Annotated in this window: 55 protein-coding genes and 1 pseudogene; 39 read left to right on the top strand and 17 right to left on the bottom strand. The window is 44.8% G+C overall.

Going from position 1 to position 57,671, the window contains the following annotated elements:
- Positions 1-249: 249 nt before the first annotated feature.
- Positions 250-2,652, top strand: a complete 2,403-nt coding sequence (locus QUA20_RS01845; RefSeq protein WP_333184838.1) for a hypothetical protein — start codon at positions 250-252, stop codon at positions 2,650-2,652.
- Positions 2,653-2,788: 136 nt separating this feature from the next.
- Positions 2,789-3,400, top strand: coding sequence for a hypothetical protein (locus QUA20_RS01840; protein ID WP_333184836.1), 612 nt, complete (start codon positions 2,789-2,791; stop codon positions 3,398-3,400).
- 331 nt (positions 3,401-3,731) lie between these two features.
- Here QUA20_RS01840 and QUA20_RS01835 read toward each other — a convergent pair whose 3' ends face one another.
- Positions 3,732-4,190: a four helix bundle protein gene (locus QUA20_RS01835; protein WP_333184833.1), complete on the bottom strand. Its 459-nt coding sequence runs from the start codon at positions 4,188-4,190 to the stop codon at positions 3,732-3,734.
- 96 nt (positions 4,191-4,286) lie between these two features.
- On the opposite strand from QUA20_RS01835, the gene QUA20_RS01830 reads away from it, so the two are divergent.
- The 8 genes from QUA20_RS01830 (at position 4,287) to QUA20_RS01795 (ending at position 17,464) form a co-directional block, all read left to right on the top strand.
- Complete coding sequence (locus tag QUA20_RS01830) at positions 4,287-7,490, top strand: hypothetical protein (protein WP_333184830.1); 3,204 nt, start codon at positions 4,287-4,289, stop codon at positions 7,488-7,490.
- A gap of 14 nt (positions 7,491-7,504) precedes the next feature.
- Positions 7,505-8,491 (top strand): hypothetical protein, encoded by a 987-nt coding sequence (locus QUA20_RS01825; RefSeq protein WP_333184829.1) that lies wholly within the window; start codon positions 7,505-7,507, stop codon positions 8,489-8,491.
- 252 nt (positions 8,492-8,743) lie between these two features.
- Positions 8,744-9,829 carry a hypothetical protein gene (locus QUA20_RS01820; RefSeq protein ID WP_333184826.1) on the top strand — a complete coding sequence of 362 codons (1,086 nt, stop codon included), beginning with the start codon at positions 8,744-8,746 and terminating at the stop codon, positions 9,827-9,829.
- Between the two features lie 178 nt (positions 9,830-10,007).
- Positions 10,008-10,367, top strand: a complete 360-nt coding sequence (locus QUA20_RS01815) for a four helix bundle protein (RefSeq protein WP_333184823.1) — start codon at positions 10,008-10,010, stop codon at positions 10,365-10,367.
- Between the two features lie 333 nt (positions 10,368-10,700).
- Entirely contained in the window at positions 10,701-11,405 is a 705-nt protein-coding gene (locus QUA20_RS01810; RefSeq protein WP_015179635.1) for a hypothetical protein, read from the top strand.
- 235 nt (positions 11,406-11,640) lie between these two features.
- The gene (locus tag QUA20_RS01805; protein WP_333184819.1) at positions 11,641-13,656 is read left to right on the top strand and encodes a hypothetical protein; all 2,016 of its coding nucleotides are present in this window, start codon (positions 11,641-11,643) and stop codon (positions 13,654-13,656) included.
- 109 nt (positions 13,657-13,765) lie between these two features.
- On the top strand, positions 13,766-14,491 hold the full coding sequence (locus tag QUA20_RS01800; protein WP_333184816.1) for a hypothetical protein: 726 nt from the start codon (positions 13,766-13,768) through the stop codon (positions 14,489-14,491).
- Between the two features lie 591 nt (positions 14,492-15,082).
- Positions 15,083-17,464, top strand: coding sequence for an ATP-binding protein (locus QUA20_RS01795; RefSeq protein WP_246276691.1), 2,382 nt, complete (start codon positions 15,083-15,085; stop codon positions 17,462-17,464).
- Between the two features lie 241 nt (positions 17,465-17,705).
- On the opposite strand, the gene QUA20_RS01790 is transcribed toward QUA20_RS01795, so the two are convergent.
- Complete coding sequence (locus QUA20_RS01790; RefSeq protein WP_106331512.1) at positions 17,706-18,329, bottom strand: hypothetical protein; 624 nt, start codon at positions 18,327-18,329, stop codon at positions 17,706-17,708.
- 11 nt (positions 18,330-18,340) lie between these two features.
- Positions 18,341-18,787, bottom strand: coding sequence for a hypothetical protein (locus QUA20_RS01785; RefSeq protein WP_333184809.1), 447 nt, complete (start codon positions 18,785-18,787; stop codon positions 18,341-18,343).
- A gap of 611 nt (positions 18,788-19,398) precedes the next feature.
- Here QUA20_RS01785 and QUA20_RS01780 point away from each other — a divergent pair.
- The gene (locus QUA20_RS01780) at positions 19,399-20,229 is read left to right on the top strand and encodes a ParA family protein (RefSeq protein WP_172186670.1); all 831 of its coding nucleotides are present in this window, start codon (positions 19,399-19,401) and stop codon (positions 20,227-20,229) included.
- Positions 20,230-20,340: 111 nt separating this feature from the next.
- Positions 20,341-21,486 (top strand): ParB/RepB/Spo0J family partition protein, encoded by a 1,146-nt coding sequence (locus tag QUA20_RS01775; RefSeq protein WP_172186669.1) that lies wholly within the window; start codon positions 20,341-20,343, stop codon positions 21,484-21,486.
- Positions 21,487-21,728: 242 nt separating this feature from the next.
- Here QUA20_RS01775 and QUA20_RS01770 read toward each other — a convergent pair whose 3' ends face one another.
- Together QUA20_RS01770 and QUA20_RS01765 are read right to left on the bottom strand one after the other, a co-directional pair.
- Positions 21,729-21,878: a hypothetical protein gene (locus QUA20_RS01770; protein ID WP_172186668.1), complete on the bottom strand. Its 150-nt coding sequence runs from the start codon at positions 21,876-21,878 to the stop codon at positions 21,729-21,731.
- 118 nt (positions 21,879-21,996) lie between these two features.
- Positions 21,997-22,389 carry a hypothetical protein gene (locus QUA20_RS01765; protein ID WP_333184803.1) on the bottom strand — a complete coding sequence of 131 codons (393 nt, stop codon included), beginning with the start codon at positions 22,387-22,389 and terminating at the stop codon, positions 21,997-21,999.
- A 515-nt stretch (positions 22,390-22,904) separates the two neighbouring features.
- Here QUA20_RS01765 and QUA20_RS01760 point away from each other — a divergent pair.
- The 4 genes from QUA20_RS01760 (at position 22,905) to dnaB (ending at position 29,071) form a co-directional block, all read left to right on the top strand.
- Positions 22,905-23,510, top strand: coding sequence for a Uma2 family endonuclease (locus QUA20_RS01760; RefSeq protein WP_172186667.1), 606 nt, complete (start codon positions 22,905-22,907; stop codon positions 23,508-23,510).
- 63 nt (positions 23,511-23,573) lie between these two features.
- Positions 23,574-24,917 (top strand): helix-turn-helix domain-containing protein, encoded by a 1,344-nt coding sequence (locus tag QUA20_RS01755; RefSeq protein ID WP_172186666.1) that lies wholly within the window; start codon positions 23,574-23,576, stop codon positions 24,915-24,917.
- 975 nt (positions 24,918-25,892) lie between these two features.
- The gene (locus tag QUA20_RS01750) at positions 25,893-27,599 is read left to right on the top strand and encodes a hypothetical protein (protein WP_333184798.1); all 1,707 of its coding nucleotides are present in this window, start codon (positions 25,893-25,895) and stop codon (positions 27,597-27,599) included.
- Positions 27,600-27,715: 116 nt separating this feature from the next.
- Positions 27,716-29,071, top strand: coding sequence for a replicative DNA helicase (gene dnaB / locus QUA20_RS01745; RefSeq protein ID WP_333184795.1), 1,356 nt, complete (start codon positions 27,716-27,718; stop codon positions 29,069-29,071).
- Between the two features lie 39 nt (positions 29,072-29,110).
- Here the strand turns inward: dnaB and QUA20_RS01740 are convergent, their stop codons facing one another.
- Together QUA20_RS01740 and QUA20_RS01735 are read right to left on the bottom strand one after the other, a co-directional pair.
- Complete coding sequence (locus tag QUA20_RS01740; RefSeq protein ID WP_333184792.1) at positions 29,111-29,686, bottom strand: site-specific integrase; 576 nt, start codon at positions 29,684-29,686, stop codon at positions 29,111-29,113.
- A gap of 43 nt (positions 29,687-29,729) precedes the next feature.
- Positions 29,730-29,912, bottom strand: a complete 183-nt coding sequence (locus QUA20_RS01735; protein WP_333184788.1) for a hypothetical protein — start codon at positions 29,910-29,912, stop codon at positions 29,730-29,732.
- A 424-nt stretch (positions 29,913-30,336) separates the two neighbouring features.
- Here QUA20_RS01735 and QUA20_RS01730 point away from each other — a divergent pair, with 424 nt between their 5' ends.
- From QUA20_RS01730 to QUA20_RS01650, 17 genes and pseudogenes are all read left to right on the top strand, one after another.
- Positions 30,337-30,687 (top strand): hypothetical protein, encoded by a 351-nt coding sequence (locus tag QUA20_RS01730; RefSeq protein ID WP_333184785.1) that lies wholly within the window; start codon positions 30,337-30,339, stop codon positions 30,685-30,687.
- On the top strand, positions 30,656-30,958 hold the full coding sequence (locus tag QUA20_RS01725; RefSeq protein WP_333184782.1) for a helix-turn-helix domain-containing protein: 303 nt from the start codon (positions 30,656-30,658) through the stop codon (positions 30,956-30,958). The genes QUA20_RS01730 and QUA20_RS01725 overlap by 32 nt, the downstream gene beginning before the upstream one ends.
- A gap of 1,310 nt (positions 30,959-32,268) precedes the next feature.
- On the top strand, positions 32,269-32,739 hold the full coding sequence (locus QUA20_RS01720; RefSeq protein WP_333184778.1) for a hypothetical protein: 471 nt from the start codon (positions 32,269-32,271) through the stop codon (positions 32,737-32,739).
- 10 nt (positions 32,740-32,749) lie between these two features.
- Positions 32,750-32,932: a hypothetical protein gene (locus QUA20_RS01715; RefSeq protein ID WP_333184775.1), complete on the top strand. Its 183-nt coding sequence runs from the start codon at positions 32,750-32,752 to the stop codon at positions 32,930-32,932.
- A gap of 98 nt (positions 32,933-33,030) precedes the next feature.
- The gene (locus QUA20_RS01710) at positions 33,031-33,255 is read left to right on the top strand and encodes a hypothetical protein (protein WP_333184772.1); all 225 of its coding nucleotides are present in this window, start codon (positions 33,031-33,033) and stop codon (positions 33,253-33,255) included.
- Positions 33,255-34,052 carry a hypothetical protein gene (locus QUA20_RS01705; protein ID WP_333184770.1) on the top strand — a complete coding sequence of 266 codons (798 nt, stop codon included), beginning with the start codon at positions 33,255-33,257 and terminating at the stop codon, positions 34,050-34,052. Before QUA20_RS01710 ends, QUA20_RS01705 begins: the two co-directional genes overlap by 1 nt.
- A gap of 133 nt (positions 34,053-34,185) precedes the next feature.
- Entirely contained in the window at positions 34,186-34,542 is a 357-nt protein-coding gene (locus QUA20_RS01700; RefSeq protein WP_194060237.1) for a DUF3768 domain-containing protein, read from the top strand.
- A 66-nt stretch (positions 34,543-34,608) separates the two neighbouring features.
- Positions 34,609-35,316: a hypothetical protein gene (locus QUA20_RS01695; RefSeq protein ID WP_333184765.1), complete on the top strand. Its 708-nt coding sequence runs from the start codon at positions 34,609-34,611 to the stop codon at positions 35,314-35,316.
- A gap of 44 nt (positions 35,317-35,360) precedes the next feature.
- A complete protein-coding gene (locus QUA20_RS01690) occupies positions 35,361-35,999 on the top strand; it encodes a Mov34/MPN/PAD-1 family protein (protein ID WP_333184762.1) in 639 nt (212 codons plus the stop codon).
- Complete coding sequence (locus QUA20_RS01685) at positions 35,965-36,864, top strand: ThiF family adenylyltransferase (protein WP_333184759.1); 900 nt, start codon at positions 35,965-35,967, stop codon at positions 36,862-36,864. The genes QUA20_RS01690 and QUA20_RS01685 overlap by 35 nt, the downstream gene beginning before the upstream one ends.
- A 373-nt stretch (positions 36,865-37,237) precedes the next feature.
- Positions 37,238-37,786, top strand: coding sequence for a transposase family protein (locus tag QUA20_RS01680; RefSeq protein ID WP_333184757.1), 549 nt, complete (start codon positions 37,238-37,240; stop codon positions 37,784-37,786).
- Between the two features lie 19 nt (positions 37,787-37,805).
- Positions 37,806-38,357 (top strand): transposase, encoded by a 552-nt coding sequence (locus tag QUA20_RS01675; protein ID WP_333185240.1) that lies wholly within the window; start codon positions 37,806-37,808, stop codon positions 38,355-38,357.
- A gap of 1,136 nt (positions 38,358-39,493) precedes the next feature.
- Positions 39,494-39,619: pseudogene (locus tag QUA20_RS01670) on the top strand (IS1 family transposase); the annotation flags it as partial.
- Positions 39,620-39,942: 323 nt separating this feature from the next.
- Positions 39,943-41,217 carry an RNA-guided endonuclease IscB gene (gene iscB, locus QUA20_RS01665; RefSeq protein WP_333184754.1) on the top strand — a complete coding sequence of 425 codons (1,275 nt, stop codon included), beginning with the start codon at positions 39,943-39,945 and terminating at the stop codon, positions 41,215-41,217.
- Positions 41,195-41,911: a GIY-YIG nuclease family protein gene (locus QUA20_RS01660; RefSeq protein ID WP_333184751.1), complete on the top strand. Its 717-nt coding sequence runs from the start codon at positions 41,195-41,197 to the stop codon at positions 41,909-41,911. The genes iscB and QUA20_RS01660 overlap by 23 nt, the downstream gene beginning before the upstream one ends.
- 229 nt (positions 41,912-42,140) lie before the next feature.
- Positions 42,141-43,460 (top strand): sensor histidine kinase, encoded by a 1,320-nt coding sequence (locus QUA20_RS01655; RefSeq protein ID WP_172191185.1) that lies wholly within the window; start codon positions 42,141-42,143, stop codon positions 43,458-43,460.
- Between the two features lie 95 nt (positions 43,461-43,555).
- Positions 43,556-46,726, top strand: coding sequence for an ATP-binding protein (locus tag QUA20_RS01650; protein WP_445304637.1), 3,171 nt, complete (start codon positions 43,556-43,558; stop codon positions 46,724-46,726).
- Between the two features lie 22 nt (positions 46,727-46,748).
- On the opposite strand, the gene QUA20_RS01645 is transcribed toward QUA20_RS01650, so the two are convergent.
- The 4 genes from QUA20_RS01645 to QUA20_RS01630 form a co-directional block, all read right to left on the bottom strand.
- On the bottom strand, positions 46,749-47,660 hold the full coding sequence (locus tag QUA20_RS01645) for an SDR family NAD(P)-dependent oxidoreductase (RefSeq protein ID WP_172191183.1): 912 nt from the start codon (positions 47,658-47,660) through the stop codon (positions 46,749-46,751).
- A 35-nt stretch (positions 47,661-47,695) separates the two neighbouring features.
- Entirely contained in the window at positions 47,696-48,655 is a 960-nt protein-coding gene (locus QUA20_RS01640) for a pyridoxamine 5'-phosphate oxidase family protein (protein ID WP_333184742.1), read from the bottom strand.
- Between the two features lie 33 nt (positions 48,656-48,688).
- Positions 48,689-49,288, bottom strand: a complete 600-nt coding sequence (locus tag QUA20_RS01635) for a glutathione S-transferase (RefSeq protein ID WP_333184739.1) — start codon at positions 49,286-49,288, stop codon at positions 48,689-48,691.
- 66 nt (positions 49,289-49,354) lie between these two features.
- Positions 49,355-50,107, bottom strand: coding sequence for an SDR family oxidoreductase (locus tag QUA20_RS01630; RefSeq protein ID WP_172191177.1), 753 nt, complete (start codon positions 50,105-50,107; stop codon positions 49,355-49,357).
- A 304-nt stretch (positions 50,108-50,411) separates the two neighbouring features.
- Between QUA20_RS01630 and QUA20_RS01625 the strand changes: the two genes are divergently transcribed.
- The 5 genes from QUA20_RS01625 to QUA20_RS01605 all read left to right on the top strand — a co-directional run bounded on the left by QUA20_RS01625 (position 50,412) and on the right by QUA20_RS01605 (position 53,326).
- On the top strand, positions 50,412-50,858 hold the full coding sequence (locus QUA20_RS01625) for a hypothetical protein (RefSeq protein ID WP_333184734.1): 447 nt from the start codon (positions 50,412-50,414) through the stop codon (positions 50,856-50,858).
- A gap of 82 nt (positions 50,859-50,940) precedes the next feature.
- Positions 50,941-51,303, top strand: a complete 363-nt coding sequence (locus QUA20_RS01620) for a hypothetical protein (RefSeq protein WP_333184731.1) — start codon at positions 50,941-50,943, stop codon at positions 51,301-51,303.
- A 221-nt stretch (positions 51,304-51,524) separates the two neighbouring features.
- Complete coding sequence (locus QUA20_RS01615; RefSeq protein ID WP_333184728.1) at positions 51,525-52,067, top strand: hypothetical protein; 543 nt, start codon at positions 51,525-51,527, stop codon at positions 52,065-52,067.
- A gap of 446 nt (positions 52,068-52,513) precedes the next feature.
- Positions 52,514-52,879: a DUF4087 domain-containing protein gene (locus QUA20_RS01610; protein ID WP_333184725.1), complete on the top strand. Its 366-nt coding sequence runs from the start codon at positions 52,514-52,516 to the stop codon at positions 52,877-52,879.
- Between the two features lie 51 nt (positions 52,880-52,930).
- On the top strand, positions 52,931-53,326 hold the full coding sequence (locus QUA20_RS01605; RefSeq protein WP_333184721.1) for a nuclease A inhibitor family protein: 396 nt from the start codon (positions 52,931-52,933) through the stop codon (positions 53,324-53,326).
- 386 nt (positions 53,327-53,712) lie between these two features.
- Here the strand turns inward: QUA20_RS01605 and QUA20_RS01600 are convergent, their stop codons facing one another.
- The 5 genes from QUA20_RS01600 to QUA20_RS01580 all read right to left on the bottom strand — a co-directional run bounded on the left by QUA20_RS01600 (position 53,713) and on the right by QUA20_RS01580 (position 56,638).
- A complete protein-coding gene (locus QUA20_RS01600) occupies positions 53,713-54,615 on the bottom strand; it encodes a DNA/RNA non-specific endonuclease (RefSeq protein ID WP_333184718.1) in 903 nt (300 codons plus the stop codon).
- Between the two features lie 160 nt (positions 54,616-54,775).
- Positions 54,776-55,027, bottom strand: coding sequence for a CopG family transcriptional regulator (locus QUA20_RS01595; protein ID WP_333184716.1), 252 nt, complete (start codon positions 55,025-55,027; stop codon positions 54,776-54,778).
- On the bottom strand, positions 55,024-55,614 hold the full coding sequence (locus tag QUA20_RS01590) for a ParA family protein (RefSeq protein ID WP_333184713.1): 591 nt from the start codon (positions 55,612-55,614) through the stop codon (positions 55,024-55,026). Before QUA20_RS01590 ends, QUA20_RS01595 begins: the two co-directional genes overlap by 4 nt.
- 211 nt (positions 55,615-55,825) lie before the next feature.
- Positions 55,826-56,311: a hypothetical protein gene (locus QUA20_RS01585; RefSeq protein WP_333184710.1), complete on the bottom strand. Its 486-nt coding sequence runs from the start codon at positions 56,309-56,311 to the stop codon at positions 55,826-55,828.
- 120 nt (positions 56,312-56,431) lie between these two features.
- Positions 56,432-56,638, bottom strand: a complete 207-nt coding sequence (locus QUA20_RS01580) for a ParA family protein (RefSeq protein WP_333184707.1) — start codon at positions 56,636-56,638, stop codon at positions 56,432-56,434.
- A 71-nt stretch (positions 56,639-56,709) separates the two neighbouring features.
- Between QUA20_RS01580 and QUA20_RS01575 the strand changes: the two genes are divergently transcribed.
- Positions 56,710-56,937 (top strand): hypothetical protein, encoded by a 228-nt coding sequence (locus QUA20_RS01575; protein WP_333184704.1) that lies wholly within the window; start codon positions 56,710-56,712, stop codon positions 56,935-56,937.
- A gap of 284 nt (positions 56,938-57,221) precedes the next feature.
- Here QUA20_RS01575 and QUA20_RS01570 read toward each other — a convergent pair.
- On the bottom strand, positions 57,222-57,671 hold a 450-nt coding region (locus QUA20_RS01570; protein WP_333184701.1), incomplete at its 5' end, for a serine hydrolase.

Raw genomic sequence — 57,671 nt, 5'->3', positions numbered from 1 at the left:
GGCAAGAAAAGACACATTCGACTTTGACCCCCCTTGAGGACATTCGTACAACACAGATTGAAGCCTGCGGTGTTATGGGTATTTTGACGGATATGATATGACACTTCTTTTGCTTCCGCTTAATCAATGCCTTCCCCCTCCGATTGGAGGGGGTCACTTTAACTCCCCAAAACCGCACTTTAGAGTGAAGTCACTAGCCATACTGCTCGAATTTCATGGGAAATATCCACTCACGCCGCCACAAAGATTATGGCTACAAAAACAGCATACCGAAGCCGAAGCCAGGGAAACTACATCACCCCTAACACAGCGGAGGGCAAGAAAATCCTCAACTACCTAAGAAATCGCTGCGAGAAAGCTTTAGATTACTGCCAGGAAAATGGACTCACCAGCGTAGAAGATTTTGCCGATGCAATTGAAGAACTAACGGAAGCAGACGGCAAACCTGGCATTAGCGTGGAGGTCAAGCATAACGGACTCGTCCTCAGTTTGAGCGATCGACCCGAGTACGGCTCTACCACAGGAAAGTACATGATGGAGCACTTGGGAGAGCCGGACGACAACAGATTTACTAAAACAGGAATTGAAGCATTACTCGATTCGCCTCGAACTAAAACAAGGTCTAAAAAAGACAATTTACTAGATGAATTGGATGATGAGCAACCCTCCCCCAAGTCTAAATCTAAAGCGACCACCAAGTCTAAAAAAGACGATTTACTAGATGAATTGGAGGATGAAGAACCCTCCCCGTCTAAATCTAAAACTGCAACTAAGTTTAAAAAAGACGATTTGCTAGATGAGTTAGAGGATGAGGAACCCTTGCGCCGAGCGAAATCTAAAACCAATACCAAATCGAAAAAAGATGAAATAAAAACTTGGGAGGATGACGAACCCTCAGCCAATTCTAAAAACAAAACTCGACCTCGAAAAGATGACCTACAGGAATTGGAGTCGGAGGAACTACTGCTTAAATCTAAAGCCTTAACCCGCTCTCCGAGAGATGAGCTAAGTGAGTTAGATGAGTTTGAAGTCAAAAAACCTCAACCTAAAGCTAAGCCTCAAACTAAAAGCCACCTTCAAAATTCTGAGCGAGAAGATTTGGAAGACGAAGAATTATCAGCTAAATCCCAAGCCAAAAGAAAACTTCAGACAGATGAAGCGGTAGAAGTTGCTGAATCCTTAGCACGCACACCTTCAAAAACCCGAACGAGCCAACAGCAACCTCAAGGCAAAAAATCAAACGACCAGAACATCGATAGTATCCTCGATGCTGCTGTACAAGTTAGTGGTAGAACAGCCATTTCTGGAAGTGAGGTAGAAGGTACAACTGTCAGCGGCCTGAGCACTCAAGTTGCGGTTCTCGCTACTCTGATGGGGAAAAAAGCAGCTTCTCAAATTATAGAAGCTGCTCTTGGGGCTGGAAAAGAGCGCCAAGTTGCCGGTATTGTCAAAAGGCTCCAAGCTCAAAGCCAGCGAGCTGACTCCCTCTCCCAGCGAGTTACCAACTTGGCTGAAGCGGATTCAATGGCAGATGCAACGGTTGAATCCGAAGCTTTACCAATAGCTGAACCGGAGCCAGAACCGGAACAAAACATCTTACCTGAACCGGATGCCGAATTTGTCTCAACACCCGGTATGCTCTTAGCTAAAGCTGTTAGCAAAGTCCACGGAAAAGTTGATAAAATTTCCGGTCGTGTAAGAGACAACAATTCTGAAAAAACGGCTTCTATTAAGATTGACACAGAGGCGAGTTTTGAAGAACAGCTCGTACAAATAAATGAAGCACTCAACCGACTTGAAAAGCGACTCGATACCCTAGAAGAGCGAATAGAAGCTTTAGAGAACAAACTTTCTCTTCAAAGCGAGACAGGCGTTCAAGCTGGCGAGGCAAAATTAGAACCACCCGACAACTCAACTCCATCCCTCAGCGACCAATTCGTACAAAATGCAACAGAAATAGGTGAAATAATTTCATTAGAATCAACAATCCCAGCTAGCAGCAGCGCTAGCGCTACTGCTAAAAAAATCACTGTGACAGCCCAAAATCTTACTCAGGACTCCCAACTTGCAGCAACACTGGCGAAAATTTACAACCTAGCTGAAGAAGAAGCAAATGCGGAAGGCATTGCATTAGAAGACGGGGTTGATTTGGGAGAAGCAAAACTTTATGTAACAAATTTTGACTCCTCTACCGCTGTCAGCTTAAAAACTAAGGAAGGCGAGGAACTGTTTTCAGCAGTACAGGATAAAACTGGAGAATGGGAAGTTACAAACGACTTCCTGAAACCTGAAGAAAAAGAAGAACTCGACCGCTTAAAGATTTTTCAACAAGCTCTCAACCAAGAGCGTCTAGCTGAAATGGTAAAGAGAAGCGGTCAGGATGAAGTCAGCTTTACCGATTCCCAGGGTTCGCGCCTAGACTTTGAAGTCGAATTCAGCGATAAATCCAAGTCGAAGGGTACTGTCAAAGGCTTTAACTCTCACAGCGAAATAGTTTTTGAGGCTAGCCTCCAAAAAGGTAATCTTGAGGTACTTCTGTGCGACATTCCACCAGAAGTAGTAGAAAATCTCCTCTCCCAACAGCAACTTGCTCCAAACCAGAACTCCAACAAGCAGGAAGCTACAAAAACTGAGACCGAAATGGAAATGTGAAATAACTTTTTTCACTTGCACCCTCCATTTGGAGGGGGTCACTCTCACTGTATAAAATCACCTTTTTTGGCGATTTTGCAGGGATTAGATGCAACTTAAATTAGCATTAAAGCACTAAATTAATCGAGATAGTGACATGGCTACTTACTTAGACCAAACAAGAAATCAACAAAACCGCAACTCATTATCACGCTGGTTAAAACAACAGAAAATAAAACTGGGCGACCTTCCATTCCTCGGCATTTGCCTAGCCTCGCTCATCTACTTCAGCATTCACGACCCGCTCTTAATTGCGACTTTAGGCTGCTCCAGCATTGTGTTTTTGAGTTTATGGCACCTCACTAGAGCTATTCCCATTGTAGAGCGATACATAGGCTGCAAAATTCGCTTTTGGCACATTGCCACTGCCATTATCACCTCTACTGCACTTTGCTCCGTACTCGATTCCCCAGCCAACGCCCTCTTCCTCTCCGGCTTAGAAGAATTTATGCAAGAACTCGCAGAAGGAGCCTCTTCAGCAGGAGGCGAAGCTATTGATGCCGAAGTCATCGAACTGATTTTCAACTTAATACGCGGAGCCTTTCTTTTGTTAGTAGCAGCCGCTTCTCTTTTCGCCTACAACCAAGCACAACAAGGTAATGACTGGAGACCAATTGTTACCCAAGTTGCCTTAGCCTTTGCCATTGTAATTGCCGTTGATGTAGTAACTTTTCTGTTCATTGGCAATGGCGGAGGTGGAGGAGCTTAGGGAAGAGTGGGAGAGGGGGAGAGTGGGAGAGGGGGAGAGGGGGAGAGTGGGAGAAGGGGAGATTAGAGGTGTGCAGTAAACAGCAAGCTATTTGAATTTTCAGGTAGATTGCACTTCTTACATAATCCGTCATTTTAATTCAATTGGCTGAGTATATGTTAGATGTTGAAGCCCTCTAGTTTTTATCGGGTTGTTGCGAGTTTTCAAACTTCTCCCCTTGTTCCACTCTCTTCTTCTCCCACTCTCCCCTTCTTCCACTCTCCCCTCTCCCCCCCTCCCCCACTCCCCCACTCTCCCACTCTCCCACTCCCCCACTCTCCCTCTCTTTGGTTCACCGACTCTTTGTATGGTTTTTTGCCACTGGAAGGAGCCACATAGAAGGGTTATTAATCATATTGACCAGTGTACCCAGTATTTGATTGTAATGTTGATACAGCTCTCTACCAACCTGAACATCCAAGTAATTGCATTTAACAGCGAATTCAATCCAAGTTTGAGTTTCAGCAGCTTCAGCTTCAGAATCACTTAATTTGGATACAAAAGCTCCTTCATAACGCCGTTTACGCCATGCCTCAGACAAATTGGCACAAACAGAACGCGAAGACCGACGAATTTGATCTGTCAATGAATATCGTTCCTCAATAGGAAACTTTTTAGAGAGTTCAAAAATCTGCATAGCCACATCTAATGCAAGTTGATACACTTCTAAATCTCGGTGGGATTGAATTGGTTTTCTGTTCATTTCAAACTCTAATTTCTTAACTCCACTTTCTATTATCCCCTCTCCCAATCACCCACTCTCCCTCTCTCCGAATCACCCCCTCTCCCCCTCTCCCCCTCTCCCCCTCTCCCACTCTCCCCCTCCTCTCTCCCTCCCCCTATTACCATGCTTAAAGACCCAGATAAAGACTTTATTTCCGTCAACAAAATTCTCGGCAAACAAGCCAGCATCGGCATCATTCCAGCGGAACAGCTAATTCCCTGGATGCTAATCACCGTAATTTCCTACCTCCTCACCAACGGCTTATTCAGCTTAGGAATGCCTTGGTTTTTCACCACTACTTTCTGGCTAATTATAAGCTGGTGGCTCCTGACAGGTAACAAACCTCACCTTTTTGTAGACAGGTTTAGACCTCCGCCGGGGAACGAGTGGTACAACGGCAATCTTTTATACCTTTCTCCCGTTCCCCAACACCGACCAAACCCGATTCGCCACCGAATCAGCGATTCACAAGTCCGAGTCAAACTTAAACCCAAAGTTGCTCCCACTCAACAAGGAGATAACAGCCGACTTATGCCCTTCCAAAACTACCAAAACCTCCTGTGTTTAGTCACTATCAAAAAGGATGGTCGAGAAGTTTCTGGTTACTTACTGAATGAAGGCAGTCAATACCAAATTGTATTCGGATTCGAGACGGCTGGCTTTCACAACATTCTCTACCGCCATGAAGTAAACAATGCAGCCACCGCCTTAGAAGAAGGGCTAAAAGACATTCCCCCAGGCGAAAAAATGACCTTTCACACCGGCTGCTACAGCAGCGATTCCCTTCGCCAACAACAGTTAACTGAATTGGCTGACAACTGTCACCTCAAACCCATTTCTGTACTCGTTCGTAACGAACAGAAACGCATTCAAGAACTCAATTTAGCAGGCACCAGACAACTGTGGAACCAAACTATTTTCTGCACTTGGACATTCAACGCTCAATCTGGCTCCAAATCCAACGACCCTCTGAGTAAATTCATCAATGGAATTATCAACACAGCCAACACCATTGCTGCACAATTTACAGGCAACCAGCGCATCTACTCTGAACGCTTTTACAAACAACTGCTGCTCGATGGTTTCGAGCAAGGCTACATCCGGTGGGAACTCTTGCTAAACACCAAAATTGGACTGGAAATTCAACCCATGAATGCCCAAGCATTGTGGGGATGGCTGTGGCAAAAATTCAACAGCGCACCCGTACCCCCTATCCCCCAACTTCTCACCTTAAAAGAAACCGCCTCCGACTACAAACTAACCGAAACCCTCAACAGTCACAAACACGCCTGCACCATTTTAATTGAAGGTATGAGCGGCCGTTCGAGCTGCCCGGAACACAGAAAAGCTAGCTCACGCATTTTGCTTCCCGGGAGAAACGCAGAATGCGGCGTGCTAACAATGGAAGAGGGCCCCGGCGGCTGGCTCAATACTAGAGAGCAACTGCAATGGCTCTGGAAAATTATGAGCAACAGCTACGTCCGCGATACTGAAGCCGTTGTCGAAATTAGCGCCGCTCCCAACTTTATTATTCAAGACAACTTAGCAAGGCAAGCTAAACAATCTAAAAGTGCCAAAAAACGCGCTTTAGAAAAAGGTCAAGGTCGCGATGTAGGAGCAGAAGTCAAACAGGAAGAATCCTTTGAAGCCCAGAAAAAAATGTACAAAGGTGCAAGAGCAATTCACGCTGCTGTCACCTTCTTAGTCTACCGACCAACCCCGGAGCAACTAACACACGCTTGCCAAATGCTCTCCCACAGCTTCGGCTCTGCCAAGGTATTAAGAGAGCGCAACATTGCTTGGCAACTGTGGCTAGAAACTTTGCCCATTACTGTAAGCTGGCTGTTGCACAGCAGTTCGCTAATTAACGAACGCCGCCTCACCTTAGACACCGAAACTGTCCCCGGTATTTTGCCCTTAACTGCTGTAAGGGACATCGACTCAAAAGGAGTTGAATTCATCACCAAAGGCGGCAAACCCGTGTACGTTGACCTCATGCACAACCAAACCAGCCGCGCTGTCATAACAGGCGAGTCTGGTTCCGGTAAAAGTGTTTTGGGATGGCGATTTGCAGCCGATGCAATAGCCGCTAATATCCCAGTAGTCGGTATGGACATCTCAGCAGGAAGCGGCAGTACCTTTGAGACAGCAGTGAAACTGTTAGGCGACGACGGTGCGTACTACGACATCACCTCTGGCAGCTCAAATCTACTCGAAATACCCGATTTGAGGTGTTTCGACAGAGAAGAGCGATCGCGCCGACTAGACCAATGGAAAGAGTTTATCAGAAAAGCGCTGACTATTATCAGCATGGGCAAAGTCCGCGACCCAAAATTAGCGCAGCGAGTCGATGCCATTTTGCTGCTAACTCTGAAAAAATTTCTGGAAGACCCAGACATTATCGAGCGCTACAATACGGCATTTGAAAAAGGCTGGAAATCGACCGCGTGGCAAGAAATGCCAACCCTCACAAACCTCCTGAAATTCTGCACAAAAGAGCAACTAAACCTACAAAACTTTACCGATTTCGACCGCATTGCCATCAACCAAATTATCACTCAATGCAACGCATTACTAGCCTCACCTTTAGGGAAAGCAATTGGCAGACCGAGTACATTTTCACCCGAACCCGCTGTTAAGTTTTTTGCCCTTAGCGGTCTGGGCAACGAACAAGACCAGTATTTAATGGCTATTAACGCCCACGCTGCTTGCATCCGCAACGCACTTTCTCACCCTAAAAGCTTATTTATCGGAGACGAACTTTCGATTTTGTTTAAAAAAGACGGATTTGCTGAAGTAGTAGGCGAACTCTGTGCAGTGGGTAGAAAAAATGGCATTTCAGTGCTCTTGCTATCCCAAGATATCGACAGTATTTGCGACTGTAGTGCCGGCACTATGATTATGCAAAACATGGTGTATCGAATTACCGGAAGATTGACATCAAACGGAGCTACTTCTTGGGTCAAACGTTTGGCATATCCGGCTGAAATTATTAGCCAAAATGCCACAGAAGCTTTCCTTCCCAGAGCTGCCGACCTTTATTCCAATTGGCTAATTGAAAAAGGAGGTCGTTTCTGGCAAAGCCGATACTATCCAGGCGAAATGATATTAGCAAGTGTGGCTAACAATCAAGCTGAATTGATGGCTCGTGCGCGAGTTATGGCTCAATATCCCAATACGTTAAAAGGGCAACTGCTAGCACTCAAACAATTTGCCTCTGAATATGTACAAGCCGTTAAAGAAGGGCGTTCATTAACCAATATTGGCAAGAATGCAGTCACTGATATCAATGGACACAAATCCCCTCAAGACCTTATTGCTAGCTAGACGGAGAAAAACCGATGAAATCACCGAAATTGCTTGTTAAACTTGCCCTCGGCATTCCTGCAATTTGGCTGAGCTTAATACTAAATTCTGTTGAAGCAAAAGCTCAAACCTCTGACAGCAATCCGACTGCCACACAGCTTCCAAGCTTAAACAATCCTAACAGCAGCACTTTCAACCGCTCCAGCTTCACAGTTCCCAATCAACAAATAGACACGCAAATTCAACAATCAGCTAATAACTTATTGAACAACCAAAAAGAAATAGGAGGTATAGAAAACACAATTAGCGGCATAACAGGCGAAATTTCAGATACCATCTCCACCATCTCCGACAGCATCTCAGGCATCTGGGACAATTTGTTAAACAAAGTCGAAAAATTTAGCAGTGAAATAGAATCAACCCTCTCTTCATTCCTGGGAGAACTGAAAGTTCCCGACCTAAAAGAAGCAGTTAAAAGAATAATGGACGGCAACACCTCCGAAAGCGAAGGGACAAAACTATCCGCTGTTTTAGAGAAGAGACCGCAAGATTCTTACAGCCTCAAAGAGAACACCGCAGAACTCGCAGAAAGAGAAAGTGCTGTCAGTGAAGCCAATAAAGCCACTCTCAGTAAAGAAGCTCAACAAAAGCAAGCTCAGATGAAAGAAATTGTCCAGCAAAACGTAGAGCAAACTAATCGCGAGAGCCAAAATTCAATGGAATTGGGTGCTGATTCAGAAGGTCAAGATGTCACACAGAACATTATGAGAAACATATCTCAACAAAGTGCGATCGCAGCTAAGCAAGCAGCCTTATCAGCAGAAAATCAAAGTGCCTTAGTCATGCAGGGCCAGCAAGCTCAAATCGATCGCAGTTTTGCCAACATTCTCAATGCTCAACAAGCTGAAGAACTCAACGAAATTAACACAGCCCAGAGACGGCAGGATGCTGCGGCTGCTACAGCTTCTTCTACTCAAGCCGGACTGTTTCAAATGCCGGGAGGCATAACTTTGGGTGAATAAGGGGAGTGGGGAGTGGGAGAGGGGGGGAGGGGGGGAATGGGGTGAGAGGGTGAGGGGATAAGGGTTTCCTGTTTCCGCTTGTCCCGCTTGTTCTCTCCCACTCTCCCACTCTCCCACTCTCCCTCTTTCTCCCCCTCTCCCACTCTCCCCCTCTCCCTCTTTCTCCCCCTCTCCCACTCTCCCCCTCCCCCTCTCCCACTCTCCCCCTCTCCCCCTCTCCTTCCCCTTCCCCTTCCCCCTCCCCTTCCAAAGATGCTGACACAACTAATCGGCCAAACTAGCACAGCAGGACAAGCCCTGGACACTCTATCTGACGCCATAGAAGTCTCTCAAAAAACCGTCGAATCGTGGAATTTAGTTTGGTCTAACACCTTCAACACTCAAGAATCCTCTCTCTGGATTGCCTTAGTCAAACTCGGACTAATTCTGGCGGGAATATCTGTTACTTACCTCGCTGTCACCAGTGGCAAAGAAATCATCGAAAAACAGTCTTGGTCAGAGCTAGTAGCCATGTTTATCTGGCCACTCGTAATTGTAGTATTTCTCAGCAACAACGGTAAAGTCTTAGCTGAAAGCGTCAAATTCATCAAAGCTGTAGGCAGCACTCAAGTTCAAGAAATTATGAAAATTCAAGTCGGAGAAATGACCTTCAGAACGGCCCTGAGCGACGTTAACCTTACCAGTGCTGGAAAAGAAGAGATTGAGAAACTCTACAGCGAATGTCAGGGCAAAGTTGGCTCAGCTTTAGTGGAATGTTGGAACAGCAAAAAACAGCCAGCTCAACAAATCCTTCAGGCAGCCGAACAGCAAAATGGAGGACCTCTCAAAAGCTTGCAGCGATTTGTCGAAAACTTAGGCAATGTTGCCAATCTTCAGGATATAGGAAATGGCGATTTTGCAGGACAAGTTTTTAGGTCTACTGTCTTGCCCATCATTCGCTTAATTCTTAGATCAGTACAGTGGGCATTTGTCAATATTTTAGAAGCAGCATTGTTGCTAACAGCTCTATTCGGACCTCTGGCAATGGGCTTGTCGCTGCTGCCGCTGCAAGGAAAACCAATCTGGGCTTGGTTAATAGGATTTATGTCGTTATTTGGAGTGCAATTGGGCTACAACATCGTCGTTGGATTAGTCGCTGTAGTGATTGTCAAGTCCGATGCAGAGTTAGTTACAGATATCGCCTTTTTATTCTTTTTAGCTGTGTTTTCTCCCGTTCTAGCCGTGTTAATAGCCAAGGGTGGTGGAACTGCTTTGTACAGTGCGATCGCCAATAGCACCAAACAGCTTACAGATATTGCCAGTAACGCGATCGGCGTTATTGCCGGAAAACTGATCTAGGGGAAGGGGAAGGGGAAGGGAAAGGAAATTGTGATAGATTTTTCTGGGCTTAGATTATCATAAAATTTGTAAAAACTTCTAGCCTTTGATTCCTCAACTCTCTACCCTTTAATTTTTTGTAAAAACTTCTAGCCTTTGATTCCTCAACTCTCTACCCTTTAATTTAAGGAGATTAATTATGTCATCCCATCGCGAACAATTTATTTGGCAAAGAACAGCAAAGTTAGCTGTGAAGTGTTACGAGATTACCAAAAAATTTCCCAAGGAGGAACTGTATGGTCTTACTAATCAGCTTCGTCGAGCTGCGGTTTCTGTACCTGCCAACATTGCTGAAGGCTATGGACGCAATACAACAACTGATTATGTCCGATTTTTACACATAGCTGAAGGCTCATTGCGAGAAGTTGATACCCATGTATGGATAGCCACTGAGCTTGGCTATATCAATCAACAAGATAGTGATGTCCTCTGCCAAGAAATTGACCAGTGCCTTCGCCTTCTTTTGTCTGCTGCTAGAAAATTAGCATCTCGTACTTAAGAAGGGGAAGGGGAAGGGGAAGGGGAAGGAAGGATAAATTTTCTACTTTTGAGTTGAACCTTCTTCTGTCACTTATCAAATTGTAAATAATCAGCTCCCCAATGTAGAAAATGACAGGATTTTCCCCAAGTTTTTCAACCCTTCCCCTTCCCCTTCCCCCTTCCCCTCTCCTCCCCCTTCCTCAACTCCGAAACTAGCACTAATTAGTAGCAAGTAAAGCTAATAATAACCTGGTTTTTCCTTTCCCCTCCCTTGTTTTCCTTCCCCTTCCCCTTCCCCCTCCCCTTCTCTTAACCTTCCCCTTCCCCTTCCCCTTCCCCTTCCAAGAAAACTATGAAATTCCCACAATCACAACCCTTACTCCCTGAATCTAAAAACACCTTAGCCTTGTGCTTTGTTCTACTAACAAGCTTTGTTTTCCTCCTGACAATTACTGTTTTAGTGAATACAGTCAGTTTGAGAGCCTTATCTCAAAGAAAAGTTACCTTTGTCCAGTTAAAAGACGGAACCGCAGCACGAATTGCAGAACAAGATGAACTGTACAGAGAGCCGAAAATCATCCAAAATTTTGTATCCAGTTGGGTAAATTTAACCTGGGCTTGGTCAGGCAAAATTCCCGGCACAAATGACCCAGACCCCGGCATTAAAGTTAAAGGTTCCCAAGTTCCTACAACTGCTTGGATGGGCTCCTTGATGATGGAATCAGAGTTTGGTAAAGCTTCCCTGGTCGAACTTGCCAAACTCGTTCCCAACACCATCTATTCAGGAAAAACCCGCTCTGGAGTCTATATCTCTCACATCTCAGAACCGAGAGAAATAAAAAGAGGAGTTTGGGAAATAGATGTAATTGCTACTCGCGTAGTGCTAGAGCAAGGCATTGGAGAAAGCCGAGAACAGTTTAATCGAACCTTCACCGTCAAAGCCGTAGAAATTCCCAAATCCCCTCTCAAAGAAAACGCTAATGAATTAGAGAAGACTATTCACTCTTTGAGAGCAGCCGGATTAGAAATTTCCCGAATTGTCGAATTCAAACCATAGAGGGGGAGGGGGAGGGGGAAGGGGAAGGGGAAGGAAAAACAGGGAAGGGGAAAGGAGTACCGCCCCTACAGAAACCGATTTGTTTGTACTTCACTTACCTGAAAAGTGCTGTATATGAACTTCAAGCGGTTGTATTTTAACAACAAAGAGGTCCTAATTTTATGCTCTGTCCCACTCACATACAAGCCAATCATTTGTTAATTAACCATCGTAATCAGCAACAACAGAGGTAGCCATGAGTAATAGACAAGACTCTTCAAACAATTCTCATCAAACAAAGTTGACAACCGCAGAAATTGAGCCAAATAATTCACTCCCTCTTGATAGCGAAAGTATCCTTAATAACGATAGTAGCAAGATGTCAGAAGACAACTTTTCCCCTTCCCCTTCCCCTTCCCCTTCCCCCTCGAAAGATGATGATATTGATGAAAACTTCATTGCTAATTTCGACCCCAATGCACCCCTAACACTTGAAACTCAATATCAACTCGCTCAAGATGAGGAAAGACCACTGCCCCCGCCTGTTTCCGAAAGAGGCGTTCCTAGAGCAGTGACAATGCTGCTGTTGACTGGTGGAATACTATTGCTAGGACTGCTGATTTGGCAATTTATCAAGCCTAAATCACCTCGCCAACCTATCGCACAATCAACACCAAAAGAAAGCTCTTCTGGCACCATTAAAGATGAAAAACCGGAGTTGCTGGCTAAATTAGCTTACCAAGACCAACAAAAACTGTTAGCCGAAAAACCGCAAAAAACCGCAAAACCCAAAACAGAACCGTCGCCCAAACCGTCAAGAACCCCACGAAATCCGCGAACTCCGCGTCTAGTCGCTACCCGGAGCGCTGCACCCCCACCTACTCCTCTACGCGAACCCTTACCCGCACCCCGAACAGTAGTGCGGACGGTAACAGTACCCGCACCCATACCTCAAAGAGTACCCTCAAGAACACCCGCACCAGCCCCCATACCCAAACCGTTAATACCCCCACCTTTAATTCCAACTCCAACAGAAGAAAAAATCGACCCGTTTGAGCGGTGGAACCAACTCGCCCAACTCGGACAAATTAGGGGAAATTTTGACCCTAACCGAATAGCGAATGCCGTGAGTGCAACACCAAGCACTCCAGCGACAACAAGTGCTACCGCCGCCGCTCTGACAAAGCCAGCTCCAACAACTGAATTCCTAACAGTCAATATCGGCAACCAAAAGTCGCAACCCTCATACGTTTCTTTCGAGCAAATCCCAGAAAAACTATATAGCCACCCAAATAACGTCACCGGGGAAAGGCTACACCCGGAGTTTCCTTATGGAGGGGACAGCCTCGAAACCACCGACAACTCCCAAAACTCGACTAACCAATTAACTCCGGCTGCCCTTTCTCCCCAAACAAGTTCCGATTTTACCGATAACCCAATCGAGACGGAGGCTCGACTGAGCGCTCGTCCAACGTCCTTGCCCGCCGATACAGAATTTCAAACCCTTTCCCCAGAAACTGCTCCAGAGGCTTCTGCCTTAACAAACTCCCCAACCCTAGAACAAGTAAATTCCCCAGGGGCAAAAGGCATTCTCAACCGCACGCCCCAAACAGCTCAGGTTCCCCTTGGAACCACAGTCAACGGCGTAGTTTCGGTTCCCCTGTTGTGGGATGAAGGCTCTGGCAAACAGCTTTACGACAAATTTGCTGTCACCCTCACAGCCGACTTCACGGCAACTGACGGCTCTATTGCTTTTCGGAAGGGCACGGTTGTCATTGCCAAAGCCAGCACCGTCAGCAAGACCAATCGCATGGTACAAGCTACTGCTGTGGCGCTCGTCTACTCTGATAGAAACGGTCAGATTAAACAGCAGCCCATTCCAGAAGGCGCAATTTTGATTGCAGGAGAGGGCGGAGGGCCGCTGATTGCTTCAGGCTACTTCGACCCTGGTTCCGATATTGCCGGACAGGATATCCTCACCGCAGTGCTGTCGGGAGTTGGACGAGTCGGTCAAGTGTTCGCAGAGCCTAAAGTCAGGAGTTCTAGCAGTATGAGCGGTAGGTTTGGCAGCAGTATAACCACCGTTGAAAGTCGAGACCCGCAAATTTGGTCAGCCGTCCTCGACGGCTTCTTCAGCCCCCTAGCAAAACGGATGGAAAGCCGCTCAAATAGAGCAACTGAAGAACTTTTAAACCGCCCTAATGTAGCTGTGGTTAATAAAGGAACCCCGGTTTCTATTACTGTTAACAGCTTTCTCAACATTTACCGATAACCAAACCGTCGGTAAACGGTTAAGTCGCCCCAACGCGACTGCGGCGATTAGTAAAGGAAATCCCCGTTTCTACTGTCAACAATTTTCTCAACATCAACGAATAACTGCCATGACGAATCGCATCCAATCCCCAAGAATGCTTTCCCTCGGAGGGCTTTTGTTCACAGCAGTGTTCGCTACTGCAAGCTACCCCGACTGTGCTTTTGCTCAATCAAGAGTAACAGGCTATCAAACTGTGGGTCGAGACATTGCTGTCAATAGTGCGATCAATATTTTAGTCTATCCCGGTCGCGCAAGTACGATCGACTTCAGCTCAACCGATGAAGCTGTCGCCTACGTTTTAATTGCCGACCCCTCAAAAATAGTTTTCAGCACCGACGCACAGTTGGCAAGCGGCCAAGCCAAAACTGTTTTCTTGCGTCCCATTCAAGCGCTCAATTTTCCGGGAGCTACCACAGCTACCATCACTAACCTTTCAATCAAAACTGTAGATTCAAAAGGGAAACAGCGACTTTACAACTTCAACATCGTTCCTACCAACAAAGAACCAGAACACTTAGGAATTCGCATCGCTCCCGTCACCCCAAGAATGTCACCGACTGTGAACGTTGATAGAGGTCGCGCACCCTCTGCATCAGATGTTGAAAAAGGATTGCTGATTGCCATTCAAAAAGGCTACACAGCAGCCAACGACCCAGTAGTCTACAGCGTGCGACAATTTTTAGCTCTAGTAAGAAACCACAATCTATCGGCGGCCGATGCTGCTGCACGAGCCGGAGTAGACTTGTCTGTGATTATCGAACTAGCCAAAATAGTTTTTGAAGAATCAAACTAGCGCTCACACAAACCTACTCATATCTAACTCATGTTAGGCAGAGTTAGGCAAGTGCATTCGTTCCGGGGTCAAGCACAGAGCGGGATAAACGGCGAGCCATCAATTTAAAATCTCAAATCTCAAATTGTTCCAATTACCCATTACCCATTACCAGTCAAGAGCGGTTTTAAGCACGCAACTTGGGTTAGTTGAGATGCCAATCATCTCCTTAATACTGCCCGCGCTGAGTCAGGTGGGAACCAGTTGTTTTCCTAACCGCTCGCTCTGAGAATTTATGGCTTTTGACTGATTCAGATTCGTTTGAGGCTGCGCTACTAATAGGGATTAGTCAAGGAGCATAACGAGAGTGAGAGGGGATGGTAACCCAGAAGAGGAGAACTCTTCTACGGATGGTGTTGCTCCCCTCTGAAGAAGAACGTTTTTTTCCTCATTCCCACTCCCTTTTTTTAATCAATGTTCCGCCCAAAAAGCTCAGTTCAAAAAAAGTCTGCCCTCCCGCTGCGCGTTGTGCTTACAGTCCCCAACGCTCTTCTAATTTCAACCTTACTATGTCTGACGGGATGGCTTTCTTTTCAAACAGGGCGACAGACAATGAATGACGTAGTTGCACACCTATTGGGAGAAGCAACGAGTCGCATCTGGGACCGCCTTGACAACTACTTAACAGAAGGGGTTGGGAAAGGAGAAGGGACTTACAATCAAATTCCAACTGGTTCAGTAAACCAACTTTCCCCAAGTCAAACAGCCGGAGTCACAATCAAACCAAATGGCAAAAGAAATGGGTCAGACTCTCCAAAGACAATATTCCGTCAACAAAAAACAAATTCTGCTTTTCCCACCCCAACCTCAGCATTCAACTTGTACGATTTCCTCATTAGCCCTAACTGTCAAGCCTTTATCTTAGACCGTTCGGGACGTTTAGTGGCTCGGAACGAGGTACCTGAACCAAAACCGTCTATTTCTGTTGACGGACAGCAGCGAGAAAGCACCCAAGCTCTGCAACAAAAAGTAATCCAGCTTTCAACAGAGTATTTGCTTAAACATTATGGCAGCCTCGCTGCTATTAACAGCAGCCAAAATCTTAACTTTACTGCCAACAACTCACTATACTTGCTACAAGTCAGACCTTTTAAAAACCCGAAAGGCTTAAATTGGCTGATTGTGGCAGTTGTACCCGAAACCGACTTCACCCAAAAAGTTCAGGCCAACACCCGCAACACTATTTTGCTCGTCCTAGTGGCTTTGGTTCTTTCTATCTGCCTTTTGCTGTCCATTTCCCTAAGAATAGAACAGCGGCTGCTGCGGTTAATTTCGGCAACAGAGGCGATAGCTGGTGGCGACTTCGACTCAACAGTTTTAGGTAGCGGTATTGCCGAACTCGAAGCCCTAGCCTGTGCTTTCGAGCGCATGAATTGCCAGTTAAAAGCATCTCGCCAGCGGTTAGAAGAATATTCTGGCGATTTAAAGCGGCAAGTTGCACAGAAAACAAAGGAACTAAAACAAGCTAAAATTGCCGCCGAAAGTGCCAATCGCGCTAAAAGTACCTTTCTGGCGAATATGAGCCACGAATTGAGAACGCCTCTGAATGCGATTATCGGCTTTGCCCATCTCCTTGTGAACTCTAAAAAAACTGCACCGGAACAGCAGTCGAGTTTAGATATTATCAATCGCAGCGGCGAGCATTTGTTGAAACTAATCAACGATATTTTGTCGCTGTCTAAGATTGAAGCCGGTCAAATTACCCTCGAATCAAATGCTTTTGACCTGTACAGTTTGCTCGATGACATCGAAGGGATGTTCCAACTCAAAGCTCAATCTAAAGGATTGCAGCTTGTTTTTGAACTCCGGAAAGATGTACCGCAATACGTCCGAACTGATGAAAGCAAGCTGCGCCAAGTTTTGATTAATCTGTTGGGCAATGCTGTTAAATTTACTGAGGCGGGTAGGGTGAAGCTGACTGTAAAATGCCTTCAGTCTATGACTAAAAAACCGTTACCCAAATTCTTTCTCCAGTTCTCAGTGAAGGATACAGGCCCTGGTATTGCCCCTGATGAGGTTAGCCGTTTGTTCAAGCCGTTCGTGCAAACTGAAACTGGTAGGAAATCGCAAACGGGAACGGGCTTGGGATTGCCAATCAGTAGCTCTTTCGTCAAGCTGATGGGTGGCGAGATTAAGGTCAAAAGCTCTGTGGGAAAAGGAACGGTTTTTAGTTTTTACATTAAAGTCAGTCATGCAACTGAGAGCGAAATTTATGACAGACAGCCGCAAAAACGTGTGAAGGGGTTGGCATCGAACCAACAAATATATCGCATTTTGGTAGCGGATGATGAGTCGGCAAATCGGTTGCTGCTAACTCAGATATTGAAGGCGGCTGGCTTTCTTGTGTGGTTCGCGGATAACGGAACCCTGGCTGTTAAATTGTGGCGAAAGTACAAGCCGCATTTAATTTGGATGGATTTGAGGATGCCTGTTCTAGACGGCTTTCAAGCTGCTCAAAAAATTAGAGCTTTGCCTAACGGTTCTAACACTAAAATTATTGCTTTGAGCGCTAATGCTTTTGTTAAAACCCAGGAACTGGCCATGTCGAACGGCTTCGATGACTTTGTTGCCAAACCGTTCCGAGAAACAGTAATTTTTGAGAAGATGGCGCTTCATTTGGGTGTTCGCTATATCTATGAAGAGGAGTCGCCGAGGAAGTCCGAACAGGATGAGCCTGTTATGCAACTAACTCGTGAGTCGCTGTCTGTGTTGCCGAGGGAGTCGATTGAGAAGCTTTATAAAGCAGCCGCTTGTGGAGACGAGCAAGCGGTAAGGCTGTTGATTGAGCGAATTTCCCTGTCGCAGAAGCCTCTTGCTGTGGCTCTGACTAAATTAGTTGATAATATGAGCTTAGATATTATCAGCGATTTGAGTCAGAAGTGCATTTCGACGGATTGTACGATCCCCAAATCACAAGACTGTTCTCAAAGTTAACTCCCTGTTGAGAACCCGTGCCTCAGATATCGATATATGAAGTTCGTTAGTCCACGATCGCGCGTATTATCAGAGTAGCGCGCCACCCAGTCTTTTCGTTCGAGTCCATTCAAAAGCCCGGTGATAGTTGTACAGATGACGACAGCTCGAACGTTTGAATAGCGATCCACTGACCAGCACGTTAGAGTCAATAACAAATCCGATCTTACTCATTGAGAATAGACTGTAAAATTTCAGGAGTTCATAGACACGGAAGGGTTGGGCGAGTCAACTGAACAATCTGCATTAAAATACCTAGAATGAGTTGAATATTTTCAATAAAATGCTCTGTTGTTTCAATATAAACCGTACTTTTTTCGAGTTTCATAAACTTCCAAATACTGCCGGTTGTAACGGCACCATAAACACAAGAAATACTGTTGTTTTTTTGAAGATTAAACATCTGGGCTGCCAACATTTCAGCAATGCACTGGGCAATTCCAGATTTGATATTGTCATTCTTGGCTTCGACAAGTGTAAACACAGGGGCGTTTAAAGATAATTGTTCTGGTGAATGGCTAATCATAAAGTCACAGACACCGTTGAGTCCTTTGACTCGATCGATATTGAATTCCGTACCGGAAAAGAGGCTGATTTGACGATCGCAGCGCCTGCGGAGTTCAATCAATACCGGAGCGACAATCATCTCTGAGCGCGCTTTTTCCGTGTCGATTCCCAAGGCTAAGGGAATATTTTCTGCTAAGGTTTCCTTTAAAAGCTGACTGGGTTCTATCGGTTCTACAGCCGTAATAACTTCAGAGACTTCTCGAATTGTCAACCCGAGTTTATTTTTAATATCATCTAGGGAAAATTCGCTATAAGACATAGTTCCACCTTTCACTCCGCCGTTCTAACTTTGGCAAATTTATCTCTAACGTCTTGAATCTGTTTACCGTCCCATTTATCCCCGATGCTAGTTACTGCAATATCCCGTCGCCCAAAATCCACTCCGATGACTCGCTCTGAAGGGATAGGATCTGGCCCTTCATTTTTGAGTTGAATGTGGATGTAGTATTGCCCGTCACGGTGTTGGCACAGTTGAGCGCTATTCGGTACTCTGCTCTTGAGCTTGCCTCTATGGTAGTTACCTGGCTTCAACTGAATATATTCGCGTCCATCCAGTAATGTCAGGCTGACTTTCCAATCCTTCTCTCTGGAAGCAAAGATTCGAGCATCGTAGTCGGCGCTGGTAGCAGCAAACGCCTTGACAGACTTGCCCTTGAGTTTTGCGGTTAGCACCAACACGAACACAAACTCTAACTGCTTGATTGGCGCCGGGTCCAAACTGTTTTCGTAACTGTTGATAAACCAAGTTCTGAATCGTGGTTTTGCTGGTTATTCCAGATTTTACCGTTTGATTTGCCGGCGTTACAAGCATCCGCAAACGCCTTCAGTAGAGCATCTATTTTAGAAGCTTGCTCAGGTGTCGGTTGGAGCTTGCAAACTCTCGTCAGAACTTGTTCCATGATAAGCGAAAATATCACAAGGTGATCTGTTTGATTTTAAAACACAAAGGACTCAAATTCCGGGAAATTCAAGGCGACGGTCGTCGCAGCCGCGTTCCTCCCGATGTCTGAAGCCATTGGCTTCCCGCTCGTTTTTTGGTGAGAACGTTTTTTAGGAGTGCAAGCATCCTGCTCGCTTGCATTTCTATCTGGCAACGTAGCTCAAATATTGATATATAAAGTTCGGTTTCAATCGAGCGATCGAACGAACATCCTTTTAAACTGTCTTGTCTGGTACTAAACTTGACGAGATTCTGCTCGACCGACTAAATATTAACTTGCGGCTTCAACGGGGGGCCCAACGGTGGTTTACCGCGATGCTCTCATATATCGATATCTGATGCCGACTCTCGATATATGATACTTAAATCATCTACTTAATTCAAAACCATGCAAATTCGACTAGCAGTCATCAGCAATGCTGGCGGCACTGGCAAAACCACACTTTCAGTTCACCTCGCCTACGAACTGGGGTTAAGGGGTTTGAAAGTAGCCATTATGGATCTCGACCCCCAAGGCTCCCTGACCCTTTTTTGCGGTCTAAATCCGCCAGAGCCAGAACACACACTATCCGCCATAATGCGAGAAAGCTTCAATGGCTCTTGGCCTCTTACTCCTAGCTGGAGTCCCCACACCAATAATGTAACCGTTTGTCAAGGCGGAATGACGCTGACACAAACAGCAGACGAGTTAGTTCTGCACAAGCGTGGCGCTTATCTTCTAGGCGATTGCCTGAGCGACTATCCAATGGATCACGACCTAATTATCTTCGACTGCCCCGCTACCCTCGGCCCCTTGCCCTTGATGGCACTAACTGCTTGCACTCATATAATAGTGCCCGTACAGCTCGAACCAAAATCAATTCAAGGAGCAGCTCACCTGCTGGAGTGGTACTACCACCATTGCAAACAATTACGCCTCAAGCCGCAACCCGAAATCTTAGGGTTTGTACCCAACCAATACGATACGAAACGAGCCGTCCACCGACAACTTTTAGAGTCCTTGCCAGCCCAGCTAGAGCAGATGAATATCCGCGTTTTTCCACCAATTCGGGACAGTGCAGAATTTGTCAATGCCAGCGGTCAAGGGTTGCCCTTACACATTTACCGCCCCCTTCACCCAGCTTTAGGCGACTTCAAAGAAATTGTTAAGCACCTGGCTACCTTAATGGGAAATGAAGTTGCTCCGGCTGTTGCCAAAAAAGGCAAAAAAAAGAAATAGTATTTGATTCATACTCACAACTTGCTTGCTTAGCGAAAACAAGTCCTTCGTTTCTGACTAAGAGCCATGAACTCACTTTCTCCAATCCCCAATCAAAAATCAAAAATCGCTATGGCCGCCCGTAAAGCTCCAGACCTGGGAAATTATTTTTCATCCGCCAAGCAGTCAATGCACCTCTCTGAAGCTGAAACCGAGATTCAGGAACTCAAAGCAGAAATTGAAGAACTGCGAAAATCTGGTTCAACGGAATTGGAATCTCAACTGACTGCACTGCGAGAACAACTAGAATCCGCCAGCGGTATCCTCTCCATTTCACTAGACCAAATTCAGCCTAATCCTGAACAACCCAGACAGACATTTTTGCCGGAAAGTATCGAGTCCATGTCCCGCTCCCTCGCTAGTGACGGACAACTGCAACCCATTATCTTGATTCAACGGGGAGAACTCGTGATATTCGACGGAGAGCGACGCTGGCGCAGCGCTAAAACTATGGGCTGGCAAACTTTGCAAGCTGTCATCATTCCAGAGCCTGCATCTTTGCACCGCAAAGCGCTGTTGACCTCCCTGCACCGTGAAGACCTCAATCCTCTCGACAAAGCGGAGGCTATTGTGCGGGAGTTGTCCAGCAATACGGGTTTGGAAGCTGTAACTATCCCTCGCACTCTCTCTACAGCTGTGCGGCGGTTGAACGCGCAAAAGCGCATGAACTCAGTTTCCGAGTTGGTGACGGCGATGCCTGACAAGCAGCAGCAGGGTTTAACAGCTTTAGGTTTAGATGAAAAAGAGCTGGCGGTATTGGGGAGATTGTTGGATTTGCAGCTCAATCCGGCTTCCATCGATGCCAACATTTTCCCGATGCTGTCTTTAGCTGCTGACCTTAAGACTGCTATTAGGAAATTAGGACTTAAAGGGGTTCATGCAACGGCTCTTTCTAAACTCTCTGCTAAAAATTTGGGATTGTCTGAGGAAGAGGCGCAGTCCATTAGAGTTAACGCGACTACCCAAGTTATCGCCGAGAAATTGTCGGCAGTTCAAACTCGTAGATTGGTACAGTCCATTATCAGTTCTACTATCGCTAATTCCCCAGGGGCAGTCCGCCAATTCAAGCAGGTCAAGCTAGCAACTGGGAACTTGAAAAAGCTGTCGCCAGAAATGTTGGAGCAAGCTGAAGTTGACCAACTGGTGGAATTGCAGGACGTTTTGCGCCAAAAGCTAGCGTTCATTGAGGCGGTATTGAAACAAAATGCTCACGGATGATCGGAAACTATCACGTTCGGTTCAGAAGCGTAGTCGGGTGGGCGACCACCCGGCTTAGGTTAACGGAGTATCAAAGAGAAAGTGTAGCGCTGCTTGTAAAAATCTACGCAGATAAGGGCAATAGTCAGTAAATAGGGGTAGATGAAACGATTCGGTTTATGTTTTGCTTAGAGAATCCATTTGATATATTTTAGCGATCGACTGCTAAGAGATATCAACTGCTAAGAGATATCAAAGCGGTTCTATACTGAGCTTTTTTCTTGTTGGTGCAAAGATTCGGCTTCTTCACGAAGTTGAGCAAGCGCTTCTTCGGATAAGTTTTCAAGCATTGAATTTAGCTGCTTTTTATTACCATTTTCGGGGCGGCTGGTGGCGAGAGATTGTGTCGGCATCAAGCGAGGATTCGCGCTGTAAACGGAACTTCCCCGCTTTGGGGGCGTTCGGGAGGCTGTATTTCTTTTGGGATATAGGTTTGGGCGATTTGAGCGTTAGACGCCTGCTGTCATGTATTTAAGATTTTCTTAATCTTTGCCTACTACCTCTTGTGAGATAGTGGAATGGAGAAAAAACCCCGCTACATAAGGGTTTCCAAAACTTGTAGTCATGTAAAAGATTTTCCCAAACCGGGAAAGTCTGACCTCGTATTAGTTTGAACCGGAACGATAGCGATCGGGCGGGGGAAGTTCCGTGTAAAAAATCTTCAAATGGCTCAAAAAATGTATCAAGCGCTTGGGATTCATCTTCTGAATAAAAAAGGATAATTCGCGCCCAAGACTGGGTAGATGGCTGGTTAAATTGTTTTTCAATCCAGTCTTGAAATTCTGCAAATTCTTGTTCCTGTTCAGTAACAGGAATTCCGAGTTGGCGACAGGCTAAAGTGTAACCATTTAAAAAAGCTTGCAAACTAAAGATAGAACGCTTGCCGAGATAAAGGGCGGTTCTAGTTTTGATTTTATCTAAAAGCCGATCAAAATTGTTGCCTGCTGTAATTGGGGGTGTAGCTTGAGGATTTTTCCAGGCATATTCTTTGAGGGATGGCAGGGTGGATTAATTGTCGAAAAAATAAACTAAGCTGATTGGGCTATTTGTTGATGCTACGTGAAGGATTTAACTGGTTGATCTCGGTTAGAAAAACCGAAAAGCAACTCAATGATATTTTCAAGTTGGTTAGCCATCAATCTTAAAGCTTGACGAAGAGTATTCGTACCACTCATCCGAGCTCTCTTATACTAAAAGTGGAATAATAGTGAGGAAGGCGTTAAGAGATATGGAATATTGAGCGAATCGCAATCCGCCTCCATTAGTTTGACAAGCTCGAAGGCCGTCATGCAATCGAACGAGTATAATAAACTTAACAGATCGCTACTCCCTACCCCACAAAACTTCTAATTAAGCTACCTCCCATTAAAAAATAACCTATGACATACACCCCATCCAAACTACTTAGCTTTGAGGAGTTTATCGCCCAATATGGAGATAATACACGATATGAACTCATTGATGGAGAACTCAGAGACATGGAACCTACTGGTCCTCACGAAGCGGTTGCAGGTAGTATTGCTGGTAGAATTTACGTAGAAATTTTTCGTGGTAATTTCAATTGGTTGGTTCCAAAAACTTGTTTAATAAAACCCCTATACGCTGAGGCCACAGCGCTGCGTCCTGATGTAGTTGTTTTAGATAAAGCAGAACTTAGTAGTGAACCCCTTTGGCAAAAAGAACCAGTGATTTGTAAAGATAGTACAATTAAGCTTGTTGCCGAAGTGGTCAGCACTAATTGGCAAGATGATTATGCAAGAAAAGTGGAAGAATACGCTTTTTTGAAGATTGCAGAATATTGGATTGTGGACTTTCGAGGCTTGGGGGGTTTGCAATTTATCGGCAATCCCAAGCAACCTACTTTCACCGTCTGCCAGTTGGTTGATGGAGTTTACCAGCAGCAACAATATCGCTTGGGAGAGCCGATTTTTTCTTACCTATTCCCCAATTTACAATTGCAACTTGACGATCTTATGCCAACTTAAAATTCTCGAATTTATTAAAAATTCAGTGAGTAAAATACTAGGTTCTAACTATTGACTAAAACTATGAGTGACAGGACCAGCTCAGAAAGTCTGGCTGAAGTTAGAGATACCCCAGACAAACCCATTACAGAACCTCGTCTGTACCAGAGTAGACCGATCGCCCCTGTTGCGACACCCCCTCCTATGGTATCCAGCCTCCACGCACAACTGAGAACAGACTTGTGGCAGCAATACCCTTCAGGTGTCGGCTACTACCAACACCGAGCAAAGGGCAACCCCAACAACATCATCGAGCACTACATCGCCAACCCCGGCGACATCACGCTGCTGCCCTTAGACGAGGCCATGCAAATTATTGACAAGTTTGGGCTGACCGCTGCCAAGTTGCACCTGATTTTTGCCGCTCACATTATGAGACAAGAAGAGCCGTGGAAAAGCTTATTCACTCTCGAAGGCAGTGACTTAATCAAGGAGATGGGCTGGGACAAACGCACAGACTTGCCCGCGTCTCAAAAACTGAATGAACTAGCTAAAACAGCGTATGCTCTAGGTTGCCTAGCAATCAAAGCCACATGGGTTGAAGGCAAACACAAAAAAGGTGGAATTAGAGCCAGCGTTGACACCTCGCGAATGTGGAATATTCAAATTCAGTTAACAGGTCAGCAGAATCTGGAGGGCAAAATAGAGCAGCCTGATGAAGTCTACATCACAGTCCAACCGGGGCTCTGGACTCATGCCTTCTTGAACAAAGCAGGTTACTTCGCCAAAGAAGCCTTGTATCAGTTTGGCTATTTAGCTCAGGAGATTCTCAAAATCGATGCCTACCATGATGAACTGGCTTTGCGCTTAGCACTTCATCTGACGATGGAAAGCCGATTTCACACCAGTGGCACTTACAAAGTGGAGACCCTTCTAAAAGCGCTCCTATCCCAAACGGTAATCGATATAGCCCGGTCTAACCGTAAAAAAACTTACACGCTGATGAATAGCTGGAATCACACCCTGGAAGTGCTGTTGAAACTCCAGCGAGCGTTTCAAATCGAGTTTGACCAAGAGACCTACCCAGAATGGCTGAGACCCGGTAGCAAGTATCGAAAAAAACGAGGATACTTTGACACGCTATTGGCAGCCAAAATTACCATCCATCCGCCAGCACCTATCCCCCAACTCCTGGCAAGCAAAGCTGAACTCAAACAGGTTCAACCCCGCCTGAAAGAAGCTCCCAAACCTAAACTGACAAGCAATGAGATAAAAGAAGCAAGAACAGCCCAAGGTTGGAGTCAAGCACAATTGGCTGGCTGGCTAGGGGTGTCGCAGCGTTATGTATCCATGTTGGAACGTGGGGAGCGAATCCCAGCACCAGAACTGGAATCCCAAATCTGGCATCTGTTAAGCATTCCAGATTGACAGGACTTACGCACAGCCTCAATATACGGTGTGAAAGTAGAGGCAACCCACCCCGTGGTTGCCCCTATCTGTAGCCGAGTTAGGGAGGCCACTCTCTAACTTAGGCATCCACCTATCCATAGGATGCTTGGCCTTAGTCCTAATACTGTAACCTTCGTCCTATTGCGACCTTTAAGATAGTTCTGGACGCATCAAAACCTTTCGCCTTAGTTTTTTGCCCGGTTCAAGGGCTGTAACGAAGTATTCTCGTCCATCAAACTAAGGTGATGACCACCCGTGTGTCCAGGACATAACTCTCACCAAAGCGACGCTACAAACCAACCTTTCCCGGCTGGTTTTTTTTTCGGCAAAAGATGCTCCGACTGTTCTGAAACTTGTTCTAAAAAAAATAGGTATTTAAAATAGCTCTCAAATCCTTACCCCATATAAGTTTGACCGTTAGAACAAAACCTCTAGAATGCCGCGACAAAACCTCTAGAATGCCGCGACAAAACCTCTAGAATGCCGCGACAAGTCATTTTTGAAACTCTTACCACGTAAAGTTTTCAGCCTTTAGAACAACTCTGATCAGTCTTATTAGACTGATTCGCCACCAAATCCCGTGTCGGCTGGTCTGGCAGGATTGAAAAAATAGTCGCGCACCCTTTCTCATCTTTTAGCGGGGCGGTCAGTCTCAACACTGCTGGATTTAGGACAACTGCATCGCTACAAAAAAGCGATCGCAAAAGTACAAGACCTTAAAACCGCTTCGCTAAAGTTTGCCGATAGTTCAAGCGACGGCACTATGAATCGGGTTCCGGCGCAACTACCACACCTGGTTGTTGAAGCAAACCCGAAATCCTGTTGAGTGCAGCGAGCGCTGCATTCGCGCTCAATAGCCCGCGGTCAAATTCACAACAACCGCTCTGGCAAACCTTGCGGCTGTCACAGTCGCCTGAAGGGACATTTACGCTCATTTTTACCCCGGAACAAAAAATGGTTGCAGATACAACTACCTGGCACAAACCGCCATTCGCCCGACACGCCGCAGTTTACGAAGCCCTAGCCGACATACTAGAAGGCGCTACCCCCAGCGCCCTCAAACTCGCCCTTTACCTGTACAGAACCTGCATCGGTGGCAAACCAGAGGAAATCGACATCAATTGCATCCCCTTGGGCGAAAAACGAGCCACAAGAGTCCGAAACGGCAAGCCCTACAGCCCCAACACCAGGCGGGCAGCCCTCAGACAGCTCGAAAAACTCGGCTTGGTCAAAATCCTTAAAAACTACGGGCGTGGCATTTTCCGCATAGCAGTGCAGCACCTGGGCGACGTTCGTCCCTTCACTCATACCCACTCAAAATTCCAAAAACTGAGCAACTCATCAAAAAATCAACGTCAACAGTCAAAAATTGAGCAAATAGAGGGTTCAAACCCTGATGGCGCCGTACTCTTTACAGAGGATAAAAAAGGACAGCAAAGCACTGAAAATGTTGCTGCTGTTTTTTTAAGTTTTTTTGAAGAAAGAGAAAATTTAGCCAAGACAAATGTAAAACCAAAAAATGTAGAACCAAAACCTGCTACTCAAATCCAGACCAAAGACAGTCAGTCAAATAAAAATTCACAACAAAGACTAAAAATTCTAACTGAGGATAAATATTCCGCCCCAACCGCTGAATATCTGAATACTAATTCAGATAAAATTCAAGTGATCGATGATGCGACAATACCTTGCAGTTCAGAACAAACAGGTTTAACCTCTGAACCCCCGCAAAAACTACCCACAAAACTCGACAGCCTCGACCATCAAAGAATCTCTGGCGCCGAACCAACAATAACCAACAAAGCTGTCCGGTTAAATCTCGAAACATCTTCGTTCGTTAATCCTCAAGTCGCTAAAATTGTCGAAACAGTTGTAATTGCCAATTCCAAAGCAACTGAAATTGCCGAAGTGGTTGCAATTGCCAATTATGAAGCGATTGCAATTGCCAACCCTGATGTAACTGAAATTGCCGAAGCGGTTGCGATTGCTAACTCCGAAGCAACTGAAATTGTCAAAGTGGTTGCAATTGCCAATTCCGAAGCGGTTGCAATTTCCAATCCTGATGTAACTGAAATTATCGAAGCGGTTGCAATTGTCAATTCCGAAACGACTAAAATTGCCGAAGTAGTTGCGATTGCTAACTCTGAAGCGATTGCAATTACAAACCCCGATGCGACTCAGATTGTCGAGATAGTTATGCAAGCCACAGGAGGGATGAATCCCGAATTGAGAGTTTGCGTCCTCCAGTACAACTTAAACGAAATCCAAGCCGCCATAAACTTGCTGCAAGTCCGAAGCCAAACAAAGCAAATATCCAACCCTTCAGGGTGGGTCGTTGATTGTTTGCGCGGTCGCTGGTGGGAAAAAACTAACGGTTTTCAAAACTCGAACCCAACAAATGTTGTTTCGTCTCCAGCTTCAACAGGCTCTTCTCCAACTCCAAAAAATTCTCCTTCTGCACAGACAACAAGAATAAATGAGGATTATATTGACCCTCAGTATATGCCATTAAAAACTCACCGAAAGTTATGCGAACAGTTCCAGCAACTAGGCGAAGAAGCTTTTGCAGCGCTAGGTATTCAGCAGCAAATTTACTTGCAGTGGATGCAGCGATTTCCTCAGCACGTAAAACAAATTTTCAACAAATTATCTACTACTTAGCTATTTAGCTTAGCTATGAAAACAGTGATTATTCAATTCCTGTAGACAGCTTCCCATCCTGTAGGCAACTAACAACACAGTTCAATTAACAACCAGATTAAAGGAGAATACCCGACATGGCAGTCAGTTTAGTTGACAAAATTATGCCGAGCAACATTGATGCAGAGGAAGCAGTTTTAGGCGGAATTCTGATCGACCCAATCGCGATTAACCGAGTCGCAAATATTCTGCGTCCCGAAGCGTTAGCAATTACAGTCCACCAACACATTTATCGGGCCGCTTTAGCGCTGCACTCTAAGGAGCAGCCCACAGATTTGATGAACGTCACCACCTTCCTCGACGACCACAACCTGCTGGAAGTAGTAGGGGGTCAAACCAAACTGGTAATGCTGGTAGACCGAACTGTTTCAGCCGTCAACATCGACCAATATGCCTTGCTAGTCGTAGACAAGTTTGTCCGGCGCGAACTCATCAAAGTTGGTAATGACCTCGTGCAGCTTGGCTACGAGACTTCCACCGAATTGGATGCGATACTAAATAAAGCCGAGGAAAAGATTTTTGCCCTCAATAAGTACAAAGAAGAGCGGCAAAAAGCTATTCGGCCTCTCTCGGAATACTGCGGGGAGCTTTGGCGATATCTAGATGAAATTGAGGAAGAGCGCTTGGAGACTGCTAACTACTTTCCTGGAATCAGCACAGGGTTTTACGACCTCGACGACCTATTGGGAGGCGGATTTTACCGAGGTGAATTGATTGTTATAGGAGGTCGTCCCGGCAGCGGCAAAACAGCTTTGGCTTGTGCCCTTGGCTACAACATTGCTTCCCTTCCCACGAACGGTCGAGTTTTGATGTTTTCGATGGAAATGCCAGGTCGGGACTTGGCAGCGCGACTAATGGCACTTGAGAGTGGGGTGTCGGTGAAAGATATCAGGAAAGTTAACCTAGCTGGTAAGTACGAAGTGCTAGCTTCGGCTTTGGGGAAAGTTAGCGATGCTGATTTTTGGATAGACGAAAGTTTGGAACCGTCTCCCTTGGAGATTCGTTCCAGAGTTAGGGAGTTTGTTTGTGAGCGCGGCCCATTGGGTTTGGTAATTGTTGATTACTTGCAATTGATGGTGAATTCGGCGGATGAAAATGTTGTCAATAAAATTAGCGAAATTACGCGGCAGATGAAGATTTTGGCTCGCGAGGTTGACGCGCCGGTTGTGCTGCTTTCTCAGCTCAATCGGGGGGTAGAGACTCGCACGAACAAGCGTCCAAGTTTATCGGATTTGCGTGGTTCTGGTGGAATTGAACAGGATGCGGATGTTGTCCTTGGAGTTTACAGGGACGATTATTACAATCGGGATTCTCCTGATGGGGGAACGGCTGAAATTATTGGATTGAAAGGACGGAATAGCGGAACGGGAACGGTTAAGTTGCTGTTTGATGCTGAATGCTGTCGGTTTCGGAATATCTATAAACTCCGGTAATATTAAAGGACAGACAGGAAAATATTGAACTTTGTCGCCTCACTTCAAAAGCCCAATTGCCTTTACAAGCTGTTCCGGCTGTACCTCTAAATAACGCTGGAGACTCGACAAATTTTTGTGTCCCGAAATCTCCATAATCACCCGCAGCGGCACCCCCGCATTGCTCAAATTAGTCAGCGCCGTCCGCCGCATCGAATGTGTTGAAGCCCCCTTAATTCTTACCCGCTTGCAAGCTTCTTTAAAAATCACATCCGATGCGGCGCGAGTCAAAGGCTTCGTATTGTCTCGCCCCGGAAACAAAAAACCCACATCTGGATTGTAAGCCTTTAAATACTTAGCCAGTATAGGATGGAGCGGCAGCGTTCGCGTTGCTGACGAACCCTTTGTCGTCGCTTTCCGCAACGTGACTGACCCCCCAACAATGTCGTGAGTTGTTAAAGCTAACGCCTCTGAAATGCGGCAGGCGCAGTAAAAAGTTACAGCAAACAAAAGCCTGTCCCTTGCTGTAATAAAACCCCGGTCAAACAGTCGGTCAATTTCTGCGGGCGTCAAAATCTTAGCGCGCCCATTCCCAAGAACCTTCACGGCGCCGCCTCCACGGGTAAATTCCTTCATTATTGGACGAAAGGGAGATTACGTCAAGTAGGCTAACTGGCTTCTATTCTTTGATGGCAAACCAAATCCGGCTCAATCGCTTTCGGGACAATCGGAGGCGCTTGTTGCAACTTACTTCCCGCTTATTGCTATTCAACTGACTCGAATTCTCGGGAAAGTTGATAATCGGCAAGGTAGCGATCGCGTCTATGAGGTCTCTGAAAGTAACAGGTTTTTGGGCGTTCATAACACCGCGCTACCAATAAAACTATTATTCACTAATCTAATTATACTATTGTTTGATTCTACCTGCAACCTTTTTTGCGGCCAGTTAGAGCATGAAGAACAAGTCATCAATATTCTCCAATAATCCTTCTACTTCCCGGTGTGGTTCGATTTGGAGACGTTTGTCCATCATCGCACCTCGCTGACGAAAGCAACTACACCTTTACTATACAAGTCGGCTGCAACGGGACTTGACATCAACGCGATTGGGCGGTATCTCAAAAAACTGATAGCCTAGCCAGAGTTGGGCTTTGAGAAGAGTTCGTCAAATATAGATTCCAATTGATTGATTTAAGGAAATATCGCGCTGCAATTTCTTTATCAAGAAATTGGCCTAAAAACCTATCAAAACAAATCTGTTGCAGTCGATGCACAGTTAAGAACTCATGTCAATCTCAAAAGGAAAGCGAGATTTGATTTCGACCCTGCCACTAAAACAGTTGAAGGATATGCCGCCTGCAATTGAATTTCCTGTAAACTTTGCCAAAATTCATCTCCCGCGCTTTAAGTGCGGCGAGATGGTGCGCTGGACGGGTGTTAGCGAAGAAGCTGACAGAGGAATGGTTATCGGCAAATTTTACAATTACGAACAGTGTCAATGCTGTTGGATGTGGTGCTACATAATTTGCCTTACTCCTGATTCCAAAAGTGCAACGTGGTGTCAGTTTGATACTGCCTGGGAGGAAGATTTGGAGAAGTTTGAGGATGATAAAAAAGCAGCCGACTTTGACAGATAGAGAACGCAATTTGATTGCAGTTTACAGTCAATGCCAATTCGGAATGACACCGAGGCAGTTTTATGCAAAGTGGGGAGTGAGTTATGAGGAAATTGCTTTTATTTGTTCTCGTTCTGATTCTACAGTGCGGGGTTGGTTTAGAAAGGGGAAAAATCGCAGATTTCCTACTGCTGTCGATTTGCGTCATTTGGCTTTAATGGATTTTCTGCTGGAACACTTTGAGGAAATCCCAGAGGCATTGGTGGCTTTCCTGTGTCCGCCTTGCGAATAGAATAGCCTGGATTAATAGTGGCGCGTATAACGGAAAGACTGTTTAGGGCAACGACTGTATACGTTGTCGCAATCATATACTGCTGACTTGGACGTTGCTGAATCAGGGTATGAAACAATAAGTTTAAAATCCAGAAACTGTGTCGAAAATGGTTTCTATGACTTGCATATTTTGCCTTGCATACCGTAAATCAGCAACGCCCTGACTTGTTCTAACAGTTTTGTTGGCTGCTATACATCAAGCTTTTTCAGCATCAAAAAATAATTTGAGCTTGTCTTAGCACAAACCTTGTCAAATATCAATGTCACCGTGACCTGTCTTTGACAAGATTATTCAATTACTGTCTTGGCAAGCAATGAAACAAGAGCACAATCTGTTACTTTTAATGCTGAGGTACTAAAATGACCTACTCTGAAAAATTGCACCCGTGGTGTATCATTAGCCTGCTTCCTAATTGTCAGCGTGTTATTGTGGCACGATTTCGTAAGAGAAACGATGCAGACGATCATCTACGGGTTTTGCAGCGGTTAGTGAAAACCCGCACATTTGTGATTATTTTTGACATCCAACCAAAGCCTACTGTGCCTAAAGAATAACGGCGAATGCAGCGAAGGTTTGAAATCGAATTAATCAAGATACCTGCGTTAGTTGAATAAACCGACTTTCCAGCGATTTCTCCCAGCGACAGAACCTACTGATAGCTGGGAGAATTTTTTATATATTTTACTGATTCTCTACTAACTACAACTTTTTATCATAGTATTGATTGACGCTCTAGAGCGATCGCATTTGTACGGATAATTACAATTGCATAAGTAAATATGCTCTGATTGATAGCTGTGCAATCGTAGATGTGGCTAATAGTAATATAGCTTGCGAGCGCAATAGATATTCCTTCTCTATCAATACTTCGGAATTTTGAAGAGTTTTTTTGGGAGATGGCTCTGGCGCAAGGTTCGTAGGTGGCTAATGTTGCGCTGAGTTTTGGGATTTCTTGCCATAGCTCTACTATCAAGGCTTCTTTTGCCTCGTTCAATAGTTGCTTGATTGTCGGGTAGTTTTTCCATTCCTTTATCTAATGTCTATCTCGTCTTCTTGTCAAGGGGGTTGAGCAATTACAATCAAAGAATCAATAGAGACAAGTGCGACCGCATCTTGTCGGACAGATAATTAATGGGAATTAATTAAGAAATTTCTTGGGAAACACGCTTACCGTTAAAACTTTACAAAAAATAGATCGTTAAAAGCAAGGCCGCGATCGCGGCAATTTTTGAGAATAAGCTGCACTTGCTTGTACTGCGAATCCAGCCATGACCCAAATAGAACCAAATTCCGAACCAACTGGAGAGGATATTCCACTTTCAGCTACTCAAAAAGTGGGTGAAACCATCAACAAAACTGAGAACACTTCACAGAGTCCTGACTTACTTGATGAAGGAGAATCAGAACCTTATGAATTCAATTTTTGTACAGTCAAAATCCACATTATTATGCGACCAGACGACGGGCATCCCGAAGGGCGAATCGTAGAAATTACAGCAACGAGCCACGACGACTTACCACTATTAACACAAGTTAGAGAGAACTCAATTGGAGCTTGGCCAAGTGCTTTACAAGAATTGCTCCAGCGGTTAGCCTCCAATTTACCTAACCGAAAAGTGAGTGCTCAAATTCGCTCTTCTTTACGTCCACCCCGCAAGAAAGCTAAACCAATCCCTCAACACCCTACTGATTCACCCGTCAATAAGGGTGAAATCGGAGTCCAAATTTCCTTGTTTTAAAGAGGTAAAAATGAGTCTAATAGAATACGAAGGCAGACAAATTGAACTGCCCAACGACATTACTTCAAATGATGAAAAGTTACTCGAAGTCCTGCTTCCTTACTTCCCGGAATTAAGCGAAGCTACGATTGAAAGAAAAGCAGGTCAACCCATTAAAATCATCAAACAAGCCAAGACAAAAGGTGTAGAATAGTCGCAAAAAAAACTATCCGTACTGCATAAAAATTGCGTATTTCAATGCCAGATAAAAACTCATCAAATCCTCCCCCCCATTCCCCACTCTCCTCACTTATGGCAGCACCAGAAGAACCGAATCAAGCTGTCCAACTCACTTGGGCTCTCCAATGTGAATCTATCAACGGTTATGTTACTCCGCTAACCTTAGCAAGTCGCACTCAAGAAATCTCTCAAGCAATAGCGAGAGGTGAACAAGAACTACAGCGATTTAAAGCAACTCTCAAACAACTGCAACTTGCGCCAGCTATTGCACATCCCCAAATTCCCCTGAATTTTTAATGCCTGCAACCATTTTGTCTGTGTCGCAAGCCATCGCTGGTTTGCGACACTCCTACCCAGTAACCAAGCCAATTGAAGCGATTGAATTTCTCCAGCAAACGCTTAATAGTATTCAAATACTAAACCTTTACCAACACTTTTTTCCAACTGAATTTACCACCAGTACCAGTTCTATTTACTCTGATAGTCCTGACATTCATAGCCCCCGCGAATTAGAATTTTTCAGTCGGCTTGACGAAACAGAACTTATCCCTATCAGCCCCTGGCAATTAGAAATAGCCCAAGAAGAACGCCTCGACGAACTCCTGATAGAGCCTTGGGGGTTAGATTGGTTGAGCTATGAAGATTATGATATTGAGTCATTAGCCCCTGAGTGGCAAATCTTGCTGCCTCTAACTTCTAAAGGACTAGATTGGCTAACTGAAAATGACGCACAAGATTGGTATGAAGAGGAATTTAACGTTTTATTTTCTCACGTTTTACCACCCGATAGTATCAATTATCTGCAATTCCAAGAGCTTTGCTCTCTGGCTGACTTTCCCATAAAATCAGTGCCAATTGTACTAAGTTTCCTCAATTATTCAACAGGTAATATTTGGCTAGACGGCTGCGCTCAAGACGAGTATCAATTTAGAGAATGGACAGTCGAAAACTTGATATCTTTATCAGCGCAATGGCAAAGTGCTAAAGAAGTAATAACCCAAGCTCAACAGGTTATCGACTGGCTTGCTACTGACCGCCCTCGACGTTTTCAGCAAATTCTTGAACTCTGGAACAAGAGCACTTTGTCAATTTGAATTACCTATGAATCCAAATAATTACGATTGAAACTCTCAAGTCTAAAAATGCTGAGCTCCCCGCTTAAGCGTATTCATTGTGAAGCAGCAACCGCTAGTGCGGTTGTAGCTGTTGGAAATTGAGGTCTTAACCATGACTGAAACTCTAACAACAACCGAAAGAATTGCACGTCTCAATGACCAGTTGCGTCAAGGAAATACCAAAATTGGTGAAATTCGGATCACTCAAACTGTAAAAGCTCTTCCTCCTGAATACCAACAAAAATTACTGCAATTAGTAAGAGATTTTAACAGTTTTGAATCGGGCAACGACCCCTACGGAGAACGAGATTTTTTTGCCATTCAACTGGATAGCAAAAACTACTTTTTCAAAATTGATTATTTTGACAGAAAAGCTTGGCTGGACAACCAAGAAGTGAGTTCAGAATGCCCAGAAAACTCGGATAAAACTTGGAGAGTTGCTACCCTAATGAAATCGAATGAATACTAATTTTCAAGTAGGAGCTAACCTTACCTATCGGGTTAGCTCTATAACCTCTATCAATTTTAAGCTATTATGCAACATTTGTCAGGAGAAGCCTTCCGTGAAATTCTGCAAATAGCTCCCCGACAGCTAACAGAAATTGATGCTGAATTACTGTTCATCAAAGAACAATACCTGTTCCATTATCGAGAAGGGACAAAGGAACACTACAAACTACTCTCCTCTGTCAGTTTGAGAACTGCATTTTCTCACGAGCCAATTGATACAGGTTGGATGCCTCCAGGAGTCATAAGGTGGGGAACTAATTCTCAAGGAAATTGGGTAGTAAAATTCATACATCCTGCTCAATATAACCTCCACTTTGATGATATTGAACCGATTACTATTCCGCTAACCGCTTTGGTATTGGTAGGACAGAACACTCAATATTGGGTATGGGCAACTGATGTCGCCACCTTCAACCCAGAGGCGAAAGCTTACCATACTCCCTTACCAAATATCCACCCAAACGGTTTAATTTGCTGGGGACAAAATACTCCACCTGTTGCTTCAACTCAAACCATTGATATTGCTTGGCAAACTTTCATCACTACTCCTTTCAATGCTGACTTATCCAGCCAAAAAAGCCGAAAGTTTCCCCAAGATGTCAGAGAACATCTGAAAAGTTTAGCCTTGAAAAAAAGGCGTTTCTATCCTGTTAAAGATTTAGTTGAAAGCAGGTGCAACCAGTCAATTAACTCTTTAATAGAACACCTTTTATTGATTGCTAACCCTATCTAGGCATTGCACTCAACATTTTTCTTTCAACCGCCAAGTTTAAGTTAATGCTAAAACTTTTTAACCACATTCATGCCTCTATTCCCTTGCCTCCCATTGCTACTGGAGTATTCTGCGAATACGTTACAGCTTCTAACGGCGTGTTTGTGCGTTCAGTTCGCCCCGGACTAGAGGCAATGATTCCTGTTGCAAATTCAGCGCCCAATACTATCAAAGGGTTGCCATCTATAGAACCGTACTTGCACCTTGACACTCGTTCAGTACCATTAGAATTACTCCTTTCTATGTGTACAAAATCTGCATTTAGCAAAGATAATAGTGGGAATCTCACAGAGATTTTATTTCACCTATCCCTTGACAGCCGCAATCAATGGCAACTGACAATTCCACTCCAAACAACTACACGAACAAGCTGCCAACCTCTTGATAATTTATCCTGCTCAACTGCCTTAATTGAATGCCACTCTCACGGAGAAATGCCTGCTTTCTTTAGTAGCACAGATGATGCTGACGAGCGCGGGTTTAGACTCTATGCAGTCTTGGGTAAAGTTAATACTTTAAATCCTGAGATTTTAGTCAGAATCGGAATTTTCGGACACTATAGCTTAATTAAAGCTAGTTCTGTATTTGAAGAGCCATATTTTATCACCGATGCTTACCAAAACTCCCTTAAACCTCGACTTTGAGTACGCCAATTCTACCCCTCTCCTCCTCAAAGATTACTCTCACCTACACTTGTGGCTCGTTGGCTGTGGGGGCACTGGCTCTTATGTAGCTGAAAGTTTAGCACGATTAGCTTACGTTTTCAAACAACGTGGTAAAAATGTCAATGTTGCCTTTGTTGACCCTGACATTGTTGAAGAGAAAAACTTGGGAAGGCAGAGATTTTGTCAATCTGAACTCGGATTGAATAAAGCCGCTACTCTTGCTTTGCGTTACAATCTTACCTGGGGGCTAGAAATTAGTGCAATTCCTGACTATTTTGACCCCAAATTGGTAAAATCATACTGGAATGATTTGGTAATTATCACTGGCTGCGTTGACAATAGTGCGGCTCGTCGTTCCCTCGGCAAAACACTAGAAAGTAACCGCCACTCTGATATTCCAAGAATCTGGTATCTTGATGCTGGCAATAACTTTGATAGCGGTCAAATTCTACTAGGTAGTCATAATTATGCTGAGGGGTTAATTACTCACCTAGATCAATTTGAGAGAACAGGCATTATGGGAGCCCTACCCTCTCCTATTTGGCAGTGCCCCAATTTGATAGAATTCCAGCCTGAAGAACTGGCAGAACCCCATTTATCTTGTGCTGAGTTAGCCACTATTAACGCTCAGAGTCTCACAATTAATCAGGCGATGGCCTCCATTATTGCTGACTATTTATTCCGTCTCACTTTGACGAATGACTTGCGCAGGTTTGCCACTTTCCTTAACCTTAAATCGGGTTCTATGCGCTCGGAATTTATCAGTTTTTCATCTCTTAAAAGGTTTGCAAGAGGGGGAAGGGGAAGGGTGGAAAAAGGAAGGGAAGAGGAAGGGGAAGGGTAGAAAAAGCTGATTATTTGGGGAGGGGAAAGGAAGGCTTCGCCGTGAACTATGCAGCTCGACTGAGCGACATTCGGCTTGCGCTCAATCGAGCCACAATTCGGCTAAGCTCATGGTCGAAGCCTCACGCCGAAGTCCGACGGGAACCCCGCTTACCGAACGTCCGAATGGAAAGTTATAGGTTATTGTTAGCTTTTATTAAAGAGAAAAAGCTAAAATTTATCCTTCCTTCCCCTTCCCCCTCTTTTACTTTAACGAGATTTTTTCGGATTTAATACTGTGTGAATTGCCCGGTCTAAAAACTTGATAAACTCACTGGGATAAGTATAAAATTGACTCTTTCTGGCTCTTCTGGGTTTGAGGGGATTAATGTATAATGAGATACAATGAATACGTGGTGATAGGCATGGACTTGCATCTTGATAGGTTGCTAAATTTACCAAATACAACCATCGAAAGTTTTACGGAAGAAGAAAAAAAAATTATTCTCAAGCTGAGATTCTTACATGATGAAGCTCCTTGCCCCCATTGTAATACGCAGAGTAGAAAATTAAAACAAAATCGACCGATACTGATTCGAGATTTATCAGTATTGGGCAAAGTAATTTATTTAAATACGCCACGCCGCCAATTTTATTGTCATCAGTGTCAAAAACATTTTACAGAAGAATTACCCTTTGTAGATTGGGAAAGACGATACACACAAAGATCTGAAGAGTATGTTTATCAACGAGTGCAAAGTGCGAGTGTAGAGCAGGTAAGTCGAGATGAATTTTTGAGTTGGGATCAAGTACAGGGAATATTTAACCACCAATTTTCTCTCAAAAAAAAGGAGAATTGGGAAGAAGTAAAACGGGTGAGTATTGATGAAGTGAGTAAACGCTGCATGACATCAAAATTTGGTCACGGTCGTATCAAATATTGACTTAGGAGAATTGCTAGAAGTGATTGATAGTCATAAACAAGATGACATCATTGAAATCCTTAAGCAGCAACCAATTGAGATCAGAGAGAAAGTTGAGGAAGTCAGCGTTGATATGTGGGGAGGATTTCCAAAAGTTGTAAAAGAGGTATTCCCAAATGCCAAAATTGTCATCGACAGATTTCATGTCATGCAGCCAGTGATCAAAGAGTTAAATCAATTGCGTAAACAAACTGGAGTTAAGATTAAAGGCAGTCGTTTTATCCTGCTAAAAAATAATATTGATTTAACAGAAGAAGAAAAAGTGAAATTGGAAACTGTCTTGAAGTATTCTAAGCGTTGGCGATTAGCTTATACTCTAAAAGAAGATTTTAGGAGTATTTTTGAAACTTGTAAAACCCCTGAAGATGGTCAGGAACAATTGAAAGAATGGCTTCAAAAAGCTCAAGTTGTCTACGGAGCAGTTTTGGAAACAATTCACAACCATCTAGACAATATTTGTAATTACTTTTTAAACCGTACATCTAGTGGTGTGATGGAGGGACTTAATAACCGAATCAAATTAATTAAATGACAAGCCTATGGCTTTTTGAATTTTGTAAACTTTCGTTCTAGATTATTAGCCTGTCTTTCTCATTAGCTTTACTTATCCCCATAAACCCAGAAGAGCCCCGCTAAGTTGAATTAAGAATCAAGTTGAGCAAGTGCGAGAAAATTGGTAACACAGTAGCCGTTATCTAAATTGAATAAAAAATCAAATAAGGAGTATGAGAAAATTGGCAACACAGTAGCCGTTATACCAGCCTTGACAGTCGCGTAAATTGCTGTTGTCGGACTCGCGCTTTGCAATCGGCTAAACTGTTGTTGTCTGATAAAGCTTGACAGTCGGCTAAACATTTATTCCCTGACTTGGTTTACAGCAGTCGCTCGACTCCTAGCTATTAATGGCGGTTATAATTCTCCACCCTATTAGTCCAGGTAGTAATTTCTAAGTAGGTAGGCGGGATTAAACCGAATAATGTAACAGTATGTAAATAGGCTTAAGTCAGCCAGTAGAGAGCATTTGAACACTTTACATCGTTTACATAGTTGCGTTTTAAAGCGCCGACTTACTTAGGCGTAAAGAGCGATCGCTAATATATTTCAACAACTAAATAGTTGGCCGTGCCTGTCCCATACCTTACTGCTCTTATTGATGTATTTGGGCTTCAGTCGCGATCATCGCCGTCGTTCCTGATTCTATATCAATAAGGTTTGAACTGCGGGTAAGCAGTATGCTCAATATTCATGGGGGGTGGATATTTTTCGTCTGGACGCATTAGTCACGGTTTGCGATCGCAAAACCATTGCTTGCTACCAAGAGAGAACAGCCATAACCAGTCACAACAGGCAAAGGCACGAACAGCACAAAAAAGCAGTAAAGGGACATGAAATTGCAGGCGTTTGCCGGATATTTTCGGATAAAAACAGGTAGAGGCCAGTCCCTGCAAATGTCTGTATTCTCACGCTCTTTTGTACAGTACACACCTGATTTTGTACAGCAAATGACTGACTTTAGTGCTCCCCAAAAATTAACGGGACTTAAACAACTTTTAAGCCCAAACAAAATCCCAACTGGCTTTATATGCAGCTTGAGCGTCCATATTTTGTTGTAGCCAGCGCACAAATCTATAAGATATAGCTGTTCTCAAAGCTTCTAAGACTTCAGTAAAATGTTACTTTTATATCACAGATAGATGGCTAGTTTACCCAAGGTTTATTCCCGATAAAGACCAAATTATCTATAAAAGTTACATGACCAGATTAGAGGGCGAGAATACGCGACTACGACATTACGCACAATGTAATCATTTTGGTATAATTGTGAGAGTATGAGTGCGATATTTGGAGACATTACTACCGTAAGGAACCCCACGCTTAAAAGCGGGGGCTTTCGGGAAGTCCGGCTCGTTCCGAGCGGTTCAAGAAGAAAGCTCGAACCTTACCAGAGACAGGATTAGACCTCCGTTTTTTGAGTCATGATACCGGAGAATGCGACGCTAGTTTTCCGCTCTATCGCCAAAAGTTAAACAGGCTTAACGGGGTTAAACCAGTGCTTTTGACACAACAAGCTCATAAAACATTCTCGAAGCGAACTTTACCCAGCAATGGAGGACTTTATGTCTAATTTCGTTTTTGTACTTGATACCCAAAAACGACCGCTCAATCCAATCCGCCCAGGAATGGCTCGTAAATTGCTAACCACTGGCAAAGCTGCTGTTTTCAAAAGGTATCCATTTACGCTAATTCTCAAAGTAGAGGTAACGGTATCCCAACAACCCATCACTCTTAAAATAGATCCTGGCTCCAAAACCACGGGCATTGCATTAGTCGAAGGAGAAAACGTAATCTTTGGTGCAGAACTAACTCACCGAGGTCAATCAATTAAAGCCTGTTTGGAGTCTCGCCGTTCACTGCGTAGAGGCAGGAGAAATCGCCATACTCGTTATCGAAAGGCTAGATTTCTAAATAGAACTTGCCCTAAAGGATGGCTGGCTCCAAGCTTGCAACATCGTGTCGAAACAATCCTGACATGGGTAACTAGATTAATGAAAGTCGCTCCCATTAGTTCTATTGCTCAAGAACTTGTGCGATTCGACTTACAACGACTAGAAAATCCAGAAATTAGTGGACTGGAGTACCAGCAAGGCGTTTTATGTGGTTACGAAATCCGCGAATACTTGTTGAATAAATGGGATAGGAAGTGCGCGTATTGTGGAGTTACGGATACACCGCTACAAGTCGAACACATTCATCCCAAAGCCAAAGGCGGATCTAATCGTATTTCTAATCTTTGCCTTGCTTGCGAAAATTGTAATACTCGGAAGGGAACTCAAGATATTGAACAATTCCTCTCCAAAAAGCCAGAAATTTTGAAGCGAATTCTATCTCAAGCAAAGCGGTCTTTAAAAGACGCAGCAGCAGTCAATTCAACTCGCTGGGCGTTATTTAACCGACTTCGTATGACTGGCTTGCTTGTTTCTACAGGCAGTGGTGGTCTAACAAAGTTCAACCGCACTCGATTGAATTTAGCTAAAACTCACTGGTTAGATGCTGCTTGTGTAGGCAAAGTCGAAGAATTAAAAGTGCTGACTTCTCAACCGCTGCTAATTAAGGCAGCAGGACACGGTACTCGACAAATGTGCGGCACAGATAAGTTTGGCTTCCCAATTCGTCATAAGTCGAGAAAGCAAATCCATTTCGGTTTTCAAACTGGCGATATTGTCAGCGCTACCGTCACAGCAGGCAAGAAGGTCGGCTCCTATGTGGGACGAATTCTTTGCCGCGCATCCGGTTCGTTCGACATCGCCACAACGACGGGAAGAGTAGCAGGAATTAGTCATAAATATTGCAAATCTATTCACAAAAAAGATGGCTATTCCTATGGATTTTAATTCAAGGCGACTGAAGTCGCAGCCGCTTTCCTCCCCATGTCTAAAGCCAGGGGCTTCTCGCTCGTTTTCTGGTGAGCGTGGCGTTTGGCAGAATTCTATTGAGCTTACACTTTCCAGCAGCGATCGTCCAACAATCTTAAAATCTGTGCAGCAACTCGAACTTTTTCCGCAACCCAAACCCAGCTCCGCTAAATCTCCTCAACTAACGATGAGTTCTGAAGCGCTGCATTCTTGGAAACAACGTATTTTTGAACACCAACAATCTGAAGGCGTTGACCAACCGCGACAGGGAAGTCTATTCGAGCTAGCGCCAAATCCCTGTGACTCCAACAACATAGACCCCTTTGCCCTGGAATTGCACAATCTCTCTTTCTGCGAGAAACCGGATTGGGGCGATTCCAATTGTCTCTATTTTGTCATCGATAATGCGCTTCCATTGCTCCTCTACGTGGGTGAAACAGAGCGCACTCCCAAACAAAGATGGACGAACCACTACTGCCACAGCTACATTGGCAATTACATCGAACTGCACCGACGTTATTCCCTGGATGTGGCTGTAGCCATAGCATTTTGGTACGGCGCACCGAGCAATCGCCAACAGCGGCTGCAACTGGAATTGGAGCTTATTTATAAGTGGAAATCACCTTTTAACAAAGAATGCTGGCAATATTGGGGACAGCCTTTTGGTAAGTGAAACTGCTGCAATTTGGTATTTTAAACCACATTCCGGTTCTTCCTTACTTGGTATGCTAAACATACCTGTCCGCTAGCCTAAAAGCTTCGCTAGGTAATAAGTGTAGTCATTATTTTTAGCGTTTGAGGCTAAGAATACGGGCGATCTACGGCTAGAACCCTTATTGTACAGCAAGCGTTATGATGCTTAATTACAAGTTAAGCATCATATGTAATGAAGAGCCAAATAAATGAACACCGATTCTGAAAAGAAAGATATTGTTTTAATCGTAGATGACAACTCTAATAACTTAGGGGTACTTTATAATTTGTTGGATGATGCCTCCTTTGAGGTTTGGGTGGCACAAGATGGAGAAAGTGCTATTGAAAAGGTGGGCTATGCACTCCCTAATTTAATTTTGTTGGATATAATGATGCCGGGGATAGATGGGTTTGAAACTTGCGATCGCCTGAAAGCAAATCCTTTAACTGCTGACATCCCCGTGATTTTTATGAGCGCTCTGTCTGACACCGTTGATAAGGTTAAAGGTCTGTCTTTAGGGGCAGTGGATTATATAACTAAACCCTTTCAGCAAGAAGAAGTTTTAGCTCGCGTTAAACTGCATCTAAAATTGCATTTTTTGACTCAGAAAATTGAAAAACAAAATCAGGAACTAGAACAGCGCGTACAAGAACGAACGGCTGAATTATCCCAGGCTTTACATAACTTACAACAAACTCAAGTTCAATTAGTGCAAACTGAAAAAATGTCCAGTTTGGGCCAGTTAGTGGCTGGCGTTGCTCATGAAATTAACAATCCAGTTAGTTTTATTTTCGGGAACCTTACTCACATTTCTGAATATATAAAAGAATTGATTGCCCATTTGAAGCTTTATCAACAAAGTTATCCCAATCGCCTCCCTCAGATTTCCGATCATGCTGAAGAAATTGAGCTAAATTACCTGCTAGAAGACTTGCCAAATGTGATTAGTTCAATGAAGTTAGGAGCAGATAGAATTAGCAACATTAGTGTTTCTTTGCGAAATTTTTCGCGGATGGATACATCAAATAAGGTAGCTGCAAACATTCACGAAGGGCTAGATAGCACTCTTTTAATTTTGCGCCATCGGCTGAAGGGAAGTGGCGATCGCCCCGCGATTGAGGTGGTTAAAGAATACGGCAATTTACCGTTAGTGGAATGCTATGCGGGACAGTTAAATCAAGTTTTTATGAATTTGATTGCCAATGCAATTGATGCCTTGGAAGATAAAATGGTAAATTCCCAATCCGCAAAATCTGCTAATTGTAAGATTACAATTAGCACAGAATTAGCAAATGATAATTCAGTAAAAATTCACATTGCTGATAACGGTATAGGTATCGAAGAGACAGTAGCTTGTAAACTATTTGAAGCTTTTTTTACAACCAAACCAGCAGGGAAAGGTACAGGCTTGGGATTGAGTATTAGTTATCAAATTGTGGTAGAGAAACATGGAGGAAAAATCACTTGTACTTCCACACTGGGTCAGGGTACTGACTTCACTGTTGAAATCCCAATAGAGCAGTCATAATTGCCGATTGTGGTAACAAACAAGCCCAATATTTTACTTGTGTTTTTGTCAAAAATAAGATCACATTAATATCACGCTCGCTGGACTGTTCTATGATGCGCTTAACTGCTTCTCACTCTAGAAAACTCCCCCTCCGCCTTGTTCTAGTAGGGCCATTTTTACTGCAAATTTTTGCGGCTGTGGGGTTAACAGGATGGCTATCATTACGCAATGGTCAGAAAGCTGTTAACGATGTTGCTGCTCAGTTACGGGGGGAAATTAGCAATCGCATTGAGCAGAACCTGGGGACTTACCTTACGAGCGCTTATCAAGTCAATCAAAGCCTCGCGGCTACTATTAATGTTAACTTGTTGGACGTGCAGAATCAGAGAGATTTGGAGCGTCATTTGTGGCATCAGCTTCAAGTTTTTGATTCAGTAAGTGCTATTTATTTTGGCAATCCTCTCGGAGGAATAGTTGTAGCCCAGCGTCAAGATAATGAGAAATTATATATTTACACAACAGAAAGATTTGTTAGTGGCAAGTTAGTCTGGTACTCTACAGATAGCTTTGGCAATCGCAAAAAGCTGGAAAAAATCATTCCTGCTTTTGACGCGCGAAATCGACCCTGGTATAAAGCAGCGGTTGCAGCAGGAAAACCCAGATGGATCGATCCTTTTCTTGTATTCGGAAGTCATCATTTGGGAATTACTGCTAGTCAGCCAGTCTATGACTCAACTGGTAATTTGATAGGTGTTTTAGGTGCGGAGCTACTTGACAGTCAAACCCGCGACTTCCTACAAAGTTTAAAAATTGGTAAGTCTGGAAAGACATTCATCATGGAACGCTCAGGACTGATTGTAGCTTCCTCAACGTCGGAAAAGCCATTTCTAGTTAGTAAGGATGGGAAGGTTGAGAAGCGGATGAAAGCAACTGAAAGTAGCGTGCCTTTGATTCGCCTTTCATCCCAATATTTGATCGATAAGTTTGGCGACTTGAGCAAAATTAATACTAACCAGCAACTCACGTTTGACTTGGGTGGCAAGCACCAATTTCTACAGGTGACACCATTTAAAAACGGTCGCGGTATTGACTGGCTAATTGTAGTTGCTGTCTCCGAAGCGGACTTCATGGATCAAATTAATTCTAACACCAGGACTACGATTTTGCTGTGCCTTTTATCATTATTGCTGGCTGCCATTCTGGGAATTTTTACCTCTGGCTGGATAGCTGAGCCTATTCTGCGTTTGAGGGATGCAAGTAGAGCAATAGCAAAGGGAAAATTAAACCAAAAAGTAGAGGTCGAATCGATTGGAGAACTGGATATTTTAGCTGAATCGTTCAATCAAATGGTACAGCAATTACAAGAGTCTTTTACTGCCTTAGAAAAAACCAACGAAGAGTTAGAACAGCGCGTTGATGAACGGACTACCGCACTGCGAGAAAGCAAAGCACTTCTCAACCAAACCCAACAGTTAGCAAAAGTTGGCGGCTGGGAAATCAATCTAGAAACTGAAGAATTGGCTTGGACAGAAGAAGTTTACCGCATTTATGAAGTTGATTCAGGTTTTCAGTTAACTATGGCAGCAGCAAAGGCTTTCTATCCATCTGAGTCCTTACAGATTTTGGAACCAGCACTCGAAAGTGCGATCGCAAATAAAGAACCTTTTGATATAGAGTTGCAGTTCGTTACGGGTAAAAAAAATCAGCGATGGGTTCATATTCTCGGTCAACCTCACTACAAAAATGATGTACCTGTCAAATTTAAAGGAACTTTTCAAGACATTACAGACCGCAAAATTGTAGAACTCGCACTCCAAGAAGCTAAAGTTGTCGCTGATGCTGCCAATCAAGCTAAAAGTGAATTTCTTGCTAACATGAGCCACGAATTACGAACACCTCTCAACGGCATTTTAGGTTATGCTCAAATCCTCCAGCGAGATAGCAGGTTAACTCCCAAACAAATTGCTGAGATTAACATCATTTACCAGTGCGGTTCGCACTTGCTTACTCTGATTAATGATATTTTAGACCTTTCTAAAATTGAAGCTAGAAAAATGGAACTCTATCCCACAAATTTCTATTTCCTAGCATTTCTTCAGGTAGTCAGCGAAATCTGCCGCATTAAAGCTGAACAGAAAGGCATTTCTTTAGAATGCCAATTTGATGCTGCACTACCAAGTATCGTTAAGACTGACGAAAAACGCTTACGGCAAGTGTTAGTCAATCTTTTGGGTAATGCTGTTAAATTTACTGATGCAGGTGGCGTTATTTTTAAAGTGGCTGTAGTAGAATCTGTAGCTGTTGAATCAACTGCGATCGCACCGAAAGCTATCCACAAAATCCGCTTTCAAATCGAAGATACTGGCGTGGGAATGACGAGCGAACAAATGCAGAAAATATTTCTGCCATTTGAACAGGTAGGTGAGGCTCGCCGCATGGCAGAAGGAACTGGTTTAGGATTGGCAATTAGCTTAAAAATTATTGAAATAATGGGAAGTAGCATCCTAGTAAGTAGCAAGCCGCAGATAGGCAGCAAGTTCTGGTTTGATTTGAGTTTATCAATGTCTGATGGAAAGGTTTTACCGACAGTGCAGCCAACAAGAACTATAGTCGGCTTTACAGGAAACAAGCGCAAAATTCTCGTAGTAGATGATAGGTGGGAAAATCGCTCTGTGATTGTCAATTTGCTCGCACCCATTGGCTTTATAGTTGTTGAAGCTACCAATGGAATTGAAGGTTTAGAGCAAGCTCGCGAATTAATGCCAGATGCTATTATCACCGACTTGGTAATGCCCCAAATGAAGGGTTTTGAGTTGATGCGCCGCCTGCGTGAATTGCCAGAATTGAAAGATATTTTAATAATTGTCTCCTCAGCTTCAGTGTTTGAAACTGACCAGCACAATAGTTTAGATGCTGGGGCGGATGCTTTTCTTCCCAAACCTGTAGAAGCTTCTGATTTGTTTAGATTGTTGCACAGACATTTAGGGCTATCTTGGCTCTACGAACAGTTAGTTGAAGTCTTTCCTCCCCCTGCCAAAAGTATTAAACGAGATAGCGCCTTATCGTCGGCTGCGGCTATAGTTCCTCCACCCCCAGAAGAAATTGATATTTTCTATGATTTAATTATGAAAGGCAATTTGAAAGCGATTATCAAACAAGCCGAACATTTAAAAAATTTGGATGCCAATTTTATTCCTTTTGCTGAGCAGTTGTGTGAATTTGCTCAAAAGTTTCAAGAAAAACAGCTAAAGTCTTTTATTAGTCAATACAAGCAAAAGGATTAATTACCGCTGTTTAAAAACACGGTCAGGCAAGCAGGCGCAACGATTCCTCCCAGAGGCGATCGGCGTTGTCCGAGTTGAGAGCATAGGGTGCAACGCCACTGTAGTCTTCGGTTCGCCGAGGCACGATCGCGGCTTCGTTACAATCCTCGAAGTAGCGACCGCCAATGCCCTTCAGCAAGGGGGAGGTTGCCAGCAAAACTGAGGTGGCAGCACCCTGTTCCGGTGTTTTCTGCCGCTCTGGTGGTGTCTGAATCCCACCTACATGGCGCTGAAGGTTGGTCGCGATCGCCCCCGGCATCAAAGCATTAGCCGTAATGCCATCCTTCAACCAGCGTGAGGCTGCACCAACCGCGAAAAGGACAATGGCAGTCTTGGACTGTCCGTATGCCAACCACGGATCGTAACGGCGAAAGGCGAAGTGGATATCATCGAAGACCACTGGCGAGAGCAGGTGTCCGCTAGAACTGACGGAGACGATACGTGCCGCACCAGCCGCTGCCAGTGCATGATGGAGTCCGAGTGTCAGAGCAAAGTGCCCAAGATGATTGGTAGCAAACTGCATCTCCCAGCCTTCGGACGTGTATTGTTCAGGCAATGCCATTACACCAGCATTATTGACAAGGATATGTAATGGTTCATTCCACGCATCGACAAATGTAGCGATCGAAGCTCGATCAGTCAGATCCAGCAAGGCAACGTGAATGTTTCCATTACCCGTAGTAGTAGTGATGTCAGCCGCTGTCTTTTGACCAGCATTGATGTCACGCACAGCCAGGGTCACTTCAGCACCTGTACGAGCGAGTGCCCGTGCTGTCTCGATGCCGATGCCCGATGCTGCTCCAGTGACGATCGCCCGCTTGCCAGAAAGATCGATTCCCTTTACCACCTCGGCAGCGGTGGAATGTTGCCCGAATGGTGTTTTAATCAGTGACATATATGCTCCTTTAAGAATGTCGAGTGATGCCCTTATCAGAAACCTGTGCGATCCAGGAAAGGCGAGAACGCTGGCGATGACCAGCTCAGCGGGAGGCTGCCCTCTACCCGACAGCCGCGATCGAGGTGGAAGCGAAACAATCGCTCTGCTCCCTCGTAGTCATTGATTTGGGCACCTTCCCAAATCACTTCGGCTGTGCCTGTGAGATAGAGCAGGTTGCCGCGGTCGAAATCCACGAATAGCAGTCCTGCCCTTGGATTCAACTCTAGGTTGCCAAAGGTATTAAACTGACAATTGCCAGAGAAGTCGGGAACGGTCAGCGTACAGTGATCATCGAGCCGCACAAAGCCTGATTTGCCACCGCGATGAGAAACATCTACCCCGCTAGCAATGCCTGCCGATGTATTTTGATAAGCGGTTGCAATGAAGAAGGTATCAGCCCCAGCAATCGTGGCACGTTCTTGGGCTCCAAGCATTTGGAATTGATGGATCGATGGCGGCGTTGCTGAATCTCGATTAATTAGCTCAAACATCCGAGTTTGAATATATTTGGGACAGTTGCCAAAGCTTTGTCCCACTTGCACTTCAAAGCGATCCGAGTCCATTGCTGCGACAGTACCGTTCACGCGATTGCGGCGGCGGGTATGGAGTTCAATTCCCAGCAAGCCGATATCGATGCCATCGGCAAGATTATTTGTGAAAGGATCGCCAAATAGGGGTTTGGCGGCAATCTGTAAGGTACGATCGTCAGGCGTTGATACAAAGCCCGGTTTCCCTACCAGAATTGAAGCCCAGGGGCTGCCTGTCACATCCACCGTACCCACAATTATGTAAGAAAGTTGGGAGAAGAACTGGCGAAACTGATCGGGCAGGTATTCCCGAATCATTTGTCGTCCTTGCCTATCCATCTTGGTCTGCGTACCCATTCGATCTTGAATTGCTAGTTCGCCCGCATGAAACGGCGATTCGGTTCTTGTCCAGCCTGGGATTGCCATACGTTACCTCTGTTTTTAAGCTGTGCGGTTCGCCTACAGTCCAGCCATTGGGATATAGCCGGGGAGTTGTTTGATGCGATCGATCCAAGCTAGGACGCTGGGATAGGGTGCGAGGTCAATCTTGCCATCGTTCGCCAGAGCAACGTAAGGAAAGACTGCGATATCAGCGATGGTGGGGCGATCGAATTCTAACCAGTTGCGCGTACTCAAATGCCTATCTAATTGAGTCAGGATATTCTCTGCTTGCTGGTGTGCGCGTTCGATATTGATACTGGTAGCCCCAAACAAATAATAAAGTCGGGAATGTTCAGGGCCCTGGCGGATTTCTCCAGCAGTTGTCGATAGCCAGCGAACGACTTGAGCCAACGGGAGGGCATCCAACGGCAGCCAGCGATCGCCGCCATGCTGCCGCGCTAAGTACACCAAAATAGCTTGAGCATCAGCTAGTTTGGTATCGCCATCGACCAACAAAGGAACCTGTCCCAATGGGTTGAGTGCCAAGTATTCCGGCGATTTTTGTTCGCCTTTCATTAAGTCCACTTTGACCCATTCATATTCGATATTTAATAGTTCCAGCAACAGTCTTGGTTTGTAACTGTTACCAGACATTTCGTGACCGTAAAGCTTAATCATGATGTTTCTCTTTTGAGTGTAAATATGAGTGATTTAGGAAAGCACTATTTCCTAATTCACTCATATTCAGATTTGTGCCATACCACCATCAACGAACAGTTCGATGCCATTAACAAAGCTGCTATCGTCTGAAGCAAGAAAGACAACGGCTTTGGCAATTTCATCGGGCGTACCAACTCGTCCTAGCGGAATGGTGACGGCTTGACTGTTCACAAATTCCTGCACCTGCTCTTCGCTCAATCCCAAAAGGGTGTAGCCAGGAGTCGGAACCACGCCAGGACTAATCGCATTGACTCTAATTTTGCGTTCTTTGAGGTCGAGTATCCAATTGCGGGCAAACGATCGCACGGCAGCCTTGGTCGCGCTATAAACGCTAAAGGCTGGGGTGCCTACGGTAGAAGCAGTCGAGGCGTTCAGAATAATAGAAGCGCCCTCTGGCAGCAGTGGTAATGCCTTCTGCACGGTGAATAGCAAACCTTTGACATTTGCGTTGAATGTTTTGTCAAAGTGTTCTTCAGTGATCGATCCCAGTGGAGCAATTTCTCCACCGCCCGCATTGGCAAAGATTACATCGAGGTGCCCTTGCTCTTGCTTAATCGCGGCAAACAGGCGATCGATATCCGCGAGATTTGATACATCACCCTGAACGGCGGTGACATTTTTGCCAATCTGCTTCACCGCAGCATCGAGGTCGTTTTGACGCCGACCCGTGATAAAGACGTAAGCTCCCTCTGCTACAAACCGTTGGGCAGTCGCGAGTCCAATCCCACTGTTCCCACCTGTTACCAGTGCAATTTTGCCTGTAAGTTTACCTGACATAAGATTCCTCCATTTTACGTATTTCGTCTGTACTGAGAGAGGGTTAAGATATTATTACTTGCTTTACGCCAATAGTTCGGACAGTTTTTTAACGATCCTGTAAGCCGAGGGCGAGGAAGCCCTGCCATTTTTAACGAATTTTAGGCAACAAGGGCGCTCGACTTAAACCTTGAAAAAATAGTTTACCATATAGCCAGTCTGGGTTTCGGACACTCCACTATATCTAAAACTGTCCGAACTATTGATATATGAACAATCAGCCACCTCCGAATCAAACATGGATCGATTTGAATTTCAGCTAGCAATGCTGCAACAAGGAGCACAGGAACTAGAACAAAAAATAGCTAACTTCACAACAATTCTGATGCAGTTAAAAACTGCTGCACTTACCATTTGGGTAGCATTGATTGGTTGGGTATTTGCCAGCAAAATAGATGTCTTGGTTCCGCTGGGATACGTTATAATTTTTGGTTTTTGGTTTTTAGAAGCTACCTACTGGAGGGTGCAATTTTATTATATGCAAAGAGCTGCTGAAGTTACCGAATTCTTGAATGATGAAAGGGCTTTAGATGAAAGTTTTAATACTCGTTATGTACCAAAAGGTTTAGTTCACCCGCTCGGTTCTTTGAAAATATTTAAAATGCCTTCTTTATCGAGAGCTATGTGTGCTCCATCAATCTATATTTTTTATACCTTTTTGTTGGCTGTTAATTCGATCGTTTGGTTGATAACTTTTAAAACAGCCTTCTAACTCGGCAATATCCGAACGTGCGCTCGATCGAACATTATCTTTCTTCCCAACTAACTAGAAGTAACCGCATCTCCACCGACCAATGAAAAAGTACCTCAACCTCTTTACCGCCGTCATCGCATCACTCAAGCCTAAATCCAAAATACCCGTAATCGACACTTACGGTGAATCCACGCTTAACCAAGACGAGCAGCAAACTCTCATGGAATGGCTCTTTGCTAGTTTGATGGGCGTTGGTTACTTCAGTAAAGCTCACCTCATCTGGGATGATGGCAAAGACAGAGAGCGGGAGATATTCACAGCACTGATGAGAAACGAGCCGATATTCCTGTACCGCCAAGGAGCGCGACCTTCACCAATTGTTGAAGGATATGGCTGGCGACTGATTGGCGAACATCCGAGTTTGCGGGTGTATCAGTTGGAGGTGGAAGTTGAGGGAGATTGAGGGCGACTGAAGGCGATCGGTAGCTTATGCGTGATATCTCAACCATTACCTAAATTACTTTGATAGAAACCTTACCTTTTATTGTGGAGCGGTACAAAGCGCAACTCCTATTGTTGTTGATATCTCAATGCCAACTGCTTCCCCAATAAATATTTTTTGTTGAGAGATTCCTGTATACTGCAAGTGGATGCTCGCTAAATCTCTTTCTTGATGCAGGTAAAATGCTCGAATTCAGAATTAGTTTAACCGTGTTTTGTGTGTGGTTTTTTTTATTCAGTGGCAATACTTATTCAATAGCCAAGCAAAAACCTAAATGGCTCAGAATAATCACAGATGAAAACCAAATAGCCAATTATTTAGACGTTGCCTCTCTTGACTCCAGTAAACCGCAAAAGTTTTATACTTCAGCGAGGATATTTCCCCGCGCAGCGGTCAATAATAGGGAAATGCCCCTACGCCGTCCTTATCACGGAGAAAGATGCCCTTGCTCTTACGATTTTGCTATAAATGAATCGCACTGCGGCGGTCGTGCCAGCGGTAAAACTACTTGTTTTACACCTAAAGGAGCTGCTTCGTTATTAATTTCAAATTCAGTAAACTGCAAAACGAAAGTCCGCAGTATATTGAACATTGACATCTACGATAAAAACAACAAGCAAATTACAACCTATTCCGCAGAAACTCTAACGGGTGGTGCATATCCCGTAGCTGTAAAAGTTAGCGACCGAGCAGAGCTGAGTGTTATTAAAGCTGTTTGTAAATAAGATGCGATCGAAAGTTGCGTTCTCAAACTGTCTGACACTCGCTGTAACTATCAATTCTTTGCCCCGTACAGGTTTTAGGAAATCATGGCAGTCACTCGTTGACAGTGAATTGATAAGTTTGTCTATGGCTTGGCGATCGGCTCCAAGCCCGCTTTCCCAACGCAGCAATCCGCTATGCCACCCCCGTACATTGAGGCTTATTGTCCAATAGCACGGGCTCAAGCTGATGAAGTCGTGCAGTATGCTTGACTAACTGTGAGTAAATTAGGGTGCTATTCTACTCTGGCCCTTCCCAATTCCCCGTCTATAAGCAGCAGTGCCGGGAACTCCAACTTTTCTCGGAGTCAAACAAGTAGGGATTGCGGTATTGGGCTGTTACTTCACCTGCATTAATCAGTGTTAATGAATTTGCTATAAGTGAGTAAAAACTAACTAAACTTATATTTATGAAGACAAACTTGTTTATATCCGTTATTGTTTCATCTCTTGTTATCGTTGCCCTTCCTGCTAAAGCAGTTGAAACTAGGTGTGGATGGTTGCATAATCCCACGCCTAGAAATTGGTATTTAATAGACAAAGATGGTCGTTGGATTATCTCGCAACAAGGAGGATATGAAGCCCAAGGAATGGATAATCTTCCTACCTATAACGAGAAAGAGTACGTCAAAACGAATGGTTATTATGGGTATGGTTGTGCTTGTATGGATGTGGTGACAGATAGCGATCGATTGAGAATTAGCGAAATTCGGGGTGGCGAATCATTACCGCTCTCAACCTGTCGCCAAGATCCGAATGTACCAAAAAGTCCTTAGTTCCAGCCAACAACCGTACAATCACAGTAAAGCTTAGGAACCATCACCACCATGACCGAATCGATCGCCGACCAACTCAACCAAGCTTCCAAAGGCTTACTCTTCGGAAGCGAAACCGACGCTCCCTTTGAGGTCGTAAGCTGGCCGACACAGGAAGAACTCACACAAACGAAGTTGCTCGAACTCACCGGACACCCACCCGATGCTCCCGTTGAAATGCGGACGGTTGACGACTTCTTTGCGATCGCCACCGCAGAGGAAGACTGGCACGATGAAGAAGAACGGGAAACAGTGAAGCGGTTCCAGAACTTAGTGAGCGTACTGAAGCAGAATTTATCAAACATCCAGGTTTACCGAGTGGGCACCACCGACATCGATGCTTACATTCTCGGGCTGACTCCCGGTGGCGGATTGGCTGGGCTGTCTACGAAATTGGTGGAGACTTGATTGCAACAGACAGGTCAGCGTTGGGTAGTTCACTCATTTAGTGACATAGAAACCATAATTAGAGTCAGGAAGAGGTATTGTAATATGAGCGCGATCGGCACAGTATTTAGTTGGCTTGTTTCTCTTTACTGTTTGGTTGTACTAGGAATTTTATTATTCCTCTCTTACACAGAGGGCAAGCCATACAAGATGGGTATTATAACTTCCTTTCTTATGTTCCTAATTGTTTTTCCTCCCCTCTGGTCTTTCCTTGATAGAAAATATAATGTCAGGATTAACTGGCTAGTCAAGTTACTTTTATTGATTTGTTGTTACGGATTCCTAATGGCAAATATTAATGCAGTTGGTTAAAAGTCTCAAGCAAAAAAGTAAGTTTTATCCCTTTTTTACTCACCATCAACTTTACTTTCAATGACTTGCTGAACCTGGGGCGACAGATTAGATAACAAGTTCAGCCCCGTTTCGCGCTCAACTTGCTTCACCGGTACTCGAAAAGTTTTCCATCCCCGGCCTTTGACGCTGGCATCGTTCGGCATCATCACGGCAATCGTCCGGGTATTTGCGTCAATTCCCTGCAACCCCAATCCCGGTCGGTCTAAGACAACAATGACTTTCCAAGTCTTTGCCGGCACCACAATCTTTTGTGTTTTGCCGATCGCGCCTTGCTTCCCGACGGGCCCGGCTACGATGTAAAGTTCCTTACCCTGCTGCACCAATTCGCGAGAATACTCCTCCAGATCCCCCCACACGCCTCGGTTGAGTTCTGGCACTTGCGGCATCATGTTAGTCATCAGGAATGTGCTGCTGTTGTCGGGTTTGTTCCGAGTTCTATCGGCACTCGGTGTAATGTGTCCCCGATCATAGCCACTTCCGCTGTAATCTGTTGGTCGCACTTTGTACCAAGCATCCGGCAGGGAATCATCGGGGCGGAAGTTGTCCTGGCGATCGGCTGACCCAATCCAAGATTTATTGAGCTGCCACGAAACCCAGTTAGCAATGTGCGTTTTGTTGTTGTAGCTCATCACGTACTGAAACTTCACCATCAGGTAATTGTCAATACTGGCAATGCTAGAAACTGCATTGCTGGGATTGCCCAGCAGCAAGTTGCGGTTGTTGGTTGCTGAAGCTACGGGATTTTGCGCTGTGGGTGCAGGTTTTTGCTTTGGCTTTTCGATCCCTGGTTTACGGGAAACTCGCGGTAGTGAAGATGGCGGGGCTGATGTCAGATTGCAGCCAGCCATCATCCCCAAAATCAGAGCGATCGCCCCCAACTGCCGTATTTTCTTCATGCTGCACCGCTCCCTTACGAGTCCAGTGCCAGCTTACCAACATATGCACCCAACATTCCAGGAACTCAAGAATGCAGCGATTGACGGGAAAGGTAACTGCTGCACATAAGAGAAAAAAGTCGCAACATTCAAACATTCAACCATTCAAATATTCAAACGTTTAAATTGTTGTATTGGCACTAAGCTGCTGGAGGTATTGAGCGACGGACTTTTCAACCAGCTCGCTGATTTCTTCACCTGACTGTGCGGCAGCAGATTTGAGGTCGCGGTGCATTTGTTTGGGCAGGTAAACAGTAGCCCTGACAAAGTTTGGGTCTTTGCTTTTGGGTAATGCCGGAGTTGGTGCAGGTTCGAGATCGGGTTCGCCTGGTTTGAGTTTCTTCGCCTTCAGTAAATCATCAAAGCGGCTCATGGCAATATCTCCTTGCCGACAGCGGCATAACAACCCCAAGCAGCTTTGGCGTAAGGGTCTTTGATAGCGTTTACAGGAACCCCGGCGAGGGCAGCTTTTTGAAATACTGCTAGCCGCCTGATCTCAGCTTTGAATATCGGCAACTGGGCTTTCTCGATCGTTCTCCGAGACTCAATCCCGACTTTGCTAGGAGCAGGTGGGATGAGGGTGAGCAAAATGCGGTAATTCGATTTTAGGGAATGCAGAGCTTCCACCATTTGCACCATCGCGCTCAGGGCCATCGCATCGGGAGAACTCGGTAATATCAGCAAATCGCACCCTTCAGCTACAGTTTTGAGTTCGTCGGGGTTTGGTCGAGCCGGCGTGTCTATCACGATGTGCTCGTAATCTCTGGCAAAGCGAACTCCTTGCTTTTCATCCACTACTTTGAACGGGAGGGAACCCCGCGCAGCCCAATCCAAAGCACTGCGGTTGAGGTCGCCGTCTACCAAAAGCGTAGGTGCTTTGGTTTGCAGGTAAGCCGCCAAGTGCAGTGCTGTAGTTGTCTTGCCGACTCCGCCCTTGAATGAGGCGATTGTCACGATCATAGGTTTATCGATACGTTGATTAACTCAACTTTATCCTTTAATCATCTAAATGTCTAGACATTTAAATGGTTGAACGTTTAAAATGATGCCGTATCTAGCCAGTTATAGGGCGGGTTGGCTCGGCTAATTAACGATAACAACGTAGCGTTCGGTTGTAGGCGATGAGAGGCGGTGGATCTTCCCACAAATCAAAGCAGCTCATCGTTCTACCTCAATCTGGATTCGGATGATAAAAATTGCCCTTTTTGTGCCATGCTCTTGAACCAGGATCTCGCCGTTTGCTCCATTCAACAAAGGAACTGCTGCCTTTAGCAGCAGCAGTTTCAATAGTTTCGGCACTTACTCCCAACCGTTTTGCTAGGTCAGCAGCTTTCAGGGGGCGCAGTGTTATTTGGGGCTGTTCTGCTCCAAAGTTTTTGGGAGAAGTTTTATTGAATTGGCGTTGAATTTCTGCTGTTTCCAAAGCTGCGACTCGCCCATGTAAATCGGCAATTTCCGATCGCAGTTGGGCGAAAGTTTCCCTGGTTTCGGAAGCTACCGTTTCGGCCGAAAGCGCTGGGACTGCTTCAAAGAATTGCTTGATGATTTTGGCGAGCGCGGCACTTTCCGTTAGAGACTGCTCTACCATGTAGTCGCGCAACTTTTGGTGGTAGTAGGGTGGCAAATAGCCCACAATTCTGATGTTCTTGGTTGCCATTGGCTCTGGTTCGGGATGGAAAAGATGCAGACCGGAGTATGCCCTTACTGTGCTTTAAAGGCATACTGTAAGCGACGCTATTTTTTCTAAAGTATGCCTGTGTGTGCTACTATAGCACAATCAATTCTTAGTATGGGTTTTAACGGGGTTGTCATCCGTCATATCTACTACTTTGAACGGCAGGGAACCGCGAGCTGCCCAATCCAACGCACTGCGGTTGAGGTCGCCGTCTACCAACAAAGCGGGCGCTTTGCTTTGCAAGTAAGCCGCCAAATGCAGTGCTGTGGTAGTCTTTTCGACTCCGCCCTTGAATGAGGCGACTGTCACGATCGTAGGTTTAATTTTGAGTTCATCAGCCTTATTTTACACTTTAAACATCTGAACGTCTAGACAACTGAATGTTTGAATGTTTAAATTTGCTCATTACTCATCCCGTTCAATCCAAGGAAAGTAGCCTGACTCACCGACTTCAAGCACCCGATAAAGAAGCCACGGTCAGATTTACCGTGGATATGTCCGAATCTCTGCACCGCAAACTGTCGATGTTGGCAGCCAGGACGGGGCGCAAGAAAGTGGATATTGTGCGGGTGTTGTTGGAGGATGGGCTTAAGGAGGTTGAGGGGTAGGGACGATCGTCCTAACCCGCATCAAGGTAGCGGAAAACTTCTCCAAACCTTCGGAATCTCGTAGCGGGCTGGCGGCATAGTGGCTAGCACGCTAACCGTCCGCCCTATCAGAGAAACCTTACAAACCAGAGCAAAGAGAATGCGTTACTTTGTGTAGAAGGGCATTGGTGACTAAAAATGTGCTCAACGTCTAGTGGCATCAAAGGTTTAGAAATCATAAAAGTTTTTTATGAGTTCCACTATAAAAGAGAGCGATCGACCGTTAAAACCTTCGCCTTCAGCAACTATTTGCTCCATTCGTCCCATGCTGCCTTCGCCACTTTTGCGATGACTTCCTCGCGTACCGCATCGTTTGCTCTAGAGTCTGAAACAAAAACTGCAATCGCCATGTGTTGTCCATTGGGGAGCGTTACGAGTCCAACATCGTTGGTTGCAGCCGTCACTCCATTTACAGTAGACGAAGTACCCGTTTTGTGGGCCACAACCGTCCCATCAGGCAACAGTCCTTTAATGCGCTTTAGACCTGTAGTTGTTTCTGTCATCAATTGCAGCAATAAAGCTTGACTGGATTTTGAAAGCCCTTTTCCCTCGTGAAAGGCGCGCAACAAAACGACGGCAGCATCAGGTGTTGCATAGTTGCGGTACTTCACTGCTGTGCCTTGCGCCAGCTCCTTCTCCGTGTGAGCAACAACGATATCGTTTACGCCAAGACCGCGCAAATACTCAGTGACAAC

This window comes from Microcoleus sp. Pol7_A1, from assembly GCF_036701085.1.
GTDB lineage: Bacteria > Cyanobacteriota > Cyanobacteriia > Cyanobacteriales > Microcoleaceae > Microcoleus > Microcoleus asticus.
The sequence above is the reverse complement of the archived record's forward strand: the minus strand, read 5'-3'. Positions and strand labels throughout refer to the sequence as shown.

Excerpts from the sequence above, each read along its gene's own strand:
- QUA20_RS01690 (WP_333184762.1), top strand. The coding sequence starts at position 35,361 with ATGCTAAAACTTTTTAACCACATTCATGCCTCTATTCCCTTGCCTCCC.
- QUA20_RS01825 (WP_333184829.1), top strand. The coding sequence starts at position 7,505 with ATGAAATCACCGAAATTGCTTGTTAAACTTGCCCTCGGCATTCCTGCA.
- QUA20_RS01600 (WP_333184718.1), bottom strand. The coding sequence starts at position 54,615 with ATGAAGAAAATACGGCAGTTGGGGGCGATCGCTCTGATTTTGGGGATG.
- QUA20_RS01715 (WP_333184775.1), top strand. The coding sequence starts at position 32,750 with ATGAGTCTAATAGAATACGAAGGCAGACAAATTGAACTGCCCAACGAC.
- QUA20_RS01845 (WP_333184838.1), top strand. The coding sequence starts at position 250 with ATGGCTACAAAAACAGCATACCGAAGCCGAAGCCAGGGAAACTACATC.
- QUA20_RS01610 (WP_333184725.1), top strand. The coding sequence starts at position 52,514 with ATGAAGACAAACTTGTTTATATCCGTTATTGTTTCATCTCTTGTTATC.
- QUA20_RS01630 (WP_172191177.1), bottom strand. The coding sequence starts at position 50,107 with ATGTCAGGTAAACTTACAGGCAAAATTGCACTGGTAACAGGTGGGAAC.
- QUA20_RS01680 (WP_333184757.1), top strand. The coding sequence starts at position 37,238 with ATGAGATACAATGAATACGTGGTGATAGGCATGGACTTGCATCTTGAT.
- QUA20_RS01830 (WP_333184830.1), top strand. The coding sequence starts at position 4,287 with ATGCTTAAAGACCCAGATAAAGACTTTATTTCCGTCAACAAAATTCTC.
- QUA20_RS01740 (WP_333184792.1), bottom strand. The coding sequence starts at position 29,686 with ATGAAGGAATTTACCCGTGGAGGCGGCGCCGTGAAGGTTCTTGGGAAT.
- QUA20_RS01605 (WP_333184721.1), top strand. The coding sequence starts at position 52,931 with ATGACCGAATCGATCGCCGACCAACTCAACCAAGCTTCCAAAGGCTTA.
- QUA20_RS01595 (WP_333184716.1), bottom strand. The coding sequence starts at position 55,027 with ATGAGCCGCTTTGATGATTTACTGAAGGCGAAGAAACTCAAACCAGGC.
- QUA20_RS01700 (WP_194060237.1), top strand. The coding sequence starts at position 34,186 with ATGACTGAAACTCTAACAACAACCGAAAGAATTGCACGTCTCAATGAC.
- QUA20_RS01810 (WP_015179635.1), top strand. The coding sequence starts at position 10,701 with ATGAAATTCCCACAATCACAACCCTTACTCCCTGAATCTAAAAACACC.
- QUA20_RS01615 (WP_333184728.1), top strand. The coding sequence starts at position 51,525 with ATGCTCGAATTCAGAATTAGTTTAACCGTGTTTTGTGTGTGGTTTTTT.
- QUA20_RS01725 (WP_333184782.1), top strand. The coding sequence starts at position 30,656 with ATGATAAAAAAGCAGCCGACTTTGACAGATAGAGAACGCAATTTGATT.
- QUA20_RS01655 (WP_172191185.1), top strand. The coding sequence starts at position 42,141 with ATGAACACCGATTCTGAAAAGAAAGATATTGTTTTAATCGTAGATGAC.
- QUA20_RS01590 (WP_333184713.1), bottom strand. The coding sequence starts at position 55,614 with ATGATCGTGACAATCGCCTCATTCAAGGGCGGAGTCGGCAAGACAACT.
- QUA20_RS01755 (WP_172186666.1), top strand. The coding sequence starts at position 23,574 with ATGAGTGACAGGACCAGCTCAGAAAGTCTGGCTGAAGTTAGAGATACC.
- QUA20_RS01815 (WP_333184823.1), top strand. The coding sequence starts at position 10,008 with ATGTCATCCCATCGCGAACAATTTATTTGGCAAAGAACAGCAAAGTTA.
- QUA20_RS01705 (WP_333184770.1), top strand. The coding sequence starts at position 33,255 with ATGCCTGCAACCATTTTGTCTGTGTCGCAAGCCATCGCTGGTTTGCGA.
- QUA20_RS01575 (WP_333184704.1), top strand. The coding sequence starts at position 56,710 with ATGTTTGAATGTTTAAATTTGCTCATTACTCATCCCGTTCAATCCAAG.
- iscB (WP_333184754.1), top strand. The coding sequence starts at position 39,943 with ATGTCTAATTTCGTTTTTGTACTTGATACCCAAAAACGACCGCTCAAT.
- QUA20_RS01840 (WP_333184836.1), top strand. The coding sequence starts at position 2,789 with ATGGCTACTTACTTAGACCAAACAAGAAATCAACAAAACCGCAACTCA.
- QUA20_RS01650 (WP_445304637.1), top strand. The coding sequence starts at position 43,556 with ATGCGCTTAACTGCTTCTCACTCTAGAAAACTCCCCCTCCGCCTTGTT.
- QUA20_RS01710 (WP_333184772.1), top strand. The coding sequence starts at position 33,031 with ATGGCAGCACCAGAAGAACCGAATCAAGCTGTCCAACTCACTTGGGCT.
- dnaB (WP_333184795.1), top strand. The coding sequence starts at position 27,716 with ATGGCAGTCAGTTTAGTTGACAAAATTATGCCGAGCAACATTGATGCA.
- QUA20_RS01645 (WP_172191183.1), bottom strand. The coding sequence starts at position 47,660 with ATGTCACTGATTAAAACACCATTCGGGCAACATTCCACCGCTGCCGAG.
- QUA20_RS01695 (WP_333184765.1), top strand. The coding sequence starts at position 34,609 with ATGCAACATTTGTCAGGAGAAGCCTTCCGTGAAATTCTGCAAATAGCT.
- QUA20_RS01625 (WP_333184734.1), top strand. The coding sequence starts at position 50,412 with ATGCTGCAACAAGGAGCACAGGAACTAGAACAAAAAATAGCTAACTTC.
- QUA20_RS01730 (WP_333184785.1), top strand. The coding sequence starts at position 30,337 with ATGTCAATCTCAAAAGGAAAGCGAGATTTGATTTCGACCCTGCCACTA.
- QUA20_RS01720 (WP_333184778.1), top strand. The coding sequence starts at position 32,269 with ATGACCCAAATAGAACCAAATTCCGAACCAACTGGAGAGGATATTCCA.
- QUA20_RS01735 (WP_333184788.1), bottom strand. The coding sequence starts at position 29,912 with ATGAACGCCCAAAAACCTGTTACTTTCAGAGACCTCATAGACGCGATC.
- QUA20_RS01775 (WP_172186669.1), top strand. The coding sequence starts at position 20,341 with ATGGCCGCCCGTAAAGCTCCAGACCTGGGAAATTATTTTTCATCCGCC.
- QUA20_RS01770 (WP_172186668.1), bottom strand. The coding sequence starts at position 21,878 with ATGCCGACACAATCTCTCGCCACCAGCCGCCCCGAAAATGGTAATAAA.
- QUA20_RS01760 (WP_172186667.1), top strand. The coding sequence starts at position 22,905 with ATGACATACACCCCATCCAAACTACTTAGCTTTGAGGAGTTTATCGCC.
- QUA20_RS01620 (WP_333184731.1), top strand. The coding sequence starts at position 50,941 with ATGAAAAAGTACCTCAACCTCTTTACCGCCGTCATCGCATCACTCAAG.
- QUA20_RS01780 (WP_172186670.1), top strand. The coding sequence starts at position 19,399 with ATGCAAATTCGACTAGCAGTCATCAGCAATGCTGGCGGCACTGGCAAA.
- QUA20_RS01800 (WP_333184816.1), top strand. The coding sequence starts at position 13,766 with ATGACGAATCGCATCCAATCCCCAAGAATGCTTTCCCTCGGAGGGCTT.
- QUA20_RS01790 (WP_106331512.1), bottom strand. The coding sequence starts at position 18,329 with ATGTCTTATAGCGAATTTTCCCTAGATGATATTAAAAATAAACTCGGG.
- QUA20_RS01685 (WP_333184759.1), top strand. The coding sequence starts at position 35,965 with ATGCTTACCAAAACTCCCTTAAACCTCGACTTTGAGTACGCCAATTCT.
- QUA20_RS01660 (WP_333184751.1), top strand. The coding sequence starts at position 41,195 with ATGGCTATTCCTATGGATTTTAATTCAAGGCGACTGAAGTCGCAGCCG.
- QUA20_RS01640 (WP_333184742.1), bottom strand. The coding sequence starts at position 48,655 with ATGGCAATCCCAGGCTGGACAAGAACCGAATCGCCGTTTCATGCGGGC.
- QUA20_RS01585 (WP_333184710.1), bottom strand. The coding sequence starts at position 56,311 with ATGGCAACCAAGAACATCAGAATTGTGGGCTATTTGCCACCCTACTAC.
- QUA20_RS01805 (WP_333184819.1), top strand. The coding sequence starts at position 11,641 with ATGAGTAATAGACAAGACTCTTCAAACAATTCTCATCAAACAAAGTTG.
- QUA20_RS01635 (WP_333184739.1), bottom strand. The coding sequence starts at position 49,288 with ATGATTAAGCTTTACGGTCACGAAATGTCTGGTAACAGTTACAAACCA.
- QUA20_RS01820 (WP_333184826.1), top strand. The coding sequence starts at position 8,744 with ATGCTGACACAACTAATCGGCCAAACTAGCACAGCAGGACAAGCCCTG.
- QUA20_RS01795 (WP_246276691.1), top strand. The coding sequence starts at position 15,083 with ATGAATGACGTAGTTGCACACCTATTGGGAGAAGCAACGAGTCGCATC.
- QUA20_RS01750 (WP_333184798.1), top strand. The coding sequence starts at position 25,893 with ATGGTTGCAGATACAACTACCTGGCACAAACCGCCATTCGCCCGACAC.